The sequence below is a fragment of the Paenibacillus sp. 22594 genome (genome assembly GCF_052044425.1).
Classification (GTDB): Bacteria; Bacillota; Bacilli; order Paenibacillales; family Paenibacillaceae; genus Paenibacillus_AQ.
Genome location: NZ_JBQENA010000002.1, coordinates 346028 through 403698 on the forward strand (window position 1 = coordinate 346028; position 57671 = coordinate 403698).

A 57671-nucleotide genomic window follows, 5' to 3' on the forward strand; every position below is an offset into this window, starting at 1 on the left:
GCCGTTATAAGAATCTGCAATAATTGAATTGGATATTCAATTTGCGTAAAAAAGGGTAGGAGCTCAAATGGCCTATCCCCTTTTTGCGTTTTGATCGATGGATTTTGCATATTGAACATTGTTTGTATACAAGAATCGGCTTACATTGTAAGGGCATCAAGTCGTCAAATAACACTAAATGGAGGTCGTCATCCTGATGAAGTTATTCCAAAAGAAAAAAGCCCACAAATCGCTTCTTCTTCTGTTAGGGGCCACACTGCTTGCAGCAGGCTGCAGCAATTCAAGCAACAACTCAAATGAAAGCGCTTCTGGCACGCCTGCCAGTGAAACCCCAGCAGCAGATTTCTCTTATCCAATGCCGGGAGGTACCGAATTAACCTTTATGAACGAACAACTGGGAGGTACGCCCGAACGGTTGCCTGTCGACGACGAATACGAAAAGCGCACAGGAATTAAAATCAAGCAGCTCGGCGGAACGCCGATGACAGACCAGAAATTCAGTCTGCTGCTGGCTTCCGGTGAATTGCCGGATATCTTCCTGAATACCTGGTTGCAATATCCGGGCGGCCCGGACAAAGCGGTGGAGCAGGGCTACATTCTGAAGCTGAATGATCTGATGGACAAATATGCTCCCAACTTGAAAAAGACGCTCGCGGAGCATCCTGAAATCGATAAAATGATCAAAACCGATGATGGAACCTACTATGCCTTTCCTTTCATCCGCTCCGAAACGGGGCGGGTCTATGGCGGGCCGATTATCCGCAAGGATTGGCTGGATGAGCTGAAGCTGAGTGTTCCGGAAACGATGGATGAATGGCACACGGTGCTGACCGCTTTTAAAGAAAAGAAAAATGCCGCCGCACCTGTAACCTTCCGTACCATGTTCCTCGGTGAGCGGACCGGCGGATTTGCCGGGGCCTTTGGTGTTATGGGGAACTTCTATGTAAATGACGGGAAAGTAGTCTACGGCTACCTGGAGCCCGGATATAAGGATTATCTGAAAACGATGGCCCAGTGGTATAAAGAAGGACTGATCGACAAGGACTTTGCTTCGATTGATTCGGCAACCGTAGACAAGAAGATGACCTCCAATGTGAGCGGGGCAACAATCGGCTGGCAGTTCTACATTGAGAAATACAACGCAGCCGCACAGGGGACGGATCCGAATGCGAATTTTGTAGCGGCTCCATATCCTGCAGCAGCCAAAGGCGGAATCCCGGAGTTTGGACAGCTGGATAATGCTTATGCCGGCACCAGTTCGGCTGCGATTTCTGCCACAACGAAGAATGTCGAAGCAGCGATGCGCTGGCTGGATTATGCCTACACCAAGGAAGGAAGCATGCTGAACACTTTTGGCGTTGAAGGCACTACGTATACTCTGGAGAACGGCAAACCTGTATATACCGATCTGGTGGTTAAAAATCCGGAAGGCCTAGGCAGTGACCAGGTGATGATGAAATACTCGCACGGAACCAATTTCCCGATGATTCAGCAGGATAACAATCTGCCGGCCAAATATAAGCAAACCACGGAATCTATCGGCATCTGGAAGAAAACCAATCATGAAAGCCATCTGCTGCCGCCAATCACACCAACCGCTGAGGAAGCCGACGAAATGAGCAGTATTATGAACGACATTAACGCCCTTGTGAAGGAAGCCGAGCTCAAAATTATTCTGGGTACTGAATCTGTTGACAACTACGATAAATATGTTCAGCAGATGAAGGATATGGGAATTGAAAGAGCTCTGGAAATTCAGCAGGCAGCCTATGAGCGGTACATGAAACGCTAGAACACGTTACAACAAGGGCCGCTATAGAAAGCGTATAGATCAGGCGGCCCTTGATATTAGCATTGCAGCAAAGGAGAGAAAGATATGCTGAAAACCAGATTGGGCAAAGATTTGCTCCGCAATAAGTGGCTGTATCTGATGATTCTTCCTGTACTTATCTATTATGTCTTGTTTCATTATGTACCGTTATATGGCACGATCATCGCGTTCAAGCAATTTGTTCCGTCCAAAGGTATTCTGGGCAGTGATTGGGTGGGTTTCAAGCATTTTGAGGAGTTTTTCTCCAGCATTTACTTTTTCCGCGTCATCAAGAATACGATTTTGCTAAGTTTTTTCAACCTGCTGTTCGGTTTTCCTGCTCCGATCATTCTTGCCTTGCTTCTGAATGAACTGAAGAGTCCGCTCTTCCGGCGGATTACACAGACCATTACCTATATGCCGCATTTTATCACGCTGGTGGTTGTGGCAGGAATTATCCGCTATTTTACGTTATCCGATGGTTTGATTAACGATGTCATTGCCTTCTTTGGCGGCGCCCGGATCTCCTTTCTGCAGCAGCCTGAGTCCTTCCGCCCCATTTATATAATCAGTGAAATCTGGCAGCAGATCGGCTGGGGGACCATTATCTATCTGGCAGCCATTACCGGGATTGATCAGCAGCAGTATGAAGCCGCCAAGATTGACGGGGCCACGAAGCTGCAGCAGATCCGCCATGTGACACTGCCGGGGATTCTTCCAACGATTATGATCATGCTGATTCTGGCACTTGGAAATATAATGAATGTCGGCTTCGAGAAGATCATTCTCTTGTATAGTGCCAGCATCTATGAGACAGCCGACGTTATCTCAACCTTTGTGTACCGGAAAGGGATATTGGAGTTTAGCTACAGCTACAGTGCCGCGGTAGGGCTCTTCAATTCTGTCATCAACTTCACCATATTGCTGCTCGCCAACTCGTTCAGTAAACGCGCCAGTAAAACCAGTCTTTGGTAAGGAGGGACAACCATGATAAAAACGTCACTCGGTGAACGTATTTTTGATATATGCAATGCCATTATTATGGTGCTAATGATTATTCTTACGCTGTATCCCATGCTCTATATCCTGTTCTCCTCTCTTAGCGAGGGCAACCGTCTGATCTCGTTCAATGGCATCCTGCTCTGGCCGCAGGGATTTTCTCTCGAGGGCTACAAGGCGGTGCTTAACAATCCGGTGATTCTCACGGGCTTCAAGAATACATTTTTTATTCTGGTGGTTGGACTTGTAATGAATATGACGCTGACCTCGCTTGGGGCTTACTTTCTGTCCAGGGATGGGGTTATGCTGCAAAAGCCGATCATGTTCTTCATCGTGTTCACGATGTTCTTTCAGGGAGGGCTGGTTCCGTTCTACCTGATCGTGAAATCATACGGGCTGCTGGACTCCTTGTGGGCACTGATCCTGCCTACGGCGGTCAGCACCTTCAACCTTATTATTATGAGGACCTATTTCATGGCTATTCCCAAGGAGCTGGAGGAGTCGGCGTTCCTGGATGGTGCAGGGCATTTCACGATCCTGTTCCGCATCTTCATTCCGCTCTCCATGCCGGTTGTCGCCGTGCTGATTCTCTATTATGGTGTAGGCCACTGGAATAGCTGGTTCAACGCGATGATCTTTCTGCGGGATCAGGACCTTTTCCCGATACAGCTCGTGGTCCGCAACATTATTCTGGAGAACGATAATGCCAGCATGCTGGGCACCACTACGCTTATCCAGAGCCGCGATGTAGCCGAAACCCTGAAATATGCGGCCATTATCGTGACGACGGCACCGATTCTGCTGCTGTATCCATTTTTGCAGAAATATTTTGTGAAGGGTGTTATGGTAGGAGCTTTGAAAGGCTGATTGATGTCATTCCCACAAACCATGCACGGGAGGAACTTTATCCATGAGCATCAAAAGAAAACTGAACGGAGGCTGGCACTTCACCAAGCAGCCGCTCGGTTCAGAGCTGGCTAACGTGCTTGCGGACGCGGACTGGATGCCGGTAACGCTGCCTCACGATTGGCTGATTTACAACACGCATGCGCTTTATGAAAACGGAGAGGGCTGGTACCGAACCACCCTCAGCTTGGCCGAAGTGCCTGCTCATCAGCTGTGGTCCCTGCGGTTTGAAGGTGTATACATGAATTCTACCCTGTACGTCAACGGACAAGTGGCTGGTGAATGGAAGTATGGATATTCTACCTTCGAATTCGATATTACTCCCTATCTGACCGGGGGAGACAATTCGATTGTTGTGCGTGTGATTCATGAATCTCCGAATTCCCGCTGGTATTCCGGTGCCGGAATTTACCGCTCTGTGTGGCTCAAAATAACCCCAAAGACGCATATTGCGCCGGATGGCATTTATATTGCGGCCCGGCGGGCGGATGGCGGGTCCTGGACCGTGGATGTGGATTGTGAGCTGCAGGTAGAGGAAGGCCGTGATACGTCGGGATTAAAGCTCCTTCATACGGTTCTGGATGCTGGCGGAACAGAGATTGGGCAGGTGGAATCCGCGATTCATACCCAGATGGGAGATCAGACGGTACATGCCCACAGCCGGCTGACTATCGAACAGCCCTTGCTCTGGGATATCGGAAGTCCCCACCTCTATACCCTCCGTACGGAGCTGTTGGATCAGGACGTGATCATGGAAGAGGAAAAGCAGGCTTTTGGATTCCGTACGGTGGAACTAGACAGTCAAAAGGGATTTTTCCTGAACGGACGTTACGTCAAAATATACGGTGTGTGCCAGCATCATGACCTTGGCTGCCTGGGGGCAGCCGTGAATAAGACGGCTCTGCGGCGGCAGTTCGTGCTGCTGCAGGAGATGGGCGTGAACGCCATCCGGACGGCACATAATATGCCTGCCGTGGAACTGATGGAACTGGCTGACGAGATGGGGGTGCTTATCGTCTCGGAAGCTTTTGATATGTGGGAGCGAAGCAAGACTCCTTATGACTATGCCCGGTTCTTCCCGGAGTGGTGGAAGAAGGATATCGCCAGCTGGGTGCGCCGGGACCGCAACCATCCGAGCCTGATCATGTGGAGCATCGGGAATGAAATCTACGATACCCATGCCGATGCCCGCGGCCAGGAGCTGACACGGATGCTGCAGGACGAAGTGCTGGCCCATGATCCCCGGGTCAATGCCTTCGTTACGATTGGTTCGAACTACATGCCTTGGGACAATGCGCAGAAATGCGCCGATATCGTCAAGGTGGCGGGTTACAACTACGGTGAGAAATATTATGACCGGCAGCATGATGAGCACCCGGACTGGTTCATCTACGGAAGTGAGACCTGCTCTACCGTCCAAAGCCGGGGTGTCTATCATTTTCCGCTGGCCCAGCCGGTATTGGCAGATGACGATCTACAGTGCTCCTCCTTGGGTAACAGCTCCACCAGCTGGGGGGCCAAAAGCACAGAGGCCTGTATTACGTCAGACCGGGACGCGGCGTATTCCCTTGGACAGTTTCTGTGGACCGGCTTCGACTATATAGGCGAGCCTACACCGTACTTCACCAAGAACTCTTACTTTGGCCAATTGGACACGGCGGGCTTTCCGAAGGACTCTTACTACATTTATAAGGCAGAATGGACCGATTACCGAACGGATCCGATGATTCATATCTTCCCTTACTGGGACTTCTCGGAGGGACAACTCGTTGATGTGCGGGTATGCTCCAATGCCCCGCGGATTGAATTATTCTTCAATGACGTATCCAGGGGCACCTATGACATTGACCATGTTCATGGCCACAAGCTGCTCGGAGAATGGCAGGTGCCTTATTCGGAGGGAGTGCTCCGGGCTGTTGCCTATGATGAACAGGGAAATGTAATGGCTTCGGAGCAAATTTCATCCTTCGGCGATGCAGCTTCTTTGGTGCTTACACCGGATAAGTATGAACTGACGGCAGACGGCCAGGATCTGATCTTCGTAACTATCACGGCAAAGGATTCGCAAGGTCTCCAGGTGGAGAATGCCAACAACCGGGTTCACTTGAGCATAGAAGGACCAGGACGGCTGATCGGACTGGATAATGGGGACAGCACCGATTACGACCCCTACAAAGGTACGAACCGCAGGATGTTCAGCGGCAAGCTGCTCGCTGTGATTGCCGGTACACTGGAGCCCGGCACGATCACCCTGCGGGCGTCTTCGCCGGAGATTGCTTCCGCAGAGCTTATACTGCAGTCAGGCGTTCCGGCACGAGGTATATCGGTTGACGGTGAACCGTTCCTGTATGCGGATTGCCCTTTGGAAGGCAAGGGGGAATCCGTGGAGGTGCAGAGCAAGAAGGCTGCGGAAATTCCTGTGCGCAAGCTGGAAATTATCTGTCCTGAGGGCAATATTCTGACGCCAGAGCATTCCGCGCTCCCGGTGCGCGTGAAGCTCCATCCGGAGAATGCCACCTTCCAGGAGGTGGAGTGGCGGATTACGAATGCTGCAGGAATCGATGCGAATATCGCTTCGATTGAGGTGAAGGGGCATGAAGCCGTCATTACCGGTCTGGGGGATGGCGAAGTGTATATCCGTTGCGGGACAACGAATGGTACTGACGGTATCCGGCTGTACAGCTTGGTGGAATTCAAGCTTGAAGGACTGGGGCAGGCCTACCTGGACCCTTATGAATTTGTCTCCTCCGGCTATCACAGCAGCGCCAGTACGAACCTGACCAACGGGAATGAACGGGGGGTTGCCACCGCGCGGGAAGGGGAGAGCCGGATCTGTTTCGAACGGATTGATTTCGGCGACTATGGAGCGGATGAAATCGTCTTGCCTATCTTCTCCCTGGACGATGGAGAGTACCCGATTGAAATATGGGAGGGCCTTCCCGGAGAGCCGGGTGCGAAGCGCCTGTCCACGGTAATCTACCAAAAGCCTTCCCGCTGGAATGTATACCAGGAGGAAACCTACAAGCTGCCGAAACGTCTGACCGGAATCACCTCACTCTCTTTCGTCCTGCGGCAGAAGATCCACCTGAGAGGTTTTCAGTTTGTCCAGAAGCGCAAAGCTTACGAACGCTTGACTGCGCTTGAGAACAGCCGGATTTACGGTGACACCTTCACCGTGACAGAGTCAGCCATTGAAGGTATCGGCAACAATGTGTCCCTGATTTATGAGGGGATGGACTTTGGTGTACAGGGAAGCTCGCGGATCATTATCTGCGGACGCTCCCCTCTGGAGAACAGCACGCTTCACCTGCTGTTCAGCGGTCCCGGCGGCGATTCCAAGCAGCTAGTGGAATTTGCCGGCAGCAGCAGCTACACAGAGCGCGAATTTGTTCTGGAACCGGTCAGCAGCCCACGGACCGTCACCTTCCTGTTCCTTCCAGGCAGCCAGTTCGACCTGAAGTGGTTTCGATTTTTGCCGTCTACGGAAGTAGAGGATTGATTTGGTTGTTATTCATTTGCAGGCTGAATGATTGCTGGTTAGGCAGGCAGTTATCCCCGTAAGGGGATGGCTGCTTTTTTGTGCTGATCAGGGGATTAGGCGGTCTCAATAGGGTGCAACCTTCGAGAACGTGCCTTTGATATCGCCGGGCATGGGTGATTTTGGAGGAGTGAGAGGTAAAAGTGCTTTTGAATTGGGCTCAGGTGGGATAAAATAACAACGATCAATGGGTTTGAATTGGAAAATTCAAATTTACGTAATGGTGGGAAACTTATAAATATTGATATGTATAAAGGACAATCTACAAGGAATATGGACAATACTATTACTTATTCTTAGGGGGAGAAAAGTTGAATGAGTTTGAAAAAGAAATATCTGAAGCAGTGCGGAATTATGATATAGAGAAGGTTGAGACGATTATTGAGCAGCAACTACTAGCGTATCCTAATAACATTGATTTATTGATACGTTTAGCTGTCGCTGTATTAACCATTCCCTTAGTTGATTATCCTAAGAGTCTCGCTTGTATACATCGAATTTATGAACAGGATGAGAAGAATGTGGCAGCAACAATTTTGGAATGCTGTGTTCATTATTATCACCTGGCTGGAATTGATGAGGGGTTAGTTCGTAAGATTAATAATATTGATGTTACTAACACATATGCGAGTTCCATAAAAAGGTTAATACTATCATGGCGTTTCGCAGTCACGGATAAAGAAAAACAAGTTGAGATGCTAAGACAAGCCATTGCTCTTGATCCAAATAATGTTAAATCGTATATACAATTAGGAAGGATTTTTATTAATCAGGGAAATGTTCTAGAAGGGAGAAGTTTGATAAAGAAAGCGTTAGAAAATATTAAATTGGTATATGACAAAAATACTATTTTTGATTTCTCAGATTTTAATGAATATCTCAATCAGAAAGTGCGAGGCATTCATCTAAGTAATGAAAATAAAAAATCTATTGAGCGAATGTTATTGTAAAAATAGGTTATCAATAACCACATGCGAGTTAGTGATTTCCTAGTTACCACCTTCTTTAGTCAGATTACACTTTAAAAACTAGGATACCATTGAAGGGCAGATTGATAATTCGCTTAGTTTGAATTTGTATACGTACGTTCATAACAATCCTTTGATTTATTCAGACCCAAGTGGTACATGATGTCTGATAAGAATCAGATTGAGCTAACTCAGATCATGGCAGACGAAAGGTATTCTAGCGGTGTAAGAGCTGTAGCCGCAGCGGAGTTTGTAAAAAGAAATATCATGCTTGTGGAAAATGGTGCTGTTAAAGCCGCTTCAGGTATCAAAGTATTTATTAATATTGCAAAAAAAGCAATGAATACAGAGGAATCTGTTAAGGCAAGCAAAGCCTTGCTTTATGGTAGGGAAGAGAAGATACTATTAGTTTTTACCAAGGGAAATAACAAGAGCACGCTTACTAAGCATCTTGCTGATTGGAGCAGAGTTTGGTAAGTATAGTGGTATATCAACATATTTCAAACCAGCAGATGGGGCTAAATATTGGTTTGAACAAGTTGAGAAATATACTCCTAAAATGAGGAGGGGATATACCTGAAAAGACTGAAATGTCCTTGCTGTGGTTATTTCACTATTGAAAGTGACGATGAAGTAATTGTAGATATTTGTGATGTTTGTTTTTGGCAATATGATGTTGTTGCTCATGAGAAACCTGATTGGAACATAGGTGCTAATCATCTCTCTTTAAATCAGGCAAGAGAGAATTATAAAGTTTTTGGTGTCTGCAAAGAAGGATACGGAAATCTCGTAAGAGAGCCTTTATTAATAGAACTTCCAGAAAACGATGCTGAATAGTACAAGGAACTTAGTAAGAGCGATTTTGAAATTTCACACTGATTATTTTTGTAAACCACACGGGAGCGCCCCGTGTGGTTTTTCTTCTGCCTCATGGCACATATCACCCCATTGGAAATATATAGTTGCAATGTACAGTTGAAATGTATATAGTATGACTATACAGTTGAACTATATAATGTCTTGCCACAAGTACAGTTTGATATCCAAAGGAGAAGAGATATGGGGAGAGACAAATATCTGCCGCTTACGGAAACGGTCTATTATATCCTGCTCGCCCTGCATGAGCCGGCGCACGGGTATTTGATCCTGCAAAAGGTTGAGGAGCTTAGTGGAGGACAGGTTAGAATGGCTGCGGGCACGCTATATGGTGCGATTGAGAATCTGATTAAGCTTAGGTTCATTGAACCTGTCGGCACTGTAGATAACCGGCGCAAGGTCTATGTGATTACAGAAGAAGGGCGGGCGGTCATGTGCCGGGACTATGAACGGATGAATCACATGATGGAGATCACGCGAAGAATTTGGAACTCAGACGGGAGGGAACCTCATGCGGAAATGTAAGTGTTTTACGAATTTAGACCATGAAGAGAAATGGCTGAATGATATGGCCGGGCGGGGCTGGCGATTTGTCGGGAAATCTTTGTTCAGCTACGAATTTCATGAAGCCGAACCGGAGGTTGGCCGAATAAAGATTGATTACCGTGCTTTTGTCAAGAAAGAGGATTTCGAGGATTATCGTGCCCTCTTCGAGGATAGCGGCTGGAAGCACATCCAGGGTTCGAAAAGTTCGGGATATCAGTATTTCAAGATGGTGAATGATCAGGGGAGCGAGGATATTTTTTCGGATGCCGATTCCAAAGCAGGGCGGTATAAACGTTTGTCAGAGATGTGGCTCTCGATTTCCTTGTCTTTTTTTCCGATTATTGTAGCACTGATGTCTACAGGTACTCTCAAGCCGGCGGCTCTGCTCGATCCTGAAGCCCTCTATTTGACCCCTGGATTATGGGAGAAGACTGGAGTTGGGTTTTGGCGGGCCTTTCTGTTCGAAACGCCGTTTGCACTTCTTCGGGGATTGAGCGCATGGCTCCTGCCCCTGGTGATTATGCTGTATCTGATCTTCGCCTTCAAGGCGAACCGGCAATATAAGCGATCACAGGGAGAGAGCCTGTCCGATTAACGAGTGGTGTTATCCCGTATACCTCCGAAAATATATTTCATTGAAATTACAGCTTATGGAAAAAACACTTGACACAGATATGATAAAATTAGTGAAATAGCGTTTTTTTGCTCATATTCTAGCTTATTATTATCGGAGGAAAGACATGTACCAATACAACGACAGGGAATTTGTGGAGGTCCGTTTTGACGGGCATGATTTACGTTATGGCGAGCTGATCCGCTGCACATTTACCAACTGCACTTTCATGAACACCTCATTGGAAGAAATCGATACCACCCATTGCCGTTTTATCGAATGTGATTTTAAAGGCGCAGCCCTGAATGCTTCGATCCACACCGAATCTGCATTCGAAAATTGTAAATTCAGCGGTGCGAATCTCTTTGTAAGCAAGTTCATCTCCTGCAAAATGACCGGTTCTGATTTCGCGGGTGCTCAGATGGATGGCATTACACTAAGCGGGGGAGACTGGTCCTACACCAATCTGAGGTATACCAAGCTTGGCAAGCAGGATTTGCGGGGCATCCGTTTTTTTGAAGCGGATCTGTCGGAGAGTGATTTGGCCAAGGCTGACCTGAGAGACTGTGATCTGACAAGAGCCATGCTGGGCAAAGCCATCCTGACCGGGGCTGATCTGCGGGGGGCTAAGCTGGAAGGTGTGGATATGAAAGCGCTGATGGTAAAAGGAGTGCGGATGGACAGGGAGCAAGCCGTTGTGTTCCTGCGCTCCTATGGTGCAAAGGTGGACTAAGTTCAGCAAAGCGTTTCAATAGGGCAGTTACCTGATAAGATGTACAAAGAGCGGAGGCCATGGTGGTCTCCGCTTATTCGTGTGCGATGAAATGGCTCATGTTGTATTTCTACAAATCCCTTTTATTGAAAAAGACATAAGTCACGGCGACTAGCACCACAATGAGCGCTGCCGACAGAAGGACGAAGACAACATCCAATCCTCCGCCGTACATCACATTTTTGGCTTCAAAATACTTAAACGGTGTGATGTATTTCAGGCTTGCAAGCCTGTCATTCAAGTCGATCGCAATCGACAATACAAAGGTGAGCAAAAGAATTCCTGTGGCAAGGGATGCGGCGGCCTTGGATTTCTTTTGCACGGCTGCAGTTGCCGTTCCGATAGACATGAACAGGAGCTGTAGAATAAACATGGCAAGCATGGTCATGGTGATATCCCCTGCAACGGACTCACCCTTGCTGTACTTTCCTACAATAAGAAGAGAAGCCCATAATGTAACCAGATTAAATAGGATGATATTGACCAAGGCTGCCAATAGTTTGGAGGTGATGATGTGATGTCTGGAAACTGGCTTAACAAATAGAAATTCCGAGGTTTTATCCCGCTCTTCCTTAGAGATGATATTCGCCCCCAGCATGGCGGCATGAATCGTGGCCATCAATAGCAAATAGACGAATAACATTCCGTAATATCCGCTGGCTGTATTCAGATCCAGGTTTCCAATCCCTAATATCGCCTGCAGTGATTTGGGCATATCGGCCATCATCTGGCCCATGGACTGTCCAGAGGCGGATAACCCCGCGTATTTACCCATGCCGGAGGCTACCATGAGGAACACACCGATGCTCCAGAAGATTAAAGATTTCCGGTACGATTTCATTTCTCTCCAAAATATATTCACAAATGATCCCCCCTTTTACACCGCATGAATATCTTTTTTGGCATACACGTAGTAGCTGGCTGAGATGGCAATCCCAATAATAGCGGCCCCGGTGATTACATAGGAGATCTCGTATCCTGAATGTTTTATGATTTCGGACGGATCAAAATATTTAAAGGGGGACAGGTAGCGCAGGCTGGCATCCCCGGTTGTTGCTCCGATCATCCCGATAAAGTAAAAGGAAAAGACTGTTGCCAGCGAAACCGTCAGCACCGATTTGATCTTGCGGATCATGACCGACATCACGATTCCGATGGCCAGAAAGAGTAGCTGAACCCACAAGATGCTTAAGCTGAGCAGGAGAAACATCTTCAAGCTATAATCCTCCACCTTCACCTGTGAAGCCATCCCATAGGCCGCCGCTCCATAAATAATATTGGTAATGACTAAGGACACGAATGCTGCCATCAGCTTCGCCGTAATAACCGTTTTACGTGTAACCGGCTTGGTTAACAGGAAATCCGCTGTTTTCTCCCGGACTTCTTTAGATACAATCGAAGTGCCCAGATTCATAGCCTGGATGGCTCCGACCAGAACGATGAACGTCAAAGAATACGTATAGAAGCCCATAAGCGTAAAGAGATTGTTCAAATCGAGCCCGATTGCTTTTCTTAATGATTCGGGATAGCCTTCAAGCAGCTTCGTGAATTCCCCGGCATCTTTGTGGAAAGAAGGGAAGAGGGACATGAACAGCACCATGATTGCGATTAAAGAAAGTAACCAGATGATCGTGGATTTCCGGTAAGCCTTCAGTTCGTGCAGGAAAATATTCATCAGCGCTCTAATCCTCCTTTACATAGTAGTGCATAAAGATCTCCTCCAGATCCGGCTCCTCGATCCATACATTGGTGATGTCCGTTTCCGCTATTTTCTTGAGCACCCCATTGAGGTTGCCCCGGAACAGAAAGTGAACCAGGTGATCCTTAACCTCTAATTGACTGACGCCCGGAAGATTGAAGTACTCCTTATCGAGTGGTGTTTTCGTGTGGATTTTGAATTTTTTATAGTTATTTTCCTGTAAGGTGCTAATCTTTTCGACCGTAACGATGGCCCCTTCTTTGATGATCGCAACACGGTTGCAAAGTCTTTGAACTTCACTGAGAATATGGGATGAAAATAAAACCGTTGCGCCTTTTTGGTTCTCCGTTTCCAGCAGTTCAAAGAATTTCTGCTGCATAAGCGGGTCCAGGCCGCTGGTAGGCTCATCCAGGATGATCAGCTTGGGCTCGTGGAGCAGCCCTTGGACAATCCCAACCTTCTTTTTGTTGCCGAGCGACAAATCATCGATTTTCTTCGTTAAGTCAAGGTCCATGATTTCCGCCAATTCCTTGATTCGTTTCGTACAGTCCTTTTTGTAAAAGCTGGCCGAATACTTCAAGAGATCGAACACCTTCATATTGTCATAATAAAAGACTTCCGAAGGCAGATACCCGATTTCCTTTTTGATCTCAGGAGCGAATTCAATGCAATCCTTGCCAAAAATCTTGGCGTTGCCGCTAGTCGGGTAAATCAGGGACAGCAAGGTTCGGATCGTAGTCGATTTTCCCGCACCGTTAGGCCCGATGAATCCGAATATCTCCCCTTCTTCTACATTAAAGCTGATATCCGTGATGCCTCTGGACTTGCCGTACGTTTTGGTCAGATGATTAATTTCAATCACATTCATAGCAGAACCTCCCGGAACTATTGATAAAAAGAATGTCTAAGCATCTCACTGTAGACGTCCAGCTCGGCAATTATATCCTCTAGCTGAATTTGACTCACAGGTACTGAAGCCGTCTGTGCCTGCAATCGGTAGGCGAACCCTTCCATAGTCCAATAGATAATGTTTACCGCCTTTTCGATATCGATTCCCTCTTTGAACGGGGTGAGGTCAATATCACCGAACAAATCTTTATAGCCCTTGTTCAAAAACTCTTTTTTCCGGTTCTCTAAATCGGGCTTCACCTCACTGGAATTCTCAGGATACACTCTCTTTATGAATTCAAAGGCATTCGGGTATTTCTGAAATAATCCGAATTTAAGGATTGCCACATTCCTGTACTTGATAAAAATATCACGCTGCTCCCAATCGATGTGTGCGTGTATTTCCTCCATTAGCATTTCTATAAAATAATCAAACAAAAATAAGTACAAGTCCTTCTTATTATTAAAATAATGGAACAGCAGACCTTTGGAGATTCCCGCCTGCTTCACGATTTCATTGGTGGAGGCATTCTGGTAACCTTTAAGCGCGAATTCTTGTAAGGCGGCATTTATGATGCGGTCCTGCTTATCCTTACTTAGATTTAGAAACTTTGAGAACAACGTTATCACCTCAGGGGTATCACTATATTAACCATAAGCATCGATCATTCCAATGATATTGACCAATGCGGTCAAATTGATTGTAATTCTCTTGACCGCATTGGTCAATACTGAAAATCTAAAGCATTTTCCTTAACCCCTTAGATCTTTTTTGCGGGGAGCTGTTGTTTTTTGGTGGTCTGGGATTAAGGTGCGATGTGGACAGTCTTGTCGAGCTGCTCAAGGAAGCCGCCGAAAAAAATACCTCCGGCATTATTTTTCTGGCCAATGACGAGATGACATCCAAAGTGATACAGTACCTGAAGCCGTATGCGGACAATTTGCGGATGCCAGTGTTCGAGCTTCCCCGCGAATCCATTATCGTTGAAATCACCAAAGAGATTTCCAGCAAAATATTAGAAGAGGAGAGCAGGACTTCTATCACTGAACATTGGCTTGAGCGGCTGTGCTTCGGGGATGCGGAGTCCGTTCACGAATGGGTGAGCAAGGCAGGATACTACGGCATCGACCTGAGCGGTTATTTGGACCGGATGAATATGGAATGGGACCATTCGTTGATATATGCAGCAGGGACTAGTACACCCTCAACTGCCCAGCGCAAAAAAACTTCTGTTCACCGCTTGTTTTATCACAACGCGTTGAACAGAAGTTTTTTTGGGTTTGCGGCGACTGCATTGTATGCTGAACAAAGGTTGGTAACATATGCGCTCAAGGCTGGTTTCGGTAAGCTTCCGGTGTGAGACCGGTGCTCTTTTTAAACAGGCGGAAGAAATATTTCTCATTGTCAAAACCAAGTGCGCCGGCAATGTTATATACTTTATTATCCGTAGTTTTTAACAAAGTTTTGGCGTGTTCAATCCGCAGTTTGTTGATGAAATCCGTGAAATTCTCCCCGGTCTTCTCCTTGAACAAAAAGCTTAAATAACTGGAGTTCATAAAAAATAAAGAGGAAACCTTCTCCAAGGTCAGATCCTGCAAATAGTTTCTGTGAATATAAACTTTCACGTTATCGATTACATTCGGTGAAGAATAAGGTGTGCTGTCTTTAAGCAGTTCCGCCAAGTCTGGCAGCACAGCCATGAAATACTGCCGGATTTCCTCCGGGTCAAATGATGTATTAAGTACAGCCTCCATACTGGAAGAAGTCGTTTGATAGGTAGTAGCCGGAAGACGTAATCCGAGTAATTGTTTGATTTCCGCAGCCAGTTCCTGGCATTGGTGTTTGAGCTGGAATAGTGTGGCACTCGGCAGTTGCATATAAAAAGTAATGAAATCGACGACACTTTCCCTAACCTTAGAGGAATGTCCGGCTTCCAAATAAAACATCAAGTCCCCGGTTTTATTCCATAAAGGCATTTCCGAAGGACGGTCTTCGGCGTTGTAAACGAATATGGAGCCATAATCCATGATCCCCTTGCTGTTCATTGCGCTTAAGCATTCCTTCTGCGCCTGATACAGTTCGGCCATATTGGACTTAGCAGCGCTGAGCCCCGCAAATACTTTATTATAGGGAATGGCACAAAGCGGCTCGAAAAATCTATCGGCGGACTGAATCGCGAAGCTAGCGTCCATTCCTTTATAGGAAACCCGCTCATAAGAAGCGAATACCACGAATAACAAATGTTCGTTCACAGGGTGCGGAACTGAAATGTAATCTTCATGAACGCCACCTTCAAATAGATCCGGATTGATCTGCGTGGAACTATATACGGTCAGCAGAACATAGAAACTTGCAGCCGCGAAACGGTTCATCTGTTCGGAATGAAAAGAATGGGGTTTGCCTGCATGATCATCCAAGATGAGATGCAGCAGTTTTTGCTGATCCAATTGATGAATGATGGCTTCATTTTGGCTTTTGGATAATGCCGCCTGTTGCTTGGCGGAACGTTCCGATGCTAGCGAATCAATGGCTTTGCGCAGCGCTTGATGGATTTCTTCGCGGCTGAACGGCTTGAGTACATAACTGACTACTCTGGCGGAGATCGCCTCCTGCATGTATTCAAAATCGGAATGTCCGCTGATGACAATGATCTTTTTAAGAGGATATCTCTCCTGCATGACCCGCAGCAAGGATTTGCCATCCATCACCGGCATCCGCATATCGGTCAGAATCAGGTCAGGATCAGTTTGCTCGATGAGCTCCAGCGCATCCTCTCCGTTCTCTGCCTCCCCGAGCAGGACGAGCTCCTGTTCAAAGGACTGGATCTTCTTGATTAGCCCTTTTCGAACGAGGTATTCATCGTCGATCACAATAAAAGTATGCATTTGCATCCGTCCTTTTCTTTAATTTGCCGGGATGGTTATTTTCACTGTGGTACCCAAGCCTTCCAGACTCTCAAAGGTAAGTCCATATCCGGGACCGTAGTACAGCACAATCCGCGAATGGACGTTTTTAATCCCGATGCTCCGTTTATTTCTTTGTCCAAAGCCGCCAAATTCCGGGGGTTCGGCCAGCAGGGCTTGAATCTCGGCAACTTGGGCTGTCGTCATGCCGATCCCGTCGTCGATAATTTCAAACACCAAATCGTGTCCTTCTCTACAGCCGTTCACGGTAATGCTGCCTTTACCTTTTTTATTTTCCAGTCCGTGATAGAGCGCATTCTCCACCAGCGGTTGCAAAATGAGCTTCAGGATTTTACTGCTTTGCACCCGCTCGTCAATTGTCTTGTGAAAAGAGATTTTGTCTCCGTACCGGATTTGCTGGATTGCCATATAATTGTCCACATGCTGCAATTCCTCAGAGGCCGGGACCAGCTCGCTTTCCGTCTTGATACTGTACCGGAACATATCGCCAAGTGCTTTGGTCATAATAGCGATGCTTTCCACTTCTTCAATCTCGGCTATACTGTTAATGGACTCAAGTGTATTGTACAAAAAATGTGAATTGATCTGCGCTTCCAGTGCCTTCATCTGCGAATCCAGTGTCAGGATACGGTTCTGGTAGCTCTCCCGGATGTACAGGTCGATGTCCTGCATCATCTTGTCATATTCCGTGTACAGAATGCCGATCTCATCGTTTCGTTTATATTTGGCTTTGGAGGGAATGAATTTTTGCGATTTATTTTTGCGCATGGTACGGCTGAGCTCGATAATAGGCCGTGTAATCCATACGGACAGAAGAATGGAAAGGATCAGGAATAGTACACCGCAGGTGGCGGAAATATAAATAATCAGCTTCTGTGAAATGCCGTATTCCTTATACAGCTTGGAGGTCGAAAGATTGGCAATGACTTTCCAGCCGTTGCTGGGGAAGGCTTGTATTACCGTTATATCATCGGAATTATAGTATTTTGCTTGGTCGCCGTTCATGTTTTGGGCCTTGGTCCACAGTTCGGCAGGCAGCGTAGAACCCGCAGGATTCTGGGACCCTTCAAAGAGGAGTGTCCCGTCCTCATTCACCAGATAAATGTTAGACAGGTTCGTTGCCAGATTGCGGTTCAATCCGCTGAAAATGTCCAGACTGCAATCCAGCATAAAGACGCCAAGAAATTCCCCCGTGTTCATATCGTAAACTGCACGAGAGAAGGAAATAGAGGGTTTGGCATTGATGAAGTAAGGCTTTATTTTATTATCCCCGATGTAGAGCTCCCCTTGTTTAGCCAGCGTCTTCTGGTACCAGGTGTCTTGCAGCGGATTATAATCTGCCTTGAGGTCGCTTACCGAACCATAACTGATAAATTTACCATCCGGCGTAAAGAGGTACACACCATTGATATAGTCGTAACCCAGAAGCACATTCTGAAAAATCAGCTTCAGCTTGTTGCGGATCGTATAGATATCGAAAGAGTCATTTGTCGCCTGGAGCTGCTTCAATTCGTCACTGACGGTTCTATACTCCGTTGAACTGGAGGATTGCTGCTGGAAGGTGATCGAGATCCGCTCAATATTTTGCAGGACGCCCTCAATGCTCTCGACCGCATTTCCAATGGTTGTCGCTGCCACTAAGGAGGTCTGCTTATTCACTAGTTCGGTATAACTCCGGTAGGAGCTAATAGCAATTACAATAATCGGGATAAGGGAAACGGCAAGCAGCACCAGAAACAGTTTGGTTTTGATATTAAAGAATCGCAATCCAATTCTTCCTTCCGCTGAAAACGTTAATGAATGCAATCTAAAAATAGTGCACTCAAATGACCAAAGTAAGTATACCTCCTCTGATAGTAAAATGAAAGCGTAAACAGTAGTGCACTTTATAAACGGAAACGAAAGAGGGGTCTTAATCTATGAAAGCTAGAAAATCACTTTGGGCCGGTCTCACCGCTTTGATTTTATCTGCGTCACTTCTTGGCGGCTGCGGTTCCAGTTCTAACAACGAGCCGGCTGCTTCAAACGGCAACACAGCGGATACAGGCGGGTCCAGCGCTAAACCGGTAACGATTACCTTAATGATGTCAGGGACTAAGGCACCGGACGGTCAGGATTTTGTATTAGACATTCTTCCTAAGCTGGTTAAGGAAAAATTCCCGAATGTAACGCTGGAAACTTCAAAATACCCGGATGAGCAGTATATTACCTCTGTACGTACGAAGCTGGCGGCAGGACAAGGACCCGACATCTTCCTTGTGTTCCCGAGAAATGCATCGCTTGCTGTGAACGATATGGCGAAAGCAGGTTTTACCGCTGATCTGTCTGACCTGACCTTCCTGGACAATATCAGCACCGGCGCGAAGGAAGACATGGCGTATGAAGGGAAACAGTATGCGATTCCATCGGGTATGGATATGCTTGGGGTTTACTATAATCAGGAGTTGTTCAAGCAGGCAGGGATTACCGAGCAGCCCAAGGATTGGCCGTCCTTCCTCGAAGCCTGTCAGAAGCTGAAGGATGCGGGTATTACACCAATCGTCCTCGGGGATAAAGACCCTTTCTTTATTCAATTCGGGATGTATCAAATTGCGGCGAATACCGTATACCCGGATGACAAAGAGTTTGACACCAAGCTGCAAACCGGAGAGACTTCACTGACTGACCCTAAATGGGTGAAGACGGTTTCCATGTTCAAGGAGCTTTATGATAAGGGATATGTCATTAAAAACTCACTTGGACTAGGAAGCGCTCAAGCAGCCCAAAATTTTATTGACGGCAAAGCTGCAATGGTGTTTGACGGAACCTGGGATTATCCGACACTGACGGCTAAAGGCGCATCTGAGTTCACACGCGGGTTCTTCGCGCTTCCGGCTAACGATGCCGGCAAGCCTACTTATATTGCTGCGGCTACATCCGCCGGTTACGCCGTTAATGCCAAATCGGAGAACATGGATGTGGCCAAGGAGATTTTGAATTACTGGTACGATGGCCAATCCGACTTGTTCAAGGAGTGGGTGAAGTCCAATACTTCCATCAGTGTATACAAAGATGTTCCGCTCAATCATGAACTGTTCAAACCGGTATTCGACGATTACAACAACAACGGAAATTCCGTTTATTTCCCCAATCAGATGTGGATGACGGGCGTCGCTGAAGAAATGGAAGCGAAGTTTGCCAACATTATCGGCGGACAGAAGACGACGCCGGAGGAAGTGACTGCGGCAATGGACAAAAAGTATAAGGAATTGGCAAAGAGCAAGAAATAGACATACAACTTTAAAGGATCACCGGCCATAAGTAATGGCCGGTGCATCCGGGATTAAAAGGGAGATGAGAGAAATGAACCGGACTGTAATGAAAAAAACGATGTACTTTTTTGCCATCCCTGCTTTGGTATTTTACCTGATATTCTGGATCTTTCCGATTCTGAAGCTGTTTCAATACAGTGTTACCGACTATAACGGGTTTTCCACGGATTTTAATTATATCGGCTTGGACAACTTTAAAGACTTATTCGCAAGCGGAACACTCGGAACCTCGCTGTGGCACACTATATTGTATACAGTTATCAGTGTCGGCTTAGGCAACTTGATTGGATTAGGACTTGCTTTGATGCTCAATATGAATATTCGCGGAAAAGGTTTTTACCGCTCTATCTCTTATATCCCAACCTTGTTCAGTGCAATTGTCGTAGGTTTTATCTGGAGTTATGTGTACATGCCTGATACCGGAATGATTACAACCCTTTTGTCGAAGATAGGCTTTAATACTGAAAATATCAATTTTCTCGGCAATTATTCCACCGCCTTGTACTCGATTATCTTTGTGGAAATCTGGAAGAATATTGGCACGACCATGATTATCTTTCTGGCCGGTCTGCAGACCGTTCCTAAGGACTTGCTGGAAGCGGGTGAAATTGACGGCTGCGGCCCGTGGCGTCTATTGAGAAATATCAAGCTTCCGCTGCTTGCCACTTCGGTGACGATCAATATTACACTTAGCTTAATCAATGGTCTGAAAGCCTTTGACTTCCCGTTCATTATGACCAGTGGCGGTCCCGGAACTTCGACTAACACCCTAATTTTCTCAATTTATAAAATGGCCTTCACGGAGCAAATGTTCGGCAAAGCCTCTGCGCTTGGCATCCTGTCCTTCTTATTTATTATGGTAATCACAGGAATCTTCGTGCTCAATATGAACAAACGGGAGGTGTCGGCATGACTTCTGTAACCAAAAACATGTTTGCATCCGATCCGAAGCGGGAAGAGGTGAGACGGCTAAGCGGCCGGACCTTAGGGAAAAAGGCACTGGTTCAACTGCTGGTTATTGCCGTAATGGTGCTCAATCTGATTCCGCTGGTTATCGCGTTGTCCACCTCGCTGCGTTCCCCGGACAATATGAGCAATCCTGTCAACTTGTTCAATGAATTCTCGCTGTCCAGTTACCGCTCCGCTTTTGAACGGATGCATTTTTCGCAGGCCTTTATGAACAGTCTAGTCCTGACCGGCATTTCCGTGATCGTCGTAGTACTGATTGCTTCGATGGCTGCCTACCCGATGGCCCGGATCAAGAGCAGAAGCAGTCAGTTTCTCTATCTGTTCTTTCTTTCGGGACTTGTGGTTCCCGGTCAAATGGTTCTGATTCCGATTGTGCAAATGTTGAACAGCCTGCATATTCCGAGCACGCAATATACACCCATTCTGATGTTCATTACGTGCAGCCTGCCATTCTCCACCTTCCTGTATACCGGGTTTATCCGCAGCGGAGTACCGGAGGAAGTGGAAGAAGCTGCGCATATCGACGGGGCCGGACTGTTTTACCGGTTCTGGAAAGTCGTGTTCCCACTCCTGATTCCTGTTACTGTATCGGTTATTATTACGCAGGGCGTATGGATCTGGAATGACTACTTCTTTAATATGATCTTCATTACCAAAGCTTCGCAATCACCGCTGCCGCTGGCAATGCTCGGTTTCATGGGTGACCAGCAGAACCCTACACAGTGGAACGTGCTGTTCGCCGCCTGCATCTTGTGCGCGCTGCCGCTGCTCATCGCATTTACCTTCCTGCAAAAATATTTCGTGGGCGGGCTTACCGTTGGTTCGGTAAAGGGTTGATCTGCTTAGTGATAAATCTAGATTAGGAGGTTGGATGATGTCCCAAGCTATAGGGCAGAGTGCAGCAGTGAACATAAAGAAGAATGAAGCTTTTGCCGCAACGGCAGAGCGGCTTATTCCTGAATTATTCTATGAGGTTTGCCGTCCGCAGCATTTGATTAAAGTCATAGCCGATGAGGAAGCTGTTCATGGCTGGAGAACTGAGGTTGTACAATCGGTCGATGAACTGCCTTCGCTTGCCCTCGGAAAAGGGGATGAGGTCATTTTGGATTTCGGCAAACACCTGGTGGGCAAGTTGTCGCTTCATATTGAGCCGCACGGAAGTCCGCCCGATGCGCCGCTTTTTTTAAAGGTGACGCTGGGAGAAATGCCGGTTGAAATGGGTGAATCCTTTGCCGAATATGAGGGCTGGTTAAGCCGTTCCTGGCTGCAGGAGGAAACCTATCATTTGGATGTATTGCCTCACACACTGCATATGGAACGCCGTTATAGCTTCAGGTATTTGAAACTTCAGGTACTGGACACCTCTGTGAAGTACAAGGTGATCTTCGATGATGTCTACTGTACAACCGTCACTTCGGCCTCACCTGAAATGATTGTTCCGCTGAAGCATCCAGACGGGGAGCTTGCGCGGATTGACGAGGTCAGCATCAAAACGTTGGAAGAATGCATGCAAGAGGTTTTTGAAGATGGTCCCAAGCGGGACCGCAGACTTTGGCTTGGTGATCTGCGGCTGCAGGCGCTCGCCAATTACGAAACATTCAAAAATTACGATTTGGTCAAACGCTGCCTGTATCTTTTTGCCGCGTATCCAACGGATAAAGGGCTGATTTCGGCTAACCTGTTCATGAAGCCTGTGGTCATTCCCGATGATACGTATCTGTTCGACTATTCGCTCTTTTTTGTGGCTACGCTGAGTGACTATTATGAAGCTACGCAGGATATGGACACGCTTCGTGAGCTGTGGCCAACCGCATTTCGGCAGATCGAATTGTCGCTGGAACGGTTGGATACGCGTGATATCGTACAAGACGATAACTCGTGGTGGGCATTTATTGATTGGAAGGATCAATTAAGTAAAGTAGCCTCCGCCCAGGCGATTCTAATCTATAATATGAAGTCTGCATTGCAGCTTGCGACAATACTGGAGGATCACAATCAGGAGTTCCTGCAGTTGAGAATTGAACAGCTCACAGCGGCAGCATTGCAATTTCTGTGGAGTGATAAACTGCACTACTTCGTGAGCGGAGAACAACAGCAAATCTCCTGGGCCTCGCAAATCTGGATGATACTGGCCGGTGTAATAGATGAAGCGAAAGGGAAAGAGCTGCTTGTGCGTCTGCTCGGGGAGAAACCCGGTTTATCCTTGTCTACTCCTTATATGATGCATCACTTGATTGAGGCCTTGATCCAGGTGGGCGAGCGGGAAAGAGCAACGCTGGAGATCAAAAAATATTGGGGACAGATGGTTAAAGACGGAGCGGATACCTTCTGGGAGCTGTACGATCCGGAGAACAAAAATTTCTCTCCCTATGGAAGTTACTTAATTAACAGCTATTGTCATGCCTGGAGCTGCACACCGTCTTATTTCATCCGTAAATATCATTTGTAAAAGCAAAAAGGAAATCATGGTTTTGATTATAAAAGCCCCTGTTCATTGCTTGTCTATCACAAGCTCTGGGCGGGGGTTTTTTGGGTGCATCTACCGCATTTGCCGGCAGAATAAAGGTTGGGAATATATAAAATTACATTCAATTCAAGCCGCTGAGAAGCGGCTTCTTTGATAATTTAAGAGCTGAAGTCTAAAACGGTTACATTGTCCAGTGAAGGACGGTGTAGCCGTTTTATTAAGAAAATTATTTAGAAAAAGCTGTGAATCAACTCCTGAAATTACCATTACTTGTATACGGAATATTCAGGGAGTGACCCTCTATGTCAAGCAAGATTGTTGTACAGAAGCCAGCAGAGCAGCAGACTGAGATAAAAAAGAGTTCTGCACAAGCTCCACTCGCTGACAAAGCGGCATTGAAGCCGCAAATACGAACCCCGCTTGAGCTCAAACGGCTAACCAACCGCCTCTTAACCGCCCCGGAAACGGTAACTTCCGGTGAGTTCGCTATGCTCACGGGTGTCATTGGCCTTCGGAGCGCTCTTATGCTGCTTGACCAAGGCAAGCGGAACAAGGGAAAGGCAGAGAGGGCGGACATAACCTCGGATACAACACCGAAAGAATCTCAGAACTTACCTGCCGCTTCACGAGACTCTTCAATACATCCTTATGGCGACCAACAGAGAAGATAGCTGATTTATGGAGTAAGGGGAAATTAAAAGTGCACTATGAAAAACATGGTGATGAATTTGGGGCAAAATCCTCAAAAGAATACTCAAACATGGCTTATGAATTTGGAACTAGTAAATCTGATAGTATTATACAAGTGAATGATGGAGCATTTATATATAGATATGAGCCGTCTACTAAATCTATATTCGTTGGGACTGGCATAGGAGGTAAAATCAAGTCATTTTATAAATGGGATGGTCGTTCTGATGATGCTGTAATCTTAATGTTAAAAGGAAAGGGATTAATTGAATGAGAAATATATCCAGGGAAAATTTCTTTAAATTAATATGCTCAGTACGTGATATTGTTGAAAAAGAGATAGATTTGCCAAGTTATTTTGAAGAAGGTTCTTCAAAAATTAATATGGAACTAAGTGAGGTGGATTTTCAAGGTGTTAGTAATGGATTTTTATCAGAAATAGTTTATGCTATTACAGGATATGATGTTGAAGTTATTGGTGAAGTGGAAGAATTGTTTACTTGCCCTTGTTGTGGTTTTAAAACTTTAACAGAACTTTATGATAAGATTGAAGGAACAGGTTATGATATTTGCCCATATTGCAAGTGGCAAGATGATGGAACTACGGACATAAATTCTTATAGGTCTATCAATAAAGGAAGTATAGCAGATCATCTTAATAAACTCCGCATAAATTCTAATAAGTACTATATAAACAAATGGCTAGATGGGAAAGATTAATGATTAATGTTTATCCAGCAGATGTTCCAAAGTAACCTTTTGCATGGGGATATACAGCTATTAGTTAAACTTTTTTTGGTGGGGCTACCCAGTATCGAATAAATCCATCGTATCTTGAATTAAAAGAAACAGCTTGAGAGTTACATATCTATCTTTTGCTGTATGGTATGTAGATCAATAAGGTGACGCCACTACTCAATGTCATTAAGTTAAGGCGCAGGGCCAAAAATCAAGAAAAAGAGCAGGTTATCAAAAGATAGCCCGCTCTTTTTTTGCACGAAAAAATAGAACTTGACAAGCAGATGGAAATGTGTGGATAAGCTCCTTGAAAAAACGAGGAGGTTACGCCAGTGGAAATTCTTTTGAAAGTAATCATACGAATATTCCTCCTAAAGCAAAGCAATTCATCGCCTGGTTTCCCTTTTTTATTCCCTATTTGCTTGCCTAGCGTTTCTGAATGAATTTGCTGCGGAAGCCGGAGGGAGATAGCCCCTCCTTCTTGGAGAAGCACGAGGAGAAATGGGAAACGTGGTGGAAGCCGACCTCCTCGGCGATCCGGGTAACGGACCAGGAGGTCTGCAGTAGAAGGCGCTTGGACTGTTCCACACGGTAATTCTGCAGATAAGCCATAGGGGTCATACCATAGGTTTTGAGCATGCTTTTGGCCAAATAATTTGGATGATAGTTGAGTTCCTTCTGCAGCATGGGATTGTTGATGTCCCGGGTATAGTTATGGCGGATGAACAATTCCACCTTTTCGGCAAGCTGAATGGCGGTAGCATCGGAAGGGGAGGCCAGGTCACGGTCCAGGTACTGGAGGAAGGATTGGAAGGAAGCCTGGCGTTTCCAGTTGCGCAGGGATTGCGGCTCATGCTCCTGCTCGAAAAACAGGTCCAGCACCTCCATCGCCTTCCTGGAGATTTTCATATGCTTGGGAATATAAATCGAGCAGACATCGGCATGATTGAGGTAGGCTTTTTGCTTATGGCTCTCGATCAGTGTGACTTGAGATTCCAGACATTCGTCCATACTCATACATTCCTTCCAGCTGCCAAAGGTCTGAAAATGAATCCAGATGATCTTCGTATCCTCGGTGCAGGGTGCAGAGCCGTAATGATGGCCGTCAGGACGGAGAATAAGGATTTCACCTTCACGCAGTTTCCATTCCTTTCCATCCTCACCGACGGGGAGGATTCCCTTCAGCACAACAATCAGATCAAATACGCCGATACAGTTGCGGTTGATGTGAACATCCCCTGCGGCATAGGTGGCATGTCCGCAATCGACGAAGTAGGGAATAGGCGGAGAGATAAAATGGAGAATAGGCGAGTTCATTTTATTTTTCCTCCAAGCAGGTTGAAATGATTAAAAATAAGGTTGGAATCCTGCGTTTTTTTTCATGATACAACATGTATTATTATTAATAAAGCGCTTTCTAAAAAGTTGAATAACTAAAAGTTGAAGTTGTTTTTTCTAACAGATGAAATGCAAAATACCGGCTTATTCCCGTAAAGGGCTAAGTATATATCGTTCAAGGAGGAAGCTGAATGAAAAAAGCATTTCTGTGCACGACGGTATTATTGTTGATTCTGGTAATGGGGCTCAGTGGCTGCGGTGGTAACGGGAATAAAGAGACATCCCCTACGGACCAGCCGGCAGCAAGCAACAACGGCAGTAAGGCAACTGAAGGCAGTGAAACCACAAAACCCGCCGCTGAGGCGCAAAAGGTGGTGTTCTGGACCTTTGTTGACGCCCATCAGAAGTTCTATGAGAGCATGGCGGCAAGCTGGAATGAGAGCCATCCGGATAAGGCCATTGCGCTGGAAGCGACCACCATACCTTATGACGATATGCACACCAAGCTGCTGGTAGCCCTGCAATCGGGTGTAGGCGCACCGGATCTGGTCGATATCGAGCAGAGCAAGTTTCCAAACTTTATGAAGGGAACGCCGCAGCTCGTGTCCTTGAACGACATTGTGGAGCCGGAGCTTGGCAACATTGTGAAGTCCAGAGTGGAAATCTACAGCAAAGACAAAACGTACTATGGTATTGATTACCATGTGGGTGCGACTGTCATGTATTACAACAAAGAAATGCTTGACCAGGCAGGAATAAATCCTGACACTATCAAGACCTGGGCTGATTTCGAGACGGCAGGCAAACAGATGCTGGATAAAACAGGCAAGCCTATGATCACATTTGAAGGCAACGGCAACTGGTCCTGGTGGCCGGCGATCAGCCAGCAGGGCTCTGATCAGGTGGATGAGAACGGCAATGTTACTGTGGATACACCGGTTAATGTGAAAACGATGGAATTCTTCCAGAAGATGGTGAAGGAAGGTGTCGCTGCTGTCGCTCCCGGCGCCGGCCATGATACAGAAGAATATTTCGGCTATATGGATTCGGGCAGCGCAGCTTCGGTCTTCATGCCATTCTGGTTCATGAACCGCTTCACCGACCATATTCCGGATCTCAAGGGAAAAGTCATCATTCGTCCGATGCCGGCTTGGGAAGAAGGCGGCAACCGCTCCGCAGGGATGGGCGGGACCGCAACCTCGATTACCAATCAGGCGAAAAATCCTGATCTGATCAAGGAATTCCTGGCGTACGCCAAGCTGTCCAAGGAAGGCAACCTGCAGGTATGGAAGCAGCTGGGCTTCGACCCGATCCGCACGGATGTCTGGAGTGATCCGGCCATGAAGGAATCGAACAAATTCACCGATTATTTCGGTACGGATATCTTTGATACGCTGCTCAGCGTCAAGGATGAAATTGCTCCGGTCCATATCCGCGAGAAATCGCCTGAGGTATTCGATGCCATCCGCAACAAAGCGATGCCGCAAATCTTCATTGACATGAAGGACCCGGCCAAGGTCCTGAAGGAAGTGCAGGCCAGTCTGAAATAAGATTTTCCCACATATGAAAGCGCACACAAGCTGTGAAGGGGAATAGAACCTTCTCCTTCACAGCCATACATTTTCCGGAAATATTCACTGCAGAAAAGAGTGGAGGTTTGGTTATGCAGATAGAAAGAGAGTTGACCAAAAACCCAAGAAGAAGGAGTTACCGGCTGGGAAATTCGCAAAAGCTGGCACCCTATGTGTTCGTATTCCCGTTTCTGTTGTCATTCGCCGTCTTCTTTGCGTACCCGCTGATTAATGCGGGAATTATGAGCTTTCAGGAAGTGCTCCCGGGAGAGGTGTCGTTTACCGGACTTGATAACTACAGAGGACTCTGGAATGAGGATTTCGGAGCGGCACTCTACAACAGCAGCCGATACACAATCTGGACACTCCTGCTGCTGATACCGGTGCCCATGATTCTGGCTGTTCTGCTTAATTCGAAAAAGATGCCATGGAGCAATTTTTTCAGATCTACCTTGTTTATTCCGGCGCTTACGTCTGTAGTCGTCGCAGGTGTGGTATTCCGTCTCATTTTTGGTGAGCTTGACGGCGCGTTAATGAATACGGTTCTGCATCTATTCGGGATATCTAGCCAGCGTTGGCTCTATAGTTCGAGCCTCGGGATGTTTGCCCTGCTTGTATTGGCTGGTTGGAGGTGGATAGGCATCAACATTTTATATTTCCTGTCCGCACTGCAAAGCATACCCGGCGAACTGTACGAAGCGGCTGAAATCGATGGGGCTGGCGCCTTCCGGAAATTAATCAGGATTACGATCCCCCTGCTGAAGCCGATCACGATTTATGTCGTGACGATCACTATATATGGGGGATATGCCATGTTCACCGAGAGCTATATGCTATGGGCAGGCAAGCCTTCGCCGCAAAACATTGGGCTGACCATTGTCGGATATATCTATCAGCAGGGTTTCCAATATTTCAATCTTGGTTTTGGTTCGGCCATCGGGATCACCTTGCTGGGGATCACCTTATTGGTCAGCCTGGTTCAATTAACGCTCACCGGCATGTTTAAGAAGGAGGACTAGAGCATGCGGACTATTGAAAAATCCAAATTCAGCTTCTCCTCTCTGCTGCTTGTGCTTTTATTTGTGGTTCTGGCGGCCCTGATGTTATTTCCGTTATATGCCTTGTTCCTTGCTTCCCTGAAGCCTGCTACAGAATTGTTCCGCTACGGCCTGAATGTTCGGCTGGATTTCAATTTGATGAGTCTGGACAATTACAAAAGCATCTTTTCGGGGCAGGGGGCGGCCGGCAATTATTTTGGCTGGTATAAGAATAGTCTGCTTATTACCTCGCTGTTCACCCTGCTGAGCCTGCTGTTTTCTTCAATGGTAGGCTACGGGCTGGGAATGTACCGTTTTCGCGGCCGGAATTTTATTTTTACCCTGGTGCTCGTGGTGATGATGATTCCCGTGGAGATTATTCTGCTGCCGCTCTATAAGCTAATGATTTCGCTGAAGCTGATCAACACCATCTGGGGTGTTATTCTGCCCTTTGTGGTCTCCCCGCTGCCCATCTTTTTCTTCCGCCAATTTGCACTTGGCCTGCCCAAGGACTTCATGGATGCGGGCCGGATGGACGGATGCTCGGAGTACGGAATCTTCTTCAGAATCATGGTGCCGCTGATGGCCCCGGCGTTTGGGGCGATTACCATCCTGCAGGCCATGAACAGCTGGAATAACTTCCTGTGGCCGCTGATCGTGCTGCGGACGACCGAGCAATTCACATTGCCGATCGGGCTCGCTTCCTTTGTCTCTCCCTTGGGCAATAACTATGAAGCGCTGATCGCGGGAGCCGTCCTGGCCATTTTGCCTATTCTGGTTCTGTTCTTATTTTTTCAGCGCTTCTTCATGGAAGGGTTAACGGTTGGAGGAGTCAAGGGGTAAGGCTGTAAGGCTGCCACGGGCAGGTGATCTGTAACAGAGATGAGAGGAGAGTTCCATTAATGAATGATAATACCACTCCGGCTTCAGGCAAGGTTCAGATTCATGATCCGTTCTGGTCGGAATATATGCGTCTGGTCCGCGAGGTTATGGTTCCTTATCAGTGGGAGGCGCTGAACGACCGTGTTGAAGGGGCTGAGCCCAGCCATGCGATCCGTAATTTCAAGATTGCGGCGGGCCGGGAGGAAGGCGAGTTTTATGGAATGGTTTTTCAGGACAGTGACGTAGGTAAATGGCTGGAGGCTGTGGCGTACTTACTGGAGACTAAGCGGGATTCTGCGCTTGAGGAGATAGCGGACGGCGTCATTGAGCTGCTTGCTCAAGCCCAGAGGGATGACGGCTATCTGAATACCTACTTTATGCTAAAAGAACCGGGCAAGGAGTGGACTAATCTGGCGGAATGCCACGAGCTCTATTGCGCTGGACATTTAATTGAAGCGGCAACAGCTTATTTCAGAGCCACCGGCAAAAGAAAGCTGCTCGATGCGGCGAGCCGGTATGCAGATTACATTGCTGCCGTATTCGGAGCGGAGCCCGGCAAGCTGCAAGGCTACGACGGCCATCAGGAGATTGAACTGGCGCTGGTGAAATTGTTCCAGGCCACAGGTGAAGAGAAGTATCTGGAGTTAAGCCGCTATTTCCTGGACCAGCGGGGACAGCAGCCCCATTACTTTGAACAGGAGTGGGAAAAACGCGACCGGACCCTGCATTTTCCCCAGCTCTCCATGGTTCATGATCATCTGTACAGCCAATCGCATCTGCCTGTCAGAGAGCAGACCACTGCGGAGGGGCATGCGGTTCGCCTGGTCTATATGTGTACGGCGATGGCCGACATTGCCCTTGAGACCAAGGATGCCGGGCTGCTGGAAGCCTGCCGGAAGCTGTGGGACAACATTGTGAACAAACGGATGTACATTACGGGCGGCATCGGGTCCATGGAGCAGGGGGAATCCTTTACCGCGGATTATGATTTGCCGCCGGACCTGGCCTATGCCGAAACCTGTGCTTCCGTGGGGCTGATCTTTTTTGCCCGGCGCATGCTGGAGCTGGAGCACACCAGCAAATATGCGGATGTCATGGAGCGGGCGCTCTACAATACCGTAATCAGCGGAATGTCTCTGGATGGCACCAAGTTTTTCTATGTGAATCCGCTTGAGGTGTATCCGGAAGTACTGGGTAAGAACAAGAACTATAATCATGTAAAAGCTGTGCGCCAAGGCTGGTTTACCTGCGCCTGCTGTCCGCCGAATGTGGCCCGTCTGATCGCCTCGCTCGGAGACTACATCTATTCAACGTCAACGGAAGGCGATATCTTATACGTCGAACTCTACATCGGGGGCCGTACCGCAAGGATAATGAATGGCATATCCGCTGTTATTGAACAAATCTCCAGCTATACTTCGGATGGCAAAGTCCGCTTGACCGTTACTCCTGAACAGGCCGGGGAATTTACGATTGCGCTGCGTATGCCGGATTGGTGCCATGAGGTCCAGGTTTCGCTTAACGGCCAATCCCGGACGCATCATGCAGGAAATGCGGACGGATATATTCACCTGACTCGTAAGTGGGTATCCTGTGATACCCTTGAGCTGCAGTTTGCGATGCCGGTCACGCCGATGAAAGGTCATCCGCATATCCGCCAGACCTTTTCCAAAGTAGCCCTGCAGCGCGGTCCTTTCGTCTATTGTCTGGAAGAGGCTGATAACGGCCCAAGACTATATCAGCTGCGGCTGCCGCAGGGTAATGAATATTCACTTGCAGAGGAAGCTGGTTTCCCTGAGGGCATCCCGACGATTTCAGTTACCGGTAGACGGATGCTGCCGGAAGCAGGTTGGGGGGAGGAGCTGTACAGCAGTGGACCACCCTTGAAGAGCCAGGAGGTGCAGCTGAAGTTCATTCCGTATTTTGCCTGGGCCAACCGCGGGGAAGGCGAAATGTCCGTCTGGATTGGGGAAGAACAGTAGTGCTGAATATGTATAACAACGATAATTTAGCGGTGTGGGAATTTTATTATGTGCTCCGGGAGGCCGGTTTCTGAAATTAGGTACTTCCCGGAGAAACCCGCTCTTTTATCGGCATGTCATCCAATCGACGAACCGGGGAGAGAGCAAGACTCGTTAAAAGTGATAGAAGCCGTGAAACCTTGCTGGGGTTGGCTGTGAAACTGTATCGTGCCATGATGTGCGGCAACAATTTGCTTTACAAGCAGCAACCCCATTCCGTGTCGTAAATTCAAACTTTCATCGGTGCTGTTCATGTAATGAGGTGTTTTCAAAATTGCGCTCAATTCGCTTTCTGAAACGCCGTGGCCGTTATCTGAAACAGTGATACTCAACTTATGTAACGAAGTATTCAGCTTAATGGATAGTTCACAACCTTGTGAATTATGGTTGATACTGTTTTGCACAAGATTTCCGATAGCTCGTTTAAGCAGAGTTTTGTCTCCGTTCATCATGAGTGCTTGAGCTTTTTCGATAATTATTAAATCAATTGAATACTTTTCATCCAATCCGTTATTGAGATAATCGGCAACCAACTCACGTAACAGTTTGGCTGGTGACAATTGTTCCGTATGAAGTGGCTGCATATCGTACTCCAATTGTGAGACCAAATTTAAGTCTTGTATTAGCCCTTTGATTTTCATACTTTGATTACGGATGATCAACGCCTGCTCTTGTGTGTCTGCAGGCAATTCGCCATTTGTTGCTATGCGGTCTGCATAACCCATTATCATAGATAAAGGAGTTCTAATATCGTGCGAGACACCACTTATCCAATTCACTCTGGCTTTGTCTTTCTTATCCAAGATGGCAGATGTCTTATTTAGGCTGTTCCCGATTTCAGACAGATCGCCGGTTGTAGTTAGCTTAACTGACTGCCCTTGCGATAGTTGCGTTACAGCGTTCACAATCGGCATAATATTTTTGATTATGCTCCGTTTTGAGATGACATAGGCAAGAAACAATATTAGTATATCAAGTCCAAATAGCCCCATAATAAACAACGGTATATTTCGAATGACATTAGCTGGAAGATAATTTGTAGTAAACTTTGTATAGCTGGACTTTGGATATCCCAGTACTAATAGATCATCATCGTATTTCCAGACAAATACAGGATATTCATGCAGATATCCCCGTGAGAGCATTGCAATATCTTGTAGAGAATAATTGATTAGTATCTCATCAGGCAAGTCAAAACTCCATGCTGCTTTCCCATCTGATGAAATCAACATTGCCCAAATATTATGTTCACGTAAAAAGTTGCTTTGTGTCTGCATTAATTTGTAACTTCCATTTTGGAGAGATAGCGAATGGGAAGTTTCCTCAATGACAGACGTAGGATCATTAATACCATAATTATTTGTAACGACTTTTTGAAACGCTATTATATATAGCAATAAATTTGTCAAAATAATTGCTACTATGATGCCACTGAAAATTAGCAAATGTTTACTAATATATTTTTGGAATTTCAGCATTCGATGACTCCTTGCTATCAACAAGTAACTTATATCCTAATCCTTTAATAGTTACTAGCGAAACTGGTTTTGATGGATTTTCTTCAATCTTCTCACGAATGCGGCGAATGTGTGCCATCAAAGAATTTTCATAGCCAAATGGGTTATCACCCCATGCGGCTTCACACAATGCATCTATTGTCACAATACGGTTTGCATTCCGCACAAGCACTTCCAGTAAGTCATGTTCCTTTGCTGTTAACTGTATCGTTTCAGTGCCTTTTGTAACCTCTGCTTTGCTAAAATCAAGAGAGCACCCGGATAATTTCACAGTAGGATTGTCGTTTTTGTAGCAGCGCCGCAAAACAGCATTCACACGCAGAATTAATTCTTTGGGTAAAAACGGTTTAACAATATAATCATCAGCGCCTAGACCTAATCCGGCGAATTTGTCCTCAGCCTGGTCTTTTGCCGTCAGAAAGATTATAGGCACCTCTGACATTCCCCGAATTTTATCCATAAGCATAAATCCATCGCCGTCCGGTAGCATTACATCTAATATCGCCAAATCAGGGGATTGTTCGGAAAACAGAGTAAGAGACTCTTGTGCGCAAGAAGCGGTAACAATATTCAAAAATCCATCATCAATCAAAATAGAAGATACCATTCTGATTAACTCCCGCTCGTCATCAACAAGCATGATTTTTTTTGATTTTAAAAAGTTATATTCCATAATCTTCACCACCTTTTATCCATTATACATTTATACCATAAGTGTTTGACTAAAGGGCAAACGCTTCCTAAAAGTAAGGTAAATGTAAGGTGGGCAGAATGTTGGCGTCAGGTTGGAACGTTATATTGTTCCTATCACGAAAGGAGTGACGACTATGGAAAATATTATTTCTACTAATGATCTCACAAAGAAATACAAGGGTTTTACCGCTGTGAATAAGGTTTCCCTACACATTCCGAAAGGCACAATCTATGGATTTCTTGGCCCGAATGGGGCAGGCAAATCCACAACTATGAAAATGCTGCTTGGCCTCACAAATCCGACTGGCGGTACTTTTTCTGTGGACGGGAAAACATTTCCGGAAAACCGTGTGGATATCTTAAAAAAAGTAGGTTCACTCATTGAATTACCAGCATATTACAGTAACTTGACTGGCCGTGAAAATCTCGATATTATTCGGCGTATTTTAGGCTTACCCGAAAGTACTGTCGATGACGTACTGGAACTTGTAGGGCTTTCCGCATTTAGAAACCGTCTCGTTAAAAAGTATTCTCTAGGTATGAAACAGCGACTTGGTCTTGCTTCGGCATTGATTGGACAGCCGCCAATTTTAATTTTAGACGAGCCAACAAACGGTCTTGATCCGTCGGGTATCCATGAAATTAGAAACTTGGTGAAGTCTTTGCCTCAAATGTACGACTGTACCGTCCTTATTTCCTCGCATATGCTGTCGGAAATTGAGTTGATTGCCAATGATGTAGGTATCCTTAACCATGGAAATATGCTGTTTGAGGGCAGCATGAGTGAATTGCGACAATTTGCAGAACAGAATGGATTTGTCACTGATAATTTGGAAGAGATGTTTTTGTCTATGGTGGAACAGGATAATGCAGCAAGAAAACAGAGCCCAAAAATATGAGAACGCTCGCCATTGAACTGAAAAAGTGCAAGCGCTCAGGCGTTATTCCGATTATGTTTGCTGTTGGCATTTTAGGGGCCTTGTACGCCTTTGTAAATTTCTTCATCCGTAAAGAGACGTTGTTTTCCTTACCATTGCCTCCTATGGTGATCTTACTCACATCGTTATATGGCATGATCATGGTCTTAAACCTGTTCGGTGTAATAGTAGCTGCTTGTATGATTTATAACATTGAGCATAGTGGCAATGCCATAAAGAAGATGTATATGCTACCCATCAAAGTGGCAAACATCTATCTTTCCAAGTTTTTGATTATGGCTGTGTTGTTAGCGATTTGCAGTATATTTCAAAACGCTGCTCTTGCATGGATTGGTATGTCAAACCTACCTAAAGGTGTATTTGAAATACATACATTTTTCCGGTTTGCAAGCTACACCTTTTTAACCACGCTACCCGTTATGTCGTTTATGCTGATAATTTCCTCAAGATTTGAAAACATGTGGAGCACACTTGGGATAGGTGTGGCGGGATTTTTAAGCGGTATGACATTGGCAATGGGACACAGCAAATGGTTGCTTATAAATCCATTTGTACTAATGATGAAACCAGCTGTTTCACCCACAGTGAACTTGGATTATACCGTAGTTGCTCTGTCTGTAATTGAAACTGTCCTGTTTTTTATGGCTGGGTTGATTATGACAAAGCATATCCGTTATGAATAGGAGGTATTTAAATGAGTTTTTTAGAAATTCTCGCTATTGAGTTCAAAAAAGTAAAACGATCAAAACTCGTGCTGCTGATTCTTATTCCCTCTCTGTTTGTGGTAATTTCCGGTGTTGCTAATATAAGAAGTTATTTTACGCCAGAGTATAAAAACGCATGGCCTGCAATGTTTATTCAAAGTGCATTGCTGTTTGGATATTACTTACTGCCGTTTAGTATGATTGTTGTGTGCGTGATGATTTTCAATACTGAAACAAAAAATAACGGCATATTAAAAATGCTGGCGATGCCAATCAGCCGTACAAAAATGGCACTTGCCAAATTCACTGTGTTACTTTGCTACTTGGGAATGGAAATGGTGATTTTTTTTATCGCTTTTATAGTCGCTGGTTTAGTCGCAACTGCTACTATGGGAATTACAGAAACCATCCCTGTGTTATATCTCTTGAAATGTGCATTGGGCCTATTTATTACTTCTGTTCCCGGCGTAGCATTTATGTGGATGTTGACGGTACTGTTTGAGAAACCGCTGCTGTCTATCGGGCTTAATATGCTACTTGTTATACCGGGAGTTCTTGTTACAAACACTCCTATCTGGCCTATATATCCGTATTGTTATAGTGGATACTTGGTGTCAACTGAATTGCACAAATTTTCCAATATTACAAGTGAACATTCATTTCAGATATTCCCGTTTTTACCTTGTGCAATCACAATTTTCGTAATTGTATTAGCAATTGGGGTAACTCAATTTGGTAAAAAGGAAATGAAATGAAAAAACTAAACTTAGGATATTTATACAAAAGAAGCTTATAAGAATAAAGGTAGTGAAGAAGGTGCATGTTGGTCCCAGGATCAAGCATCTTCTTTCTTTGCCCTCAAACATCCGAAAATAATCCACCATTATTAAAAATTTGGAATTTTAATATGAAAGCGCATTCTCTATGATGAGAACAGGAACCCAATCAACACATTTAAGCATTTGATTTCGAAGCGGGTTTTGCGAAGTGATTCAAGGAAGCGTATGCTACAAAACTTTCAGGGAGGGTTATGATGGAGAATAAGGTAAAAGGGCGAGGAAAAGCACTGTATTGGTTGTTGACAGGAGTCTTGCTGCTGGCGGCCTTAATGTCGGGATGTTCAAATTCAAGCGGCAATAAAGAAACCAATACGGGAAAAACGGGAGCAGAGCAAGGGAGCACAGAGGAGTCCCAGGAACCCGTAACGCTGAAATTTACGTTCTGGGGCAGTCCGCAGGAGAAGGCGGCCATTGAGAAGGCAACCCAGGCCTTCACAGACAAATATCCGAACATCAAAGTGGATGCTATTCATATCCCGGAAGCGGATTATGATGCTAAGATTACGGCAATGGTAGCCGGGAATGAAGCGCCGGATCTGGGCTATATGCATGGCGAGCTGGCAGACCCCTGGCAAAAGGACGGCAAGTTCGTCAATATGTTTGAACTGCTGGATGCGGATAAGGACCTGAAGCGCAGCGACTTTTTGGACTATATCTGGTTCAAGTCGTCCGAGGATTTCGCATACGGAATCAGTACGGCCGGAGAAACCTTCGGGCTGTTCTACAACAAGGATCTATTTGATGAAGCCAAGGTGGATTATCCTCCTGCCAAGCCGGAAATGGCTTGGAGCTGGGATGAATTCGTAAAGGTTGCCCAGCAATTAACCCTCGACAAAAACGGTAAAAATGCCGCCGATCCCGGGTTTGATCCGGATAATATCAAGCAGTTCGGCGTCTCCTTTGAAACTTGGCATGGACCTGTTCATGCGGCAGTGATTAACAATGAAGGGGAATGGGTGACCAAGGACGGTAAATTCGGGTTCAGCCAGCCGGAAGCGGCGGAAGCGATCCAGCGTCTGGCGGATTTAATTAACGTGTATCATGTGGCACCTTCTCCGGTGCAAATGAAGTCGATTCCTTCACAGGCGGTTGCCCTGCAATCGAAGCTGGCAGCCATGTCGATGCACGGCCAATGGATCAATCTGGATCTCGGTGCCGCCAAAGTCAATTATGATATCGGTGTGCTTCCGAAGATGAAACGCAGCGTTCCCATGGGTATCAGCGGAGCTTCTGTCATCTATACATCCAGCAAGCATCAGGAAGAAGCCTGGCTGCTGACGAAATTTCTGGAGAATCCGGAAGGCGCCATAGACCTCTACAAAGGCGGACTGTGGATGCCTACGATGACCAAATGGTATACCGATCCTGAACTCGTTGCCAAGTGGGCGGATAATAATCCGGCTCATCCATCCGGCTTCAAGGATGCGATGATGAATAATCTGCTGAACAACGGGGTGCCGAACGGGTCCTATTATATTAAAAATTTCTCCAAAGTAAATGCGATTACCTTCTCTGGTATGGATGAGGTGTGGCTCGGCCGGAAAACCGCCTTGGAGGCGATGAAGGAGCTTGAGCCTAAGATTCAGCCGGAGATTAAAGGACGCTATGATGTCTCTCCATGATCCAATAACGAATTTGACACCAACCCATAAGCCCGCCAGGCGCTCCCGCAGAGGGCAGCGTGCTGCCAAGGAGCTGCGTTACGGCCTTCTGTTTGCTTCGCCGGTACTGGCGGGATACCTGCTGTTCGTGCTTGTTCCGATCGCCGCAAGCATATATCTGAGTTTTACCAACTATAGTGTAGGGATGGTACCGGAGTGGATCGGCATTGCCAATTACAAGACACTATTTACAGGTGCTGACCCCTTCTTTTATCCGGCAGTCAAAGCTACCTTCTATTATGTTTTTGTCAGTGTGCCTCTGGGCATTATTATTTCCTTTTTTGCTGCGGTACTGCTGAACCAGAAAATTGCAGGCAGAGCCTTTTTTCGCGGAATATTCTATTTGCCGGTCATCATTCCGTTAGCTGCTTCATCCATGGTATGGATGTGGCTGCTGCAGCCGGATTTTGGCATTGTGAACGCCATGCTGGAGCAGCTTCATCTGCCTACTTCGCAATGGCTGGGGGATACAGGGTCGGTAGTTCCGACCTTGATCCTCTTCAGCTTTTGGACGCTGGGCAATACCATCGTGATTTTCCTGGCCGGACTGCAGGGCATCCCCTCCCAGTTGTATGAAGCGATAGAGATCGACGGGGGGAACAGGCTCCATAAGCTGTTTTATATTACCATCCCGATGACTTCGTCCATCATCTTTTTTAACACAGTTATTGCTTTTATCAACGGATTTCAGGCGTTTGTCCAGCCTTCGGTAATGACGCAGGGCGGACCGAGCAACAAGAGCCTTTTTTATGTGCTGTACCTGTTCAATGAAGGATTCAAGTCCTCCCGGATGGGAAGCGCCAGTGCGATTTCCGTGCTCTTGTTTCTGGTGATCGCCCTGTTCACCGCTTTGATTTTCTTCTTCTCGAAATCTTTTGTGTATTACGAAGGGAAGGGGGAGCAGCGGTGAAACAGCAATCGTGGATAAGTAAAGCAATGATATATATGCTGCTTGGAATTGGAAGTTTGTTTTGCCTGTTTCCAATCTTCTGGATGGTCCGGACGTCATTGATTGATATGGGGGAACTGTATCAGATTCCGCCGGGGTTTATACCGAAGGTTTTCAAGTGGGATAATTTCCGTACAGCACTGGATGCGTATCCGTTTGGCCGTTTCTTTCTGAACAGCGTCATTATTACTTCATTGGCGATCCTGGGAGTTCTGCTCTCCGCCTCGTTGTGTGCCTACAGCTTTTCGCGTATCGATTGGAAAGGGCGGGACCAGGTATTCGGGGTGATATTAACCGGACTTATGATTCCGTTCTTTGTAGTCATGATTCCGCAGTACGTATTTTGGAACGCACTTCACTTGACTGACACTTTCGTTCCGCTGGTGGCACCTGCCTGGTTCGGCGGAGGGGTGTTCAATATTTTTCTGCTGCGGCAGTTCTTTCTGGGCATCCCGCGCGAGCTGGACGAGGCGGCCAAAGTGGACGGTGCGGGGCATGTACGGATATATGCGGTGATTATCGTCCCGCTTGCCAAACAGGCGATGATTGTGATCGGCTTGCTGACTTTTTTGGCCAACTGGAATGATTACCTGGGACCGCTGGCGTTCATTACCTCCGAGAAAAACTATACGTTAATGCAGGGACTGACTTTATTTCAGGGTTCCTACTCTGCACAGTGGAATCTGATGATGGCTGCGACTACAGTCATTGTGATCCCTTCGCTGGTGATCTTTCTGATTGCGCAGCGTCATTTTATTGAAGGGATTGCGATGACCGGAATCAAAGGCTAATAAGGGGGGGACGGTATGTACGATATTCTGCTGGTAGATGATGAACCTGCCCACCTCACCGGACTCTCCGGCATGCTGCGCCGTTTGCGTCCTGAATACGGGATTGTTACAGCCAGGAATGGCCGGGAGGCGCTCGAGATCTGCAGCGCCCGCTGCTTCCAGATTATTATCACCGACATTAGGATGCCGCTTATGGACGGACTGCATTTCCTGGAACAGCTTACGCCTCAGCCTTCTCCGCGGCGGGTCATTTATTTAAGTGGATACAGCCGTTTCGAATATGCGCAAAAAGCGATGAGTCTTGGATCTTCCGAATATATGCTGAAGCCGCTTGACCCGCAGAAGTTCATTGCTGTGCTGGAGAAGACGGAAAAGAGCCTGGAGGAAGAGTACGCCACCCGGCAGCAATATGAACGGCTTGCCGTCCGGCTGGATGTGGCAGAACCGGCCTACCGTCATCGTCTCCTGAACCATTGGCTCGAAGGGAAACTAAGGACCCCGGCAGACCGAGAAGAAGTGTTGACTATGCTTGGATTCAGCGGCTCCGGCAGCTTGCTGGTGGTCTATATCAAAGAGGAAAGGGCTGCGGAAGAGGTGATGGCATCCTTGCGGCCCTTTGGTTTCCATACGGGTTTTACTTCCCGGCAGGAATCCGGTCTGCTGGTGGTGGCAAGCAGCGTACAACCTGACTCCGGCATGATCCAGATGCTTGTAAGGCTCGGGCTGCCTGTGGGGATCAGCGCTCCTTCAGAGCATTTATTTGATGATGTTACCCGTGCGTATACCGAAGCCCGCTATGCGGCTGCACGCTGCTTTTATGCACAGCCCGGGGAGCCACAAGTATATTTGGCGGCAGATGGGGGGCTGGACGCCGGCCGGGTGCTTACCTCCGATCCCCGGATTCCGGGCAAGCTAAAGGAGGTAATCGAAGGCTGGGATGGGCTTTCAGGTTTCGGGCCTGCAGCAGAGGAAGCGGTCCGCCAGATGCTTGGAGAAGGGGCCCTGCCTTTGCCGGAAGAACTGGTGCGGGAAGTCAAGCACCTTCTGTCCAGGGTGATTTATGACCTCGAAAGTATAAGAGAGGATGTGCAGGAAGTTCTGCTGCAGCGCGCCTCCTGCTTGGGCGACGGCATTCCATGCTGCCCAGGATTGATTGCGTCCGTAGCCAGGCTTTTGGAGGACATTGCCCAAAGTGTGGCGGAAGCGAAGCGGGAACGGAAGGAGGGGGTGATGTCACGGTGTCTTGATTATATTGACCAGCACTATAGGGAGGACCTTTCCCAGGAAGCGGTCGCCGCCATGTTTCACTTTAGCTCCAGCTATTTCTGCCAGTTTTTCAAAAGCCGGCTCCAGCTGACCTTCAATCAATATGTAACCCGGCTCCGGTTGAATGAGGCCAAAGAAATGCTAGGGAGTTCTAATGTGAAGGTGTACCGGATCGCTGAGCAGCTAGGGTATCATGATGTCAAATATTTCAACCGTGTATTCAAAAAAGAAACGGGTCTCACACCGGAAGAATACCGCGCCTTGACGCGCAGACTGACTGAAGTTGAACTTTAGATTTTCATATCAGGGTCTGGTCGTAACTACGGGGAATGTTTGGACTTCCGGCCGCTGTTGTCAGCAGATTTCTTGATTTATACCTCTGTTCGCGGTGGAAATCTGCAGACAAAGGCGGTCGCTGTCGCTCCTACAGTTCCAAACTTCCCCTCCGCACTTCTACTTTTTTATGTTTTTTCAAGTCAACTTCTCTAGACGGTTATTAAGTAATGTTTCACATTATAATTATCCTTGTATTTCTCGCTGAAACGGATACTGTCCTTATAAGGACGGTGAAACCGTTTCCGATGATGGAGGGAATATGGCTGGATACCAGTATATCTACCGTGATAAACGGGATCTGTGGAAAAATATGAAGCTGAGAACCAAGCTGATCCTCTGTTTTGTGCTGCTGATTTCGATCCCTTCGGTGACGAACGCTGTCATTAACTATAAGACGAGCTCGGACATCATAGTCAGCAATGCCGAAGACAGTATCCTCGAGATCGTGAAAAAGAAGACAGAGATCAGCGATTTGATGCTGAATCATATCGAATCCAGAACCATTGACCTCATCTCAGACCCGGACTTATTCACCCTCTTTGACCGGCAGCAGCCCCGGACCGATGAAGAGCTGTTAAGAATGGACCGCAAAGCAACTGAAATTCTGAACAAGTATTTCCGTAACGAGCAGGACTTCTATTCTGTGCAGCTGATTACCAGTTATTACAGCTTTGGGGGAGGCGCTACGGGCTATACCACCAATTCATCTTTTGTCTCCGTCCCGCCGTCCGGGTTTGTACACTCCTATATATACCAAAAGATAGCGGAGGTGAATGGGAGCCTGCTGTGGTTCCCCACCTACGATTGGACAAGAATCTACGGTCAGCCTCAATTAGGTGGAATGGACGCCAAATTCCGCATGGTTTTCTCTGCAGGGCGGCTGCTTAACATTTCACCCGTTATCGACGGCATGAGCCGCAGCTGGCCTCAGAGTGTGGAACGGCCGGTGCTGCTGATTAATTTTAATGAAGAGTATTACCGGCAGTATATGGCTCAGACGCCTGCTGTGCAGGGGTCTTATTTCTATGTGGTCTCCAGAGAGGGACAGATCGTCACCTACCCGGACAATTCACTTCTGGGGATGACGGATGCGAACGGATGGTATAAGGATCAGTTCACATCCGTGTCAGGGACTGCCCTGGTCAAGCAGGGAAAAGAGGATGTGTTGATTGGTTATGCTGCTTCCGGGATCACCGGATGGGTAACCATATATGTTGTCCCGTACCGCCAATTGGTCCGCAACCTGCCGACCGTCAGCTATACGAATTTAGGCATTACTCTGGTCTTGCTTCTATTGTCGGTGGGCATTGCCTATGTGATTTCCAGCCATTTGACGAAGCCGATTAAAAAAATAATGGCCGCGATTCAATTAACCGGGGCCGGTGATTTTTCCACCAAGATTCCGGACCAGCCACAATTGGAATTTCGCATTCTCGTAAAGAGATACAATCAGATGAACGAAAGGATTCTAGAGCTGATCGAGGAAAATTACAAAAGCACCAGACGCGAGAAAGAAGCAGAGATGCTGGCGCTCAACCTCCAGCTCAATCCCCACTTCCTTTACAACACGCTTAATATCATCAACTGGATGGCTCTGGAGCGGGAGGAAAGCGAGATCAGTCAAATGATTGTCAGCCTTTCCACTATGCTCCAGTATACCGTGAACAACGGCCAGGAGGAGGTTCTGCTGGAGGACGATCTGAATTGGCTGAGGAGCTACACACATATTATGGAGAAACGTTATGCGGGAGTCTTTGAGGTGGAATACGATGTGGAGAATCTGCCGCCTGGGACAGTGGTGCCAAAGCTGTTCCTCCAGCCTATTGTCGAGAACGCCATTATCCATAGTATGGAGGCGGTTGTGAGCGGGGGGCGGATTCAGATTACAGGACGGAGATCCGGAGAACGGCTGCATTTTTCGGTCTCGGATAATGGGGTAGGGATGTCCAAAGAGTATATCGAGGACATGCTGATTCACGACGCCGGAGGCATTGGACTGCGAAATATCAAAAAACGGCTGAATTTGATGTACGGAGGTCTGGCGGAACTTCGGATTCAATCGGAACCCGGGGTGGGAACGGTTGTGACCGTAGTTATTCCTTATTGAACGGTTGTGTTCATCATTATTCTCGTATACGAATAAGGTCAGCCTCGGCTATATGTATCGTGAGCTTGTCCAATTCGGGGGAAGGATGCCAGTCATTCCCGATTCCACCACCATATTTTATTACGTGTGTGACAGTATTTGCGGACATGAATAAGTTATGATGGACAAATGGTTTTACGAGAATGCTATCACCCTGTTCTAAATATTTCATAATTAATTTGTCATCAGAGGAATACTCCGTGTATACGAGCCATCCTTTTTGGACGACATAAAATTCTGTAAGGGATTTATGATAATGACTGTTCTGCCATCCGCCAGTATTTGAAGCTTCCGTACGGACATACGAACTGCCATCTGAACAGACCAGTCTGAATCGTCTTTCCCCGGTATCCATTTCTTGATGCATAGTATCAATACCCATCAAATGAGCTTCTTGCTTAGAAATTGGTTTCGACATGAGAATCTCCAATCTATGTCATATGTCTATCTTTCCCCCATTAGTGCTTTACCACTTGGGATCAATCCTAATTCCATCAATCCTTAATCTGTTACTTTCATCATTATTATTTTTTTGAAAAGTAATCCATCACTAAGGTATACCTTTCCATCTTGGATAAAGGTTCTTGGGTATAAGTTATATACTATGGTGATTAGATTCAAAATCATAAATAGAAGGGGGAGAAAATAATTTTCTTCACTACCAATTCCAAATAAAATGTAGGTAATACAAATAATAAAAATCTGAAAGATTACCCCTCCGAGAGCAAAAACAGAAAGACGCAGCTTGCTGATCTTAACACTGGTACCTGGAACAGTTAACCCGCCGAATCCATAGCAAAATATAAATGATGTTCCAAAGACGACTACACTAATAATGGGTTTCCGATCTCCGATTACTACACGTTCTATTTCATACCCAACCAGCTTCCCTGCAAAAAAATGCCCAAGTTCATGCAAAAATGTGTCTATATATTTGAATGATGTAATCAGCACAGCACTCAACAATCCCAACTTAACGGATGGTTCGATAATGGATAACAAGATAAGTATTATAATAAAAAGGATTATATATAAGGATGTTCGGTTCAGCATCAATGCCCTTCCTTTATATTATTGCTTGTCCAATATGAATAACTTCCACCAGGAAGTGATACTAATAAAAAACCTTCAGCCCCACTTAACTGCCATCCTTCATACAATGAACTTTCATGAAAAAGGTCCAAATAAATATTATTGTCCAAGCTTATATTGAGATCAGATATGTCTTCATAATGTGTTATGTGTTTAATAGTGTTGTTTAGTAGAGTTTTTTCAAATATCTCATATGACTTATTATGTTTATTCTCCACTTCAGTTTCCGCACTGCCTACTATAATTGAGTTGCCTTTCCTTAATCGCCAAGAGCATTCAATAGTTAAGGAACCATTCTCGAAAGTAACTATGGGGTACATTCTATTAATTTCGATAACCTTTTGATTAAGGAATTGATTAAAATCAATACAACTTTGGCTTCTTATCATGTTCAACTCCTTTGCATTTATTGTTCAATCTTCCTTTATATAAAAGTAAGGACCGCACTGTGATTCATGGGTCTTTACATAAGTCCATTGGAAGTTCTTATCTGTTATATAAATATCGTTCTGCTTATCAAAATCCTCTGCTTTCAATGTCTTTAGATCTTCGAGTAACAAGGCATGGTCATGATGTTGGAAAAAAAGATAACACTCTACCTTTAATTGATTGTTGAAACTATCTTTAGCTCTATTTTGTGTCACCATATTCATCTTGTTATAACTGAATACGTGCCATAAAAATTGATCCAGAAATATCTCCTTTTTTTCCGACTCATCCATATGGCTTGTAAAGTTCTTTTCCCATTCTCTTCTAAGAAATACCCCCCACTTGTTTATATCAGTTACCTTAATATTTTTATGCTGAAGGAAATTAATTAATTCAATCATAGGTACCCCATCTTTCTTTGAGTAATAGGTTCGAGAATTGCACATATCGTCTTATTCACCAACTTCATAAATACTCCCATGTAGATTATTCGCGAAATGAATTGGACTATCCTGCCGATTAATGACGAATTTCCAGTTCATAGACTGTTCAACCAATATAGGTTGAAATGATTAAAAATAAGGTTGGAAATCTCGATTTTCTTTTACAGCACAGACTGTAATATGGTAGATGAATTACAACAATTTTTAAGCATTACGATGGAGGGCAAAGAGAATCTGGAAGGGGGGGAGAGGTTTCAATATAAGTTGAACTTAAAAAAACATAAAAAAGGTAGGAGTACGGAGGGAAAGTTTGGAACTGTAGGAGCGATAGCGACCGCCTTTGTCTGCGGATTTCCACCGCGAACAGCGGTATAAATCAAGAAATCTGCTGATGGGCAGCGGCCGGAAGTCCAAACATTTCACGCAGTTACGACCAGACCCTCAAATGAAAATCTAAAGTTCAACTTATATAGCAAAGTGGAGGAGTAGACAAATACTGTACATTCCGCTTTAACCAGGAGGTTAAATCTATGCTGGAGAAGATTCAGGCCCGCTCTGTAAGAAGGACCGTTTTGAGTGCAGTCTTCACTGCTGCCGCCGCAGGATTTCTGTGGTTTGCCCAGCCTGCCTTTGCCTATGATTTGTCGAACAGCAACTTCCAGGTCAGTACCGGTTCAAATGGCGATATCTCCAGCCTGAAGCTGTCCGGAGATAATTTTCCTACCAACTACGTCATGAATGCTACCAATGCCCCTAACCAAAATACAGCGGACCATCAATGGCTGGGCGAGCTGATGTTCACTTACCGGCTCAATAACGGTGCCTGGACCAAAGCCTGGACCAACAAGTCGGCCGATGCCCGTACGCAAAGCCAATCCGGCAACACTATCAACATTACCTATCAAAACTCAACGAATACCGAAGGGATCCGCAATTTCCGCGTGAATGAAAGCTATTCTCTTGTAAGCGATTACTTGCTCTGGCAGATTCAAGTGACCAACACCAGCACACAAACCCTGGAAATCGGAGACTTTGGCCTGCCGCTTCCCTTTAATGAATTCTGGACCGGAGGCAGCAATGAGCAGATTTATGAAACACGGGTGGTCACTCAGTCCTTCATCGGTAATAACAGCTCTTATGTCACCGCCCAGCGGCCCAGCGGCATCGGTCCGTCTCTCCTGCTTGTCCCGGACAGCACAACCGGCGCAGGCTTTGAGTATATGGATAACTGGCGTATTCAGCAGCATCCCGGCAGTAAATGGGCTGGCGATCAAGGCGGCTGGATTGAAGGCCTCTCGGTCTATTACATCCATTCCAATGTAATCAAAAGCACCGGCAGCGGATATCTGCCGAACAGCAGCCTGACCCTGGCACCAGGAGCAAGCAAGACCTATGCCTTCAAATTTTTCAAAGCCGCCAGTGAACAGGCCGTCAAAGACCGGCTGTATTCCGAAGGGATGATTGATACCACTGTAGTCCCCGGGATGATCGTGCCGGTCAATCAGACCGCCAAATTCGATCTCCGCACCTCTAAGACCATTACTTCCGTGACCGCACAATATCCGTCTGAAACCACCGTGACCTCACTTGGCACTGCATCGGGTGATCACAAGCTGTATTCACTCCAGATGAATCACCTGGGTCCCAACAATATTACAGTTAATTATGGCAGCGGTGAAAAGACAACCCTGCAGTTCTACGCCATTGAAGCCGTGGATGCCGCACTTCAGCGTCATGCGACCTTTATGGTGAACAACCAGCAGTGGAATGTGCCCGGAGATATCCGGGACAAGGCGTTCGACGACTGGATGATGCAGACGAACACCAAACGCAACAACTTTGCAGGGTACTGGGGCTGGGGAGATGACTGGGGCTATACACATGCTCAATTCCTTGCCGAGAAAAATGTCCAGAAACCCGTCACATCAGAAATCACAGCACTGGATCAGTATTTGGATACCACGATCTGGAACAACCTGATGGCTGGACATCACACCGATTATCTGGTGCCGGACTTCCTTATGGCTCCTCCGAATGATACTCCAACGTACCGGGGTTATGCTTACCCTCATATTTACAACACGTATTTCAGCATGTATAAGATTTCCAAGCTGTACCCTGGCCTGATCAGCTACAAAGAGCCGAGCAGCACCTATCTGCTGCGGGCCTATAACATTATGAAGGCTCTCTATGACGGGCCAGTCGCCTATAATTGGAACACCGGTCTGATGGGAGAAGTAACTACACCGGAGATTATCAAAGCGCTGCAGGATGAGGGCTATACCTCCCAGGCGAACGATATCATCGCGAAAATGAACACCAAATACAACAATTTCGCAAGTACGGCGTACCCGTACGGTTCGGAATACAACTATGACAACACAGGTGAAGAAGCCGTTTATATGCTGGCCAAAATGAAGAATAACAATACGATTAAAGGCAAAATCAATACCAAAACCCGTGCTGTCCGCGGGAAAATGCCTGTCTGGTATTTCTATACCGATCCGGTGACAATCAACGGGGAACCCTGGTGGCAGTTCCAATACACAGCATCGCTGGCCGGAACCGCCATGGACGATTGGGTGCGCAGCAATTCCTCTGCGCCTGAGGTAGAGCAGCGGCTCAGCTATGCTGCCAAGCTTGCCAATGTAAATGCCATCAACTCGGGCCAGATCAGCTCCGATCCGGCGGATATTGGGGCTGTGTCCTGGACGTATCAAGCCATGAAAGGCAACAATGGCGCACTCGGTCTGGATGGCGGCCCATTGTTCAACGGCTGGCGCGGCATGTCCGGCGAAGCCGACCTCGGATTGTTTGGCGCGATCAAGATTCTTAGCTCCGATGTGGCGGTCGACCCGATCTTTGGCCTCTACGGTTATGGCTGTGATGTAACGGAGAGCGGCAGCAATTATATTATTGTTCCGAAGGACGGCGTATTTCAGCGCCTCAATCTGATCACGGAAAAATGGGGCATGACCCTGGGACGGGACAGATACAGCCTGGCAACAGTCGCCAAAGCAAAGAACAGTATCAGCTTCACACTCAGCAATGTAACACCCGGCACTGCCCATATTACGAAAGTGGACTTCAGCGGGCTTGCCGCCGGAAGCTATAATGTAACCGTCAATAATGTAGCATCCGGAAGTTTCACAGCAGTGAACGGCCAAACAGCAACAGCCAGTCTCAATATCGGTACGGCAGCATCCTACGAAGTGAAGATTGAGCAGGGGACGGTCACACCGGTACCGAGTATAGTCGTCAATTATAAAATGAACCAATCCTCAGGCACAACAGTGACCGATTCTTCATATGGTGCCAATCATGCCGTTCTGACGGGAACAGCATCCTGGGTTACCGGCCGTACAGGAGCAGGGAATGCGCTGGGCTTAAGCGGAACCAGTGCTTATGCTTCTCTGCCAGCCGGAGTGCTTAGCCAGCTGAACGATTTTACGATCTCAGCCTGGGTACGCATTACCGCGAATAATGACTGGGCGAGAATCTTTGATTTTGGCACAGACACAACAACAAATATGTTCCTGGCTCCCCAGACAGGTGGAGGAGGCGGTATGCGGTTTGCGATTACAAATGGAGGCAACAGTTCAGAACAACAGCTTACGGCTTCTGCCCCGCTGGCCGCCGGGCAATGGAAGCATGTCGCTGTGACGTTGTCCGGTACGACGGGCCGCCTCTATGTTGATGGCGTGCAGGTTGCCGTGAATACCGCTATGTCGCTGAAGCCTTCAAGTCTTGGCGTTACGACTCAGAACTATATCGGCAAATCCCAATATGGCGATCCCAATTTGAACGGTGCTATTGATGATTTTCTGATCTATAGCCGGGCACTAACTGCAGCTGAAATTACCTCATTGTTTAATGGAACGATGATTCAAGGGGCCGCCGCTGAGGAATCTGATTTGCTCCAGCAAGAGAACCCGCAGCCCGAACTGCCACTTGAAGAACCGGGTGGGCAGCAGCCGGCAGTTCAATAGCAGGTAGTTTAGGACGGGGATATTCAGCAGAATCTGATGCAATAATGGCGTGTTAAACGGGGTAACCATTTGCACGCCATTTTGCATGGATTCTTTGTCGAATAACGATATTATTTGTTGTATGATGGATTTATGTAGTTTTCAGAAATCAAGGAGGGTTTATCGTTTGCTTACACTGAGAAAGGCCGGGCCATGTCAAAGGAAGAAGCTCAGTCTGACATCGCTGCTTACAGGCCTTGTGACGCTGGTGGTTCTGCTAACCTCAACCATTATGCTGGTTGGCTCTTATGACTCCAAAAGACAATCATTGATGGAGACGACACTCCATCTGAATTTCACCAATGCGGACCGCATGTCAAGGACCATGGATTCCTTATTTCAATCCATTGGTGGCAGTCTGGCCTATAATGCACGGATGCTTTCCAATATGGATGCTATGAATCCGGAGCAAGTGGACCATCAATTGGAATTGATGCGCAACAGCAGCAATTATTTTAATTCCATCGTAGTAATAGGTACGGACGGGGTTGTCCGCAACGTAGAACCAGCCACCGTAGGAACCGCAGGCAAGCATATTAGTTCTCCATCCTCTAAGGAAGCTTTGGCGCTCAAACAGCCCTACATATCCGCTCCATACATGACTGCAACCACCAAAAGACTGATTGTGTTCTTGAGTCAACCTATCTTCAGCAGCAACGGTACATATTTGGGTATCCTGGGCGGCACGATTTATCTGCAGGAGAATAATGTGCTCTCAAGGATATTCGGAAATAACAGCGTGGACGATTTGGGCTCCTATTATTATATTGTCGATTCCGACGGGCATTTGCTGTATCATCCGGACAAGCAGCTCTCCGGGATGGATATCAGCAGCAACAAGGTTGTACAGAAGCTGATGAAGGGGAAGAGCGGGGAACAGGAGGTTCGTAACCTTCATGGTATCGATCTGCTTGCCGGATACTCCAGTGTTCCGGCGAACGGCTGGGGAATTGTGGTCGTCTCACCGCTGAGTCTGATCCACCGGCAGTTGGTCGGGCACATCGAGACCATTGTTGCATATTCACTGGTTCCGTTTATTGCACTGCTGATAGGTGTGATCCTGGTGGCGCGCAGGCTGGTCCGGCCTTTTGCCTATCTGGCTGATCTGGTAAGCAAGATGGGCAAGGAGAAAATTGTAATCCCGGAAGCCAAGCCGCACTGGAGCCGGGAGGCAGATTTGTTGACCAAGGCGGTCTTTCTCGCTGTGGTAGACATTCAGAAACAGAAGGATCAACTGACGCAGGAAGCTGCGACAGATGCGCTGACCGGGCTTAAGAACCGGAGATCACTGGAGTACACGCTCAGTCAATGGATCGATTCAGGGACTCCATTTTCACTGATTGTGCTGGATGTGGACCGTTTCAAGTTCGTGAATGACACCTATGGTCATGTTACCGGTGACGAAGTGCTGAAGCATGTAGCTGGTGTGATTGTCTCTTCGCTTCGGCCGGATGATGTGTGCCATCGCTTCGGTGGTGAGGAGTTTGTGATTCTGCTGGCCCGTACCCGCCCGCAAGAAGCCTTCAAGGTTGCAGAAAGAGTCCGCCGGGCACTGGAGCAGAGTAAGGGGCCCATTCCGTCACAGGTTACAGTGTCTCAGGGCATTGCCCATTACCCGCAGCATGCTTCAGATCAGGAGGGATTGCTGGAGAAGGCGGATCAGGCGCTATACCTGGCGAAGAGCAACGGCAGGAACCGGACGATGATCGCTGAAGACAAACCGGCAGCTCCATCAGCATAATGGCTTGATTAGTAACAACGTCACAATTATCACCTGCCCAGGCTTGGCTAACCCCAAACCTGGGCATTTTTTTATGCTGATATTTAATTAGAATGTCTATAGTTAGGATTCTACTTTTTAGGATGAAATGTCGGATCAATATGTTCTGGAATCCGCGCCGATGAAGAAGGCTTGTCTGGTTAAAGATTACGTACATTTGTCAAAAAGCTCATTGACAGCATCTATCTCAACTTGATACCATAAACTATATCATCATGATATACAACCTTCTGGCCTAAAGCCTATATCCTATGAAGAATGGAATGTGATGAAGCATGCGGCAACAAAAGATTCGAAAGACCCTCCTGCTGATTTCAATGCTGCTGTTCCCGGTTACCTTGAATTATTTCTCTCCTTATCTGATTGTACAAGGCAGTTTTGCCGGTATTGCCACCGGAAGCTTTCTGCTGTTTGCCGCACTTTTTGGTTTCTCACTGGTGTTTGGCAGAGCCTTTTGCAGCTGGTTGTGTCCGGCGGGAGGCTTGCAGGAGGCTTGCAGCCAGGTGGTGAACAAACCTGCAAGCCGCAAACAGAACCTCATTAAATATCTGATTTGGGTACCGTGGGTGCTGTCCATTCTGGCCGGGTTTATAAGTGCAGGCGGGATCAAAGACCTCAATCCGATTTATTTTACCGACTACGGAATTTCGGTTTCTGCCCCTCCGGCTTTCATTACGTACTTTGCCGTCGTATTATTAATAGTAAGTGTGTCTCTGATCTTCGGGCGGAGATCCTTCTGTCATTCCCTCTGCTGGATGGCTCCGTTCATGGTCCTGGGCAATACCCTTAAGAACAAACTGGGTTATCCCTCACTTCATTTGGAGGCCAGAACCGAGGATTGCATCAGCTGCAAGAAGTGCGACAGAGCTTGCCCGATGAGCCTGAAGGTCCAGGAAATGGTACAGAATAGAGACATGAATAGCAATGAATGTATTCTGTGCGGCAGCTGTCAAAGCGTATGCCCGAAAAAGGTGCTGCGGGTAGGCTTCGGTGCGCAGAAGGATTCCGTTTCAAAAAGGAGCTACACGGAGGGAGCCTAAGGAAAGATCATGCCCAAGGAAAATACTACGGTCTATATCATATTGGGCCTGCTGAACCATGAGGATCTTAGCGGATACGATATTAAGAAAAAGATAGATGTGATGATCAGCGGCTTCTGGGAAGTAGGCTATGGGCAGATTTATCCGACCCTGGCGAAGCTGGTAACCGAAGAGCTGGTGCTTAAACATAAGGGCGCCGGCTCCAAAGGCCCGGAGAAAAACATCTATTCTATCACGGACAAAGGGCGGGGGCTTCTGAAGGAATGGGTCATGCTTCCCGAGCAGAAGGAGTATACAAAATATGAGATCCTGCTCAAGCTTTTTTTCGGAAGCCTGGTTCCGGACGAGAGCAATCTTGCGCGGATTGAAGATTTCAAAGAACGGCATACACAGAGTCTCCAGCAGATTCAGATGTTCAAAGGCAATCTGGAGCGCGTTCTCCATACCGAAAAGGACCATTTGTATTTCTACCTGACCGTTCTGTTCGGAGAGCATGTCTACAAGGCCTACCTGGACTGGGCGGAGGAAGCCAAGGAGTTGCTGGCGGGTAAGCCCGAAGAGGAACTAGATCAATGATCAAATGGGCAGTATATTTAATGGTAAAATGGTGAAAAAACGAATTTGGTGGTTTTGAAGTGCGAATGTATACCCTTCTTAAAGAAAAAGTTGATAATGTTAGAAAGCTTATGATTTACGAATCTGAGAATGATGGTGTTTATGTTTTTTTGTATGATACACAAGAAGATAAGAGCAGTTTTGCCGACTTATGGTTTGAAACGTTTGATGAAGCTGTTGACTACTGCATTGAAAAATACATAGTAATAGAGGACCAATGGGTTGTTATAAAAGATCCGAAGAAAGGGCAACAACACGATATTATCAATTAAACAATAATATACTTAGAATAGAGTTCAACGGGGAGATAGCTTAAAGAGCAGACTGCTAATTCAATCTGATTTTTATATTGAAGTAATGGGAGGTTAGTTGAACGGTTTAACAATTGTAAAAAATGTGATATAACCTTATAGAAGTGTAAAAACACAGACCGGTTGGTAGTCCGGTCGCACAGGGTTAGCCTTCGTGTCAGTGACCTTCCCCCCTCGGGATGTCCATCGCTTCAGTAAAAAACAGAGGGGGAGTAAGTGTGAAGCTTACCATATTGTTTGATGAAAGTTGTAAGTACTGGATCGGTGTGATTGAGCAGGAAGAGCAGGGATGTCTAAAAGCTTGTCGTCATATTTTTGGTAGCGAACCAAAGGATTCGGAGGTATTAGAGTTCGTTAGCGAGAAAATGATGGGATTGATGAACCTCACGAAGGTAGGGACGAATGCAAAACGAAGTAAAAACACTCGAGTAAATCCGAAAAGACTAGCTCGCCAGGCGGCTAAGGAGATTGCCCAGAGAGGTTTAACTAGTCTTGCTCATGAGGCGATAAAGCTGGACCTCGAGTCTAGGAAACTTCAACGAAAAGTGCATAATCGACAACAAATTCTTGAAGAAAATGAAAGAAAATATCAACTTAGAGCTCAAAAAGCTAAGAAGAAGCACAGGGGGAAATAGACCAAAAAAACTAACTAGCGTCTCGGAAGAAGCACGTCTTTATAGACTTGCTTCTTTTTTCTTACTGCTCTATAAGCCAGGCCATGCGTCCTACTGAAAGCTTTCCGCAGAAAAGCTCGCATTGGATGCGAAATCTGTCTGTAGGTTCCCACCGCAATCAGCGGATTAAATAAGGAAATCCAAACATAACAGCGGCCGGAAGTCCAAACATTCCCCGCAGTTACGACCAGACCCCATATATTTCAGGGTTTATACTTACTTTTATTCAATTCCGATAAACCAAGAAAAACTATTGTACTGAAAAACGGTTTTATGTTATTTTATTATCAATAAAAACGTTTTTATAGCGAAGGAAAATGGATGATGGGAAAAATAACAATCAGGGACGTTGCTAGAGAGGCAGGAGTCTCAATCTCAACGGTATCAAATGCATTAAATAATGTGGATGTCCTGAATCCGGTGACCAAATCGCATGTGCTTAAGGTAGCGCAGCGGCTGAATTATGTCCCTAACCTGAACGGTAAGCAGCTGAAGTCGGGAAAAACCATGATGCTGGGCTTTTTTACAACCAGTGTGGCAGGCCCCTATTTCTATAAGCTTGTAGAATCCATGTCCAGGCAATGTGACCGGCTGGGCTACGGGCTGAACGTATTTGTTACCAAAGATAAGCAGGTCGTGATGAGTAATATCCTCGGCAGGCGTGTGGATGGAGTCATTATTTATGAAGAGCTGGGGATTGACGATAAAGACATTCATGCGATGAACAAGGAGAAGATCAAAGCGGTGTTTCTGGACCGGGTGTTGGAGAATGAGAACATGGGCAGCATCATGTTCGACTCCTTTGAAGCGGGGTATGAAGCAACCAAATATTTAATCGGGCTGGGCCATAAAAAAATTGCCTATATTTCCGGCGTGGACACGATGTTTGACAGCGTGCAGCGCAGAGAAGGGTACCTGGCAGCATTGCGCCAGTACAGTCTGCCGGTGAGCGAGGATTATATTTTGCAGGGCTATTTCGAGGAAGAGAGCACCTTTAATGCGGTGAAATCTTTCATCCGGGCGTTTCCCGAGAAGCTGCCTGATGCTTTTCTGGCGGGCAATGACCTCAGTGCAATTGGCTGTATCCAGGCGCTCAAAACCCATGGATACGAGGTTCCGCACGACATTAGTGTAATGGGCTTTGACGATATTGATATCGCCCAGTACTATTCCCCTCCGTTAACTACGGTGCGGAATCAAATCGCCAGGCAGGGGATATTGACGATCGATCACCTGGTCCGCATGATACAGAAGAAAGAACAAGGCAACGCCCAGAAGCTGAAAGGCGAAATTATCGTCAGAGGCTCAAGTCATGTGAAGTTTGACCGGAATGACCAGATGTAAGGTGCAAGGCTCATTGAAACGGATAACGCCTCTTTTTTCTGGACGGCGAAGCCGTTTCTTACCGCCAAAAATAAAAACGTTTTTGTTGATTTAAATCTAGTCACGAAGAAAATCAAAAAATGGAAGATCTTAATTTCGGTTTATATAAAACAGCCATCCGGAGGGAAATCACATTGAAGAAACTAGTCATTTACAAGTCCACAGGCGAAGACGGGTTATTCATAGAACAGCCGCCAGAGCAGTTGGAAGCAGCAGATACAGATCAAGCGACCGTCACCGTTACTCTTGACGAGAGTCAAACCTATCAGGAGATGGACGGCTTCGGGGCTTCTTTTACCGATTCGGCGGCATATCTGATCAACCAGGTGCTTAGCCCGGAGCAGAGAACTGAGCTGATGGTGAGGCTGTTTGATCCGGCGGCGGGGATTGGCTTATCGGTCCTGCGGAATCCAATGGGCGCCTCGGATTATGCCAGAACGGTCTACAGCTATAATGATCTGTCTGAAGGGGAAACCGATATGGAGCAGAACCGGTTCTCCATCACCCATGATGAAGAGGATATCATCCCGCTTCTGCAACAGGCGCTGGCACTGAATTCTGAGGTCAAACTGATGGCGTCGCCCTGGAGCGCTCCAGGCTGGATGAAGACCAGCGGGTCGATGATCACCGGAGAGCTGAAGCCAGAATATTACGGTGTGTACGCTGACTATTTTGTAAGGTACATTCAGGCTTACCAAGAGCACGGGCTGCCTATATATGCTGTCACTCCGCAGAATGAACCGCTGTTTGAACCGCAGCATTATCCGAGCATGCTTATGCTGCCGGAGGCGCAGGCATCTTTTGTGCGGGATTACTTGAAGCCTGCATTTCTGAGGCATAACATCCACAGTAAAATTCTCTGCTATGACCACAACTGGGACCGCCCGGATTACCCGGTGTCTGTGATGGAAGCTGCCGGGGAAGAGGTGGATGGGGTAGCTTGGCACTGGTATGGTGGTGAACCCTCTGCGCAGACACAGGTGAAGCGTGCTTATGAAGGTAAAGAGGTGCATTTCACCGAAGGCTCAGGCGGTGAATGGATTCCGCCATTTGAACAAGCCTTCTCCAATGTGATCCGCACAGGGATTGAAATTCTTAGAAATCACAGCAAGTCGTTCGTCCTGTGGAATATGGCACTAGATGAACATAACGGGCCGACAGTGCCGGGCTTCGGCACAAGCACCTGCCGCGGTATCGTCCGGATCGACCAGCAGACCCGTGAACTAACCTACACGCTGGACTACTATGCACTGGCGCATTTCAGCACAGTGATTCGGCCCAAGGCTCTGCGGATGGATTCCGCGTCAAGCCATGAGCGCATCCGTTCTGTTGCTTTCCGCAACCTGGACGGATCGATTGGGGCGGTGCTGTTCAACGATGGCGAAGAAGAAGAGATAGTGGCTGTGGAATTGCCGGGCGGTGAGCGGCTAACTTTCAGCATGCCGCCCAAAAGTGCTGTGTCACTGAAAGTGGAATAAGTAATGGACTGACGGCAATAAAGAAACAGCGGCAGCCAGGGACGAGAAAATAATGTCCTTGGCTGCCGCTGTTTTATTGAACCTGTTATTCCTTAAATGTCTTCGTCACTTTTGTATTCCAGAATATCTCCAGGCTGACATTCCAAAGCCTTGCAGATCGCCTCTAAAGTGGATAATCGAACCGCTTTTGCCTTTCCATTTTTCAATATGGAAAGGTTAGCCATTGTGATCCCCACTCTCTCCGAAAGTTCGGTTACGCTCATTTTCCGTTTAGCCAGCATCACATCAATATTAATTATAATCGCCATGGATTTCACCTCAGACTGTTAAGTCATTTTCTATTTTTAGATCAATGGCCTCTTTTAATAGCTTTTGGAGAACTGCAGCAAAAACGGCAATCACCATGGAAGCGAAAATCATGAGCAATCCGATAACTATGATCCCTGGGGCATCGTCCATATCCGCCATAAGATAGAAGAGAGGAAGGCCTGCTACATACAGAATGCTGAATGTGACTGCACAGTATTTTATATTCTTTAAGACCCGCACAGATAATTCAGAGAAAGCTTTGTTCTTGTCAATGTAGCCTAATAGTTTGAAGGCTTGATACAGTGCCAAGTAAAAGGGAATTACCGATGCATACAAATCGATGAGTACCAGATATTTAATAGAAGTCATATCCGGATACAACTCTGCTGCAAAATTCCCAATCTCAGGCACCGCAAAAATACACAAAGCAAGAACCGGGAGCCCAATTACAATAACAGCTACCTTTAAAAAGAGTGTGGTTCCTCGTTCCATAAAATGCACCTCATTTAATTAATGTTAAATCAAATTTAGCACATGGTTTATCGTTTTACAATATATTTTGATTGTTATTTGATTTATTTTGATTGTTTTGCGAAAAAGAGAACGACAGCTGTCCTTCAATGTGAAGGATCTAGTTGAAATCAGCCCACAGGATCAAATAATTATAGGACGTTCCCCCATTTTG

General features: G+C 46.6%; 55 protein-coding genes (2 of these 55 running past the window's edge). 39 read left to right on the forward strand and 16 right to left on the reverse strand.

Translation table 11 applies throughout. The features are described from left to right. The 11 genes from ACTJKB_RS08235 to ACTJKB_RS08285 all read left to right on the forward strand — a co-directional run. On the forward strand, nucleotides 1-23 hold the 3' portion of the coding sequence (locus ACTJKB_RS08235; protein WP_440833138.1) for an AraC family transcriptional regulator. Its footprint begins 2269 nt before the window's first position; 23 of the gene's 2292 nt are visible here — the last part of the coding sequence; its start codon lies off the left edge, out of view; the stop codon is at nucleotides 21-23. A 173-nt stretch (nucleotides 24-196) separates the two neighbouring features. After that, nucleotides 197-1792 carry an extracellular solute-binding protein gene (locus tag ACTJKB_RS08240; protein ID WP_440833140.1) on the forward strand — a complete coding sequence of 532 codons (1596 nt, stop codon included), beginning with the start codon at nucleotides 197-199 and terminating at the stop codon, nucleotides 1790-1792. Nucleotides 1793-1876: 84 nt separating this feature from the next. Further along, nucleotides 1877-2785 (forward strand): ABC transporter permease, encoded by a 909-nt coding sequence (locus tag ACTJKB_RS08245; RefSeq protein WP_440833142.1) that lies wholly within the window; start codon nucleotides 1877-1879, stop codon nucleotides 2783-2785. A gap of 12 nt (nucleotides 2786-2797) precedes the next feature. Next, nucleotides 2798-3676, forward strand: coding sequence for a carbohydrate ABC transporter permease (locus ACTJKB_RS08250; RefSeq protein ID WP_440833144.1), 879 nt, complete (start codon nucleotides 2798-2800; stop codon nucleotides 3674-3676). A 43-nt stretch (nucleotides 3677-3719) separates the two neighbouring features. Then, complete coding sequence (locus tag ACTJKB_RS08255; protein ID WP_440833146.1) at nucleotides 3720-7214, forward strand: glycoside hydrolase family 2 TIM barrel-domain containing protein; 3495 nt, start codon at nucleotides 3720-3722, stop codon at nucleotides 7212-7214. Between the two features lie 350 nt (nucleotides 7215-7564). Further along, nucleotides 7565-8203, forward strand: coding sequence for a tetratricopeptide repeat protein (locus tag ACTJKB_RS08260; protein ID WP_440833147.1), 639 nt, complete (start codon nucleotides 7565-7567; stop codon nucleotides 8201-8203). A gap of 180 nt (nucleotides 8204-8383) precedes the next feature. Then, nucleotides 8384-8698, forward strand: coding sequence for a hypothetical protein (locus ACTJKB_RS08265; protein WP_440833149.1), 315 nt, complete (start codon nucleotides 8384-8386; stop codon nucleotides 8696-8698). 108 nt (nucleotides 8699-8806) lie between these two features. Beyond that, nucleotides 8807-9058, forward strand: a complete 252-nt coding sequence (locus tag ACTJKB_RS08270) for a CPCC family cysteine-rich protein (RefSeq protein WP_440833870.1) — start codon at nucleotides 8807-8809, stop codon at nucleotides 9056-9058. Between the two features lie 222 nt (nucleotides 9059-9280). Then, nucleotides 9281-9622 (forward strand): PadR family transcriptional regulator, encoded by a 342-nt coding sequence (locus ACTJKB_RS08275; protein ID WP_440833150.1) that lies wholly within the window; start codon nucleotides 9281-9283, stop codon nucleotides 9620-9622. Next, a complete protein-coding gene (locus tag ACTJKB_RS08280) occupies nucleotides 9609-10238 on the forward strand; it encodes a DUF2812 domain-containing protein (RefSeq protein WP_440833151.1) in 630 nt (209 codons plus the stop codon). The genes ACTJKB_RS08275 and ACTJKB_RS08280 overlap by 14 nt, the downstream gene beginning before the upstream one ends. 145 nt (nucleotides 10239-10383) lie before the next feature. After that, nucleotides 10384-10989 carry a pentapeptide repeat-containing protein gene (locus ACTJKB_RS08285; protein ID WP_440833152.1) on the forward strand — a complete coding sequence of 202 codons (606 nt, stop codon included), beginning with the start codon at nucleotides 10384-10386 and terminating at the stop codon, nucleotides 10987-10989. Between the two features lie 109 nt (nucleotides 10990-11098). Here ACTJKB_RS08285 and ACTJKB_RS08290 read toward each other — a convergent pair whose 3' ends face one another. Genes ACTJKB_RS08290 through ACTJKB_RS08305 form a run of 4 tightly spaced genes read right to left on the reverse strand, consistent with a single transcriptional unit; the run spans nucleotide 11099 to nucleotide 14236 of the window. After that, nucleotides 11099-11890, reverse strand: coding sequence for an ABC transporter permease subunit (locus tag ACTJKB_RS08290; protein WP_440833154.1), 792 nt, complete (start codon nucleotides 11888-11890; stop codon nucleotides 11099-11101). 15 nt (nucleotides 11891-11905) lie between these two features. Continuing rightward, nucleotides 11906-12703, reverse strand: coding sequence for an ABC transporter permease (locus ACTJKB_RS08295; RefSeq protein ID WP_440833155.1), 798 nt, complete (start codon nucleotides 12701-12703; stop codon nucleotides 11906-11908). A 7-nt stretch (nucleotides 12704-12710) separates the two neighbouring features. Beyond that, nucleotides 12711-13595, reverse strand: coding sequence for an ATP-binding cassette domain-containing protein (locus ACTJKB_RS08300; protein ID WP_440833156.1), 885 nt, complete (start codon nucleotides 13593-13595; stop codon nucleotides 12711-12713). A 17-nt stretch (nucleotides 13596-13612) separates the two neighbouring features. Then, on the reverse strand, nucleotides 13613-14236 hold the full coding sequence (locus ACTJKB_RS08305; protein WP_440833158.1) for a TetR/AcrR family transcriptional regulator: 624 nt from the start codon (nucleotides 14234-14236) through the stop codon (nucleotides 13613-13615). Between the two features lie 164 nt (nucleotides 14237-14400). On the opposite strand from ACTJKB_RS08305, the gene ACTJKB_RS08310 reads away from it, so the two are divergent. Further along, a complete protein-coding gene (locus tag ACTJKB_RS08310) occupies nucleotides 14401-14976 on the forward strand; it encodes a PucR family transcriptional regulator ligand-binding domain-containing protein (protein WP_440833160.1) in 576 nt (191 codons plus the stop codon). Here the strand turns inward: ACTJKB_RS08310 and ACTJKB_RS08315 are convergent. Then, a complete protein-coding gene (locus tag ACTJKB_RS08315; RefSeq protein ID WP_440833162.1) occupies nucleotides 14945-16501 on the reverse strand; it encodes a response regulator transcription factor in 1557 nt (518 codons plus the stop codon). The two genes, ACTJKB_RS08310 and ACTJKB_RS08315, sit on opposite strands and share 32 nt — an antisense overlap. An 18-nt stretch (nucleotides 16502-16519) precedes the next feature. Then, the gene (locus tag ACTJKB_RS08320) at nucleotides 16520-18307 is read right to left on the reverse strand and encodes a sensor histidine kinase (RefSeq protein ID WP_440833164.1); all 1788 of its coding nucleotides are present in this window, start codon (nucleotides 18305-18307) and stop codon (nucleotides 16520-16522) included. Between the two features lie 152 nt (nucleotides 18308-18459). Here ACTJKB_RS08320 and ACTJKB_RS08325 point away from each other — a divergent pair, with 152 nt between their 5' ends. The 7 genes from ACTJKB_RS08325 to ACTJKB_RS08355 all read left to right on the forward strand — a co-directional run bounded on the left by ACTJKB_RS08325 (nucleotide 18460) and on the right by ACTJKB_RS08355 (nucleotide 24697). After that, a complete protein-coding gene (locus tag ACTJKB_RS08325) occupies nucleotides 18460-19809 on the forward strand; it encodes an ABC transporter substrate-binding protein (protein ID WP_074085466.1) in 1350 nt (449 codons plus the stop codon). Nucleotides 19810-19882: 73 nt separating this feature from the next. Continuing rightward, entirely contained in the window at nucleotides 19883-20764 is an 882-nt protein-coding gene (locus tag ACTJKB_RS08330; RefSeq protein ID WP_074085465.1) for a carbohydrate ABC transporter permease, read from the forward strand. Beyond that, nucleotides 20761-21657 carry a carbohydrate ABC transporter permease gene (locus ACTJKB_RS08335; protein ID WP_440833166.1) on the forward strand — a complete coding sequence of 299 codons (897 nt, stop codon included), beginning with the start codon at nucleotides 20761-20763 and terminating at the stop codon, nucleotides 21655-21657. Before ACTJKB_RS08330 ends, ACTJKB_RS08335 begins: the two co-directional genes overlap by 4 nt. A 37-nt stretch (nucleotides 21658-21694) precedes the next feature. Then, nucleotides 21695-23269 (forward strand): alpha-L-rhamnosidase-related protein, encoded by a 1575-nt coding sequence (locus tag ACTJKB_RS08340; RefSeq protein WP_440833168.1) that lies wholly within the window; start codon nucleotides 21695-21697, stop codon nucleotides 23267-23269. Nucleotides 23270-23589: 320 nt separating this feature from the next. Then, nucleotides 23590-23958, forward strand: coding sequence for a hypothetical protein (locus ACTJKB_RS08345; protein ID WP_440833170.1), 369 nt, complete (start codon nucleotides 23590-23592; stop codon nucleotides 23956-23958). 29 nt (nucleotides 23959-23987) lie between these two features. After that, a complete protein-coding gene (locus ACTJKB_RS08350) occupies nucleotides 23988-24251 on the forward strand; it encodes a hypothetical protein (protein WP_440833172.1) in 264 nt (87 codons plus the stop codon). Beyond that, nucleotides 24248-24697 carry a CPCC family cysteine-rich protein gene (locus ACTJKB_RS08355; RefSeq protein WP_440833174.1) on the forward strand — a complete coding sequence of 150 codons (450 nt, stop codon included), beginning with the start codon at nucleotides 24248-24250 and terminating at the stop codon, nucleotides 24695-24697. The genes ACTJKB_RS08350 and ACTJKB_RS08355 overlap by 4 nt, the downstream gene beginning before the upstream one ends. 444 nt (nucleotides 24698-25141) lie before the next feature. Here ACTJKB_RS08355 and ACTJKB_RS08360 read toward each other — a convergent pair whose 3' ends face one another. Beyond that, nucleotides 25142-26032 (reverse strand): helix-turn-helix domain-containing protein, encoded by an 891-nt coding sequence (locus ACTJKB_RS08360; RefSeq protein WP_440833176.1) that lies wholly within the window; start codon nucleotides 26030-26032, stop codon nucleotides 25142-25144. 212 nt (nucleotides 26033-26244) lie between these two features. On the opposite strand from ACTJKB_RS08360, the gene ACTJKB_RS08365 reads away from it, so the two are divergent. The 4 genes from ACTJKB_RS08365 to ACTJKB_RS08380 all read left to right on the forward strand — a co-directional run bounded on the left by ACTJKB_RS08365 (nucleotide 26245) and on the right by ACTJKB_RS08380 (nucleotide 31525). Then, nucleotides 26245-27603 (forward strand): ABC transporter substrate-binding protein, encoded by a 1359-nt coding sequence (locus tag ACTJKB_RS08365; protein WP_440833178.1) that lies wholly within the window; start codon nucleotides 26245-26247, stop codon nucleotides 27601-27603. Nucleotides 27604-27716: 113 nt separating this feature from the next. Further along, nucleotides 27717-28643 carry a carbohydrate ABC transporter permease gene (locus ACTJKB_RS08370; RefSeq protein ID WP_440833180.1) on the forward strand — a complete coding sequence of 309 codons (927 nt, stop codon included), beginning with the start codon at nucleotides 27717-27719 and terminating at the stop codon, nucleotides 28641-28643. Nucleotides 28644-28646: 3 nt separating this feature from the next. Beyond that, nucleotides 28647-29504, forward strand: coding sequence for a carbohydrate ABC transporter permease (locus ACTJKB_RS08375; protein WP_440833182.1), 858 nt, complete (start codon nucleotides 28647-28649; stop codon nucleotides 29502-29504). A 59-nt stretch (nucleotides 29505-29563) separates the two neighbouring features. After that, on the forward strand, nucleotides 29564-31525 hold the full coding sequence (locus ACTJKB_RS08380) for a glycoside hydrolase family 127 protein (RefSeq protein WP_440833184.1): 1962 nt from the start codon (nucleotides 29564-29566) through the stop codon (nucleotides 31523-31525). Between the two features lie 116 nt (nucleotides 31526-31641). Here the strand turns inward: ACTJKB_RS08380 and ACTJKB_RS08385 are convergent, their stop codons facing one another. Together ACTJKB_RS08385 and ACTJKB_RS08390 are read right to left on the reverse strand one after the other, a co-directional pair. Further along, nucleotides 31642-33042 (reverse strand): sensor histidine kinase, encoded by a 1401-nt coding sequence (locus ACTJKB_RS08385; protein ID WP_440833186.1) that lies wholly within the window; start codon nucleotides 33040-33042, stop codon nucleotides 31642-31644. Next, nucleotides 33017-33754 (reverse strand): response regulator transcription factor, encoded by a 738-nt coding sequence (locus ACTJKB_RS08390; RefSeq protein WP_440833188.1) that lies wholly within the window; start codon nucleotides 33752-33754, stop codon nucleotides 33017-33019. The genes ACTJKB_RS08385 and ACTJKB_RS08390 overlap by 26 nt, the downstream gene beginning before the upstream one ends. 154 nt (nucleotides 33755-33908) lie before the next feature. On the opposite strand from ACTJKB_RS08390, the gene ACTJKB_RS08395 reads away from it, so the two are divergent. The 8 genes from ACTJKB_RS08395 (at nucleotide 33909) to ACTJKB_RS08430 (ending at nucleotide 43365) form a co-directional block, all read left to right on the forward strand. Continuing rightward, a complete protein-coding gene (locus ACTJKB_RS08395) occupies nucleotides 33909-34673 on the forward strand; it encodes an ABC transporter ATP-binding protein (protein ID WP_440833190.1) in 765 nt (254 codons plus the stop codon). After that, nucleotides 34670-35395 carry an ABC transporter permease gene (locus ACTJKB_RS08400; RefSeq protein WP_440833192.1) on the forward strand — a complete coding sequence of 242 codons (726 nt, stop codon included), beginning with the start codon at nucleotides 34670-34672 and terminating at the stop codon, nucleotides 35393-35395. Before ACTJKB_RS08395 ends, ACTJKB_RS08400 begins: the two co-directional genes overlap by 4 nt. Nucleotides 35396-35406: 11 nt before the next feature. After that, nucleotides 35407-36171 (forward strand): ABC transporter permease, encoded by a 765-nt coding sequence (locus ACTJKB_RS08405; RefSeq protein WP_440833194.1) that lies wholly within the window; start codon nucleotides 35407-35409, stop codon nucleotides 36169-36171. Between the two features lie 278 nt (nucleotides 36172-36449). Then, on the forward strand, nucleotides 36450-37877 hold the full coding sequence (locus tag ACTJKB_RS08410; RefSeq protein ID WP_440833196.1) for an ABC transporter substrate-binding protein: 1428 nt from the start codon (nucleotides 36450-36452) through the stop codon (nucleotides 37875-37877). After that, complete coding sequence (locus ACTJKB_RS08415; protein ID WP_440833871.1) at nucleotides 37864-38826, forward strand: carbohydrate ABC transporter permease; 963 nt, start codon at nucleotides 37864-37866, stop codon at nucleotides 38824-38826. Before ACTJKB_RS08410 ends, ACTJKB_RS08415 begins: the two co-directional genes overlap by 14 nt. Then, nucleotides 38823-39656 carry a carbohydrate ABC transporter permease gene (locus tag ACTJKB_RS08420; RefSeq protein WP_440833198.1) on the forward strand — a complete coding sequence of 278 codons (834 nt, stop codon included), beginning with the start codon at nucleotides 38823-38825 and terminating at the stop codon, nucleotides 39654-39656. The genes ACTJKB_RS08415 and ACTJKB_RS08420 overlap by 4 nt, the downstream gene beginning before the upstream one ends. A gap of 15 nt (nucleotides 39657-39671) precedes the next feature. Continuing rightward, entirely contained in the window at nucleotides 39672-41216 is a 1545-nt protein-coding gene (locus ACTJKB_RS08425) for a response regulator transcription factor (protein ID WP_440833200.1), read from the forward strand. A 301-nt stretch (nucleotides 41217-41517) separates the two neighbouring features. Continuing rightward, the gene (locus ACTJKB_RS08430; protein ID WP_440833202.1) at nucleotides 41518-43365 is read left to right on the forward strand and encodes a histidine kinase; all 1848 of its coding nucleotides are present in this window, start codon (nucleotides 41518-41520) and stop codon (nucleotides 43363-43365) included. 16 nt (nucleotides 43366-43381) lie between these two features. Here ACTJKB_RS08430 and ACTJKB_RS08435 read toward each other — a convergent pair whose 3' ends face one another. From ACTJKB_RS08435 to ACTJKB_RS08450, 4 genes are all read right to left on the reverse strand, one after another. Next, nucleotides 43382-43822 (reverse strand): hypothetical protein, encoded by a 441-nt coding sequence (locus ACTJKB_RS08435; protein ID WP_440833204.1) that lies wholly within the window; start codon nucleotides 43820-43822, stop codon nucleotides 43382-43384. A gap of 83 nt (nucleotides 43823-43905) precedes the next feature. Then, complete coding sequence (locus ACTJKB_RS08440; RefSeq protein ID WP_440833206.1) at nucleotides 43906-44457, reverse strand: hypothetical protein; 552 nt, start codon at nucleotides 44455-44457, stop codon at nucleotides 43906-43908. Beyond that, complete coding sequence (locus ACTJKB_RS08445; protein WP_440833208.1) at nucleotides 44457-44885, reverse strand: hypothetical protein; 429 nt, start codon at nucleotides 44883-44885, stop codon at nucleotides 44457-44459. The genes ACTJKB_RS08440 and ACTJKB_RS08445 overlap by 1 nt, the downstream gene beginning before the upstream one ends. 24 nt (nucleotides 44886-44909) lie before the next feature. After that, nucleotides 44910-45326 carry a DUF4275 family protein gene (locus tag ACTJKB_RS08450; RefSeq protein WP_440833210.1) on the reverse strand — a complete coding sequence of 139 codons (417 nt, stop codon included), beginning with the start codon at nucleotides 45324-45326 and terminating at the stop codon, nucleotides 44910-44912. 572 nt (nucleotides 45327-45898) lie between these two features. On the opposite strand from ACTJKB_RS08450, the gene ACTJKB_RS08455 reads away from it, so the two are divergent. From ACTJKB_RS08455 to ACTJKB_RS08490, 8 genes are all read left to right on the forward strand, one after another. Next, a complete protein-coding gene (locus tag ACTJKB_RS08455) occupies nucleotides 45899-49357 on the forward strand; it encodes a DUF5695 domain-containing protein (RefSeq protein WP_440833212.1) in 3459 nt (1152 codons plus the stop codon). Between the two features lie 166 nt (nucleotides 49358-49523). After that, on the forward strand, nucleotides 49524-51137 hold the full coding sequence (locus ACTJKB_RS08460; RefSeq protein WP_440833214.1) for a sensor domain-containing diguanylate cyclase: 1614 nt from the start codon (nucleotides 49524-49526) through the stop codon (nucleotides 51135-51137). 314 nt (nucleotides 51138-51451) lie between these two features. Continuing rightward, nucleotides 51452-52216 (forward strand): 4Fe-4S binding protein, encoded by a 765-nt coding sequence (locus ACTJKB_RS08465; RefSeq protein WP_440833216.1) that lies wholly within the window; start codon nucleotides 51452-51454, stop codon nucleotides 52214-52216. 9 nt (nucleotides 52217-52225) lie between these two features. Then, nucleotides 52226-52792: a PadR family transcriptional regulator gene (locus ACTJKB_RS08470; protein ID WP_440833218.1), complete on the forward strand. Its 567-nt coding sequence runs from the start codon at nucleotides 52226-52228 to the stop codon at nucleotides 52790-52792. A gap of 110 nt (nucleotides 52793-52902) precedes the next feature. Further along, nucleotides 52903-53103 carry a hypothetical protein gene (locus ACTJKB_RS08475; protein WP_440833219.1) on the forward strand — a complete coding sequence of 67 codons (201 nt, stop codon included), beginning with the start codon at nucleotides 52903-52905 and terminating at the stop codon, nucleotides 53101-53103. 257 nt (nucleotides 53104-53360) lie between these two features. After that, nucleotides 53361-53777 (forward strand): YjdF family protein, encoded by a 417-nt coding sequence (locus tag ACTJKB_RS08480; protein WP_440833221.1) that lies wholly within the window; start codon nucleotides 53361-53363, stop codon nucleotides 53775-53777. A gap of 363 nt (nucleotides 53778-54140) precedes the next feature. Continuing rightward, the gene (locus tag ACTJKB_RS08485; RefSeq protein WP_440833222.1) at nucleotides 54141-55160 is read left to right on the forward strand and encodes a LacI family DNA-binding transcriptional regulator; all 1020 of its coding nucleotides are present in this window, start codon (nucleotides 54141-54143) and stop codon (nucleotides 55158-55160) included. A gap of 173 nt (nucleotides 55161-55333) precedes the next feature. Further along, entirely contained in the window at nucleotides 55334-56677 is a 1344-nt protein-coding gene (locus ACTJKB_RS08490; RefSeq protein WP_440833224.1) for a glycoside hydrolase family 30 protein, read from the forward strand. Nucleotides 56678-56769: 92 nt separating this feature from the next. On the opposite strand, the gene ACTJKB_RS08495 is transcribed toward ACTJKB_RS08490, so the two are convergent. From ACTJKB_RS08495 to ACTJKB_RS08505, 3 genes are all read right to left on the reverse strand, one after another. Continuing rightward, on the reverse strand, nucleotides 56770-56985 hold the full coding sequence (locus ACTJKB_RS08495; protein ID WP_074085439.1) for a helix-turn-helix domain-containing protein: 216 nt from the start codon (nucleotides 56983-56985) through the stop codon (nucleotides 56770-56772). Between the two features lie 10 nt (nucleotides 56986-56995). Further along, a complete protein-coding gene (locus ACTJKB_RS08500; protein ID WP_440833226.1) occupies nucleotides 56996-57478 on the reverse strand; it encodes a DUF2975 domain-containing protein in 483 nt (160 codons plus the stop codon). A gap of 170 nt (nucleotides 57479-57648) precedes the next feature. Continuing rightward, nucleotides 57649-57671: the end of a hypothetical protein gene (locus ACTJKB_RS08505; RefSeq protein WP_440833227.1), read on the reverse strand. The gene runs 991 nt beyond the window's last position; only the last 23 of its 1014 coding nucleotides appear in the window; its start codon lies off the right edge, out of view; its stop codon occupies nucleotides 57649-57651.

Bases quoted from the DNA above. Each gene is read 5' to 3' on its own strand.
- ACTJKB_RS08325 (WP_074085466.1), top strand. From the start codon at position 18,460: ATGAAAGCTAGAAAATCACTTTGGGCCGGTCTCACCGCTTTGATTTTA.
- ACTJKB_RS08475 (WP_440833219.1), top strand. From the start codon at position 52,903: ATGATTTACGAATCTGAGAATGATGGTGTTTATGTTTTTTTGTATGAT.
- ACTJKB_RS08250 (WP_440833144.1), top strand. From the start codon at position 2,798: ATGATAAAAACGTCACTCGGTGAACGTATTTTTGATATATGCAATGCC.
- ACTJKB_RS08330 (WP_074085465.1), top strand. From the start codon at position 19,883: ATGAACCGGACTGTAATGAAAAAAACGATGTACTTTTTTGCCATCCCT.
- ACTJKB_RS08500 (WP_440833226.1), bottom strand. From the start codon at position 57,478: ATGGAACGAGGAACCACACTCTTTTTAAAGGTAGCTGTTATTGTAATT.
- ACTJKB_RS08300 (WP_440833156.1), bottom strand. From the start codon at position 13,595: ATGAATGTGATTGAAATTAATCATCTGACCAAAACGTACGGCAAGTCC.
- ACTJKB_RS08450 (WP_440833210.1), bottom strand. From the start codon at position 45,326: ATGATTGAATTAATTAATTTCCTTCAGCATAAAAATATTAAGGTAACT.
- ACTJKB_RS08425 (WP_440833200.1), top strand. From the start codon at position 39,672: ATGTACGATATTCTGCTGGTAGATGATGAACCTGCCCACCTCACCGGA.
- ACTJKB_RS08445 (WP_440833208.1), bottom strand. From the start codon at position 44,885: ATGATAAGAAGCCAAAGTTGTATTGATTTTAATCAATTCCTTAATCAA.
- ACTJKB_RS08285 (WP_440833152.1), top strand. From the start codon at position 10,384: ATGTACCAATACAACGACAGGGAATTTGTGGAGGTCCGTTTTGACGGG.
- ACTJKB_RS08245 (WP_440833142.1), top strand. From the start codon at position 1,877: ATGCTGAAAACCAGATTGGGCAAAGATTTGCTCCGCAATAAGTGGCTG.
- ACTJKB_RS08395 (WP_440833190.1), top strand. From the start codon at position 33,909: ATGGAAAATATTATTTCTACTAATGATCTCACAAAGAAATACAAGGGT.
- ACTJKB_RS08485 (WP_440833222.1), top strand. From the start codon at position 54,141: ATGGGAAAAATAACAATCAGGGACGTTGCTAGAGAGGCAGGAGTCTCA.
- ACTJKB_RS08405 (WP_440833194.1), top strand. From the start codon at position 35,407: ATGAGTTTTTTAGAAATTCTCGCTATTGAGTTCAAAAAAGTAAAACGA.
- ACTJKB_RS08375 (WP_440833182.1), top strand. From the start codon at position 28,647: ATGCGGACTATTGAAAAATCCAAATTCAGCTTCTCCTCTCTGCTGCTT.
- ACTJKB_RS08380 (WP_440833184.1), top strand. From the start codon at position 29,564: ATGAATGATAATACCACTCCGGCTTCAGGCAAGGTTCAGATTCATGAT.
- ACTJKB_RS08365 (WP_440833178.1), top strand. From the start codon at position 26,245: ATGAAAAAAGCATTTCTGTGCACGACGGTATTATTGTTGATTCTGGTA.
- ACTJKB_RS08400 (WP_440833192.1), top strand. From the start codon at position 34,670: ATGAGAACGCTCGCCATTGAACTGAAAAAGTGCAAGCGCTCAGGCGTT.
- ACTJKB_RS08360 (WP_440833176.1), bottom strand. From the start codon at position 26,032: ATGAACTCGCCTATTCTCCATTTTATCTCTCCGCCTATTCCCTACTTC.
- ACTJKB_RS08255 (WP_440833146.1), top strand. From the start codon at position 3,720: ATGAGCATCAAAAGAAAACTGAACGGAGGCTGGCACTTCACCAAGCAG.
- ACTJKB_RS08470 (WP_440833218.1), top strand. From the start codon at position 52,226: ATGCCCAAGGAAAATACTACGGTCTATATCATATTGGGCCTGCTGAAC.
- ACTJKB_RS08295 (WP_440833155.1), bottom strand. From the start codon at position 12,703: ATGAATATTTTCCTGCACGAACTGAAGGCTTACCGGAAATCCACGATC.
- ACTJKB_RS08265 (WP_440833149.1), top strand. From the start codon at position 8,384: ATGTCTGATAAGAATCAGATTGAGCTAACTCAGATCATGGCAGACGAA.
- ACTJKB_RS08385 (WP_440833186.1), bottom strand. From the start codon at position 33,042: ATGCTGAAATTCCAAAAATATATTAGTAAACATTTGCTAATTTTCAGT.
- ACTJKB_RS08415 (WP_440833871.1), top strand. From the start codon at position 37,864: ATGTCTCTCCATGATCCAATAACGAATTTGACACCAACCCATAAGCCC.
- ACTJKB_RS08340 (WP_440833168.1), top strand. From the start codon at position 21,695: ATGTCCCAAGCTATAGGGCAGAGTGCAGCAGTGAACATAAAGAAGAAT.
- ACTJKB_RS08240 (WP_440833140.1), top strand. From the start codon at position 197: ATGAAGTTATTCCAAAAGAAAAAAGCCCACAAATCGCTTCTTCTTCTG.
- ACTJKB_RS08345 (WP_440833170.1), top strand. From the start codon at position 23,590: ATGTCAAGCAAGATTGTTGTACAGAAGCCAGCAGAGCAGCAGACTGAG.
- ACTJKB_RS08435 (WP_440833204.1), bottom strand. From the start codon at position 43,822: ATGTCGAAACCAATTTCTAAGCAAGAAGCTCATTTGATGGGTATTGAT.
- ACTJKB_RS08355 (WP_440833174.1), top strand. From the start codon at position 24,248: ATGAGAAATATATCCAGGGAAAATTTCTTTAAATTAATATGCTCAGTA.
- ACTJKB_RS08455 (WP_440833212.1), top strand. From the start codon at position 45,899: ATGCTGGAGAAGATTCAGGCCCGCTCTGTAAGAAGGACCGTTTTGAGT.
- ACTJKB_RS08495 (WP_074085439.1), bottom strand. From the start codon at position 56,985: ATGGCGATTATAATTAATATTGATGTGATGCTGGCTAAACGGAAAATG.
- ACTJKB_RS08465 (WP_440833216.1), top strand. From the start codon at position 51,452: ATGCGGCAACAAAAGATTCGAAAGACCCTCCTGCTGATTTCAATGCTG.
- ACTJKB_RS08370 (WP_440833180.1), top strand. From the start codon at position 27,717: ATGCAGATAGAAAGAGAGTTGACCAAAAACCCAAGAAGAAGGAGTTAC.
- ACTJKB_RS08410 (WP_440833196.1), top strand. From the start codon at position 36,450: ATGGAGAATAAGGTAAAAGGGCGAGGAAAAGCACTGTATTGGTTGTTG.
- ACTJKB_RS08430 (WP_440833202.1), top strand. From the start codon at position 41,518: ATGGCTGGATACCAGTATATCTACCGTGATAAACGGGATCTGTGGAAA.
- ACTJKB_RS08280 (WP_440833151.1), top strand. From the start codon at position 9,609: ATGCGGAAATGTAAGTGTTTTACGAATTTAGACCATGAAGAGAAATGG.
- ACTJKB_RS08390 (WP_440833188.1), bottom strand. From the start codon at position 33,754: ATGGAATATAACTTTTTAAAATCAAAAAAAATCATGCTTGTTGATGAC.
- ACTJKB_RS08315 (WP_440833162.1), bottom strand. From the start codon at position 16,501: ATGCATACTTTTATTGTGATCGACGATGAATACCTCGTTCGAAAAGGG.
- ACTJKB_RS08440 (WP_440833206.1), bottom strand. From the start codon at position 44,457: ATGCTGAACCGAACATCCTTATATATAATCCTTTTTATTATAATACTT.
- ACTJKB_RS08275 (WP_440833150.1), top strand. From the start codon at position 9,281: ATGGGGAGAGACAAATATCTGCCGCTTACGGAAACGGTCTATTATATC.
- ACTJKB_RS08335 (WP_440833166.1), top strand. From the start codon at position 20,761: ATGACTTCTGTAACCAAAAACATGTTTGCATCCGATCCGAAGCGGGAA.